We start from the raw sequence: 42,595 nt of genomic DNA, 5'->3' as shown, positions 1-42,595 counted from the left end.
TATATGCCTCAAAAGCATGGAATCACAAAGCAAGCATCATGGGAATCCTGAATCTGATCAGGGGCGACACGCTCTAGGTGGAAAGTGAACAACGAGATTTTGCTGAACGAGTTCGACGAGACCGAACAAGAGGCCGTCGATGGGGTCGCTGTGCATGTCTACTCCAAAGGCGAAGATGCCCCTAACAGCCGCTATTTCGAGCTTTCTCAGATCAAGGACACATGGCTGCAGCAAGTCCCCGACCTGCAGGTTTACGCAACCGAATGGAACCTTAAACGCACGGTCGACGAGACACGAGAGGAAGAATACGGTCTCAAGCAGGCGCATGAGATGCTCAACATCATGGAAGCCTTCGATTGGGGTAGTGTTGACGCAGCCCATGTCTGGCCTGTGCAAATGGAAAGCCGCACCGGCCTAACCGGGGTCGACGGCAATGAAAACGTTGATCTGGCCGGTGAAATGTTCCGTTTGATGAAAGACACGCTGCCCGGCACACAACCGTTGTCCCTGGAAGGTAGCGAAGGCCGTGAGACCGAAATCGAAGGCGAAACAGCAGATGTTCATGCCTTCTACGCCGAAGACCGTTTTGTCACATTCCTTGCCTCCAAATCCGACGAACCTTCGGAACAAATCGTTGATTTCAACAACCTTGTCTCTGACACCGGCGATGTGTCCATCACACGACTTGGGGTCGAAGAGGGCAGCAACCCAACCGCCTCCGCGTCGGCCCCGGTTGTCACACAGGAAAACTCTGCCGATCTGATTGAAGACGGTGTGCTGATTGCTGATCTGGCCCCGCACGAGATTTTGGTGATGGAGATGTCCAGCCCGACCTATACCGAGTCGGTCTTAAGCGCGGTCGAAGCTGCTGAAGAAGAGCTACCCAGCATTCCCCCCGACGATAGTGACGATAGCGACGAAGACAGCGACACCGCAAGCCTGTTGGGTGCCCTTGGGGACGATGGCGGCGGTGGCGGTGGCGAAATGGGCCTGCTGCTGGCGTTGGGGATATTGCCGCTGCTGCTTTTGGCGACCTGAGCGCACCGGCCTTACGCCTTGAGTCGATAGCCGCGCCGAAACATAGCCCAAGCGACCAGAAGAATCGCAACTGTTGCGCTAATTGCCACAGCCAGCCCCAACCAAGGTGAGCTGTCCGACACTCCGATCATCCCGAAACGCACGCCGTCGATCATATAGAAAATCGGGTTGAAATGGGTGATCTCGTTCAAAACAGGCGGCAGCGCCTGAACGGAATAGAAAGTGCCCGACAAAAACGCCAAAGGCGTCACCACGAAATTGGTGATCGCCGCCATCTGATCGAATTTATTGGCGAATATGCCAGCGACCATACCAAGCCCGGATAAAAAAGACGCGCCCAGCAGGACGAAAACCAGCGCCCAGACCGGATGCGCCGGCACCAGACCCAGAACAACGAAAAACCCGACGGCAATTGCCACCGCAACGAACAGGCCGCGCGCGACACCGCCCGCCATATAGCCAATCACCATTTCGCCGGGGCTGATCGGCGGCATCAGCGTATCAACGATATTGCCCTGCACCTTGGAGATCACGATAGACGACGACGTGTTGGCGAACGCGTTTTGAATCACCGTCATCATCATGATCCCCGGCGCGATGAAGGTGGTGAAATCCACCCCCATCACATCACCGCGGCGCGGGCCGATGGCGATTGAAAAGATCACCATGAACAACCCCCCGGTCACCAACGGCGCCAGCAAGGTTTGTGTCCAAACCGCCAGAAACCGCTGCACCTCGCGCGACGCCAAGGTATAAAGGCCAAGCCAGTTCACCCGACCAAAACGACGTGTGCCCATTTCCCAGCTGTCCGACATGCTTACCCCAATCGTGGAACGTGGTTGATTCGATGCCTTGTAACTTACCGGTGAGTGATTAGAATAGGGCTGATAATGGATTTTGCAGGGCGGCGCGGGCAACCGGCCGCCTTTTGAGATAGGAAAAGCACCATGTCCTGGAGCGACGAACGCGTCGAATTGCTGAAAAAACTTTGGGGCGAGGGTCAGTCCGCCAGCCAGATCGCCAAGGAATTGGGGGGGGTCACCCGCAACGCGGTGATCGGCAAGGTGCATCGCCTTGGCCTGTCCAACCGCAACGGATCGGGCGGCGCAGCGGCAGCGACGGCCCCGGCCGAGAGCGCGCCCAAGCCAAAGCCGTCAGCCCCCAAGCCCGAGGCCAAAGCCAAACCTGCGCCGAAACCTGCGCCAAAGCCCGAGCCCAAACCCACGGTTGAGGAGGCCCCAGAAGCCGCGCCTGCGGCACCGGTTTCACGGGTCAGACAGATCATTCCCGCCGGCCAGCCTTTGCCGCCGCAACCCTCGACCAATGAAATTGACCCGGCCGCTTTGGCCAAAGTCAGCGAAGTCGAGAAAAAGGCGAAAAGGCTATCCTTGATGGAGTTGACCGAACGGACCTGCAAATGGCCCGTGGGCGACCCCGCCACCGATGATTTCTGGTTTTGTGGCCTGTCCGTGCAATCCGGCAAGCCCTATTGCGAGGCCCATGTCGGTGTCGCCTTCCAACCCATGAGTTCACGCCGCGACCGTAAAAGATAAATCATCAGATCAACGATCATGATTGTCCGACCGGGCGTATCCTATGCAGATACGCCCGGTTTTTTATTCAAACAGCTTCAACAGGCCTTTTGCGGCCTCGTCTTCGAGTTTTTTCCTGAGCGCATCTTCCAAGGACTGACCTTCGTCGACCGTAACGCCAAGCTCTTTCTCGATGGTCTTGTTCACTTCTTCCTCGGCCTGCGCTTCAAGTTTTTTGCGCTCTTCACGCACTTTCTGTTCCAGCTTTTCTTTTTCCGCTTTCAGGTTCAGGTCGATCGCCTTTTCCAGATCGGGCGTGATTTTTGGGTTTGACCACGGTCCACGGACCCGCACAGGAATGGCCAGCCCCTTGCGGTTTTCACCTTCCAGCAAGGAGGGTGTGAACAGGTAATCTATGTCGCGCGCGCCCAAACCAATGCGCCCTTCACCGCGCGCACGCGCCAAGGGCAAGCTCAGCAACAGATCCGAGTTGAACAGATTGCCCTGCTCCATCGTGAAACTGGCGCTCAGGCTGTCGAACACGGTGGTGCCATCGCCAAAATCGCCTGACCGCATCAACCGATCCAGATCAATGCCGGAAATCACGCCACGCCCGGTCTTGAGCGCCCCATCGCCTTTCAAGCTGTTCATGATCGCGTGCAAGGATTGCCCGACACCCAGAAAGCTGATCTCGGCATCGCCGGTGGTCGCAAAGCGTGAAATATCTACCGCGTCCGCCAGAAAGCTTTCCAAATCAATGTCGGCGGCCGTCATCTGGCCGCCCACCGACAGACCAGAGCGATTGTTCATCACAAACTGCCCGGTGATCAGCCCGCTATAGGCCCGCAACTCGCGCAGTTCGAACACCGCGCGCGACCGATCCAACGTGATCAGGCTGCGGGTTTTTCCCAGTTTGAAATCGCCAAGATCCACGCTGTCGGCCACCAGCGCGACCTCGGCATCGGCCAAGGCCAAGGCACTGGCGTCAATCGGTGCTTTCGACCACCCCTCAACCGGCACAGAGCCCCCCCCTGTGCCGCCACCGCCAGTATCGCCGCCCGAGGATGCGGCCAGCGCCGAAAAGTCCAAGGCGTCAGCGTTGAGTTGCGCGTTCACCTGCGGTTTGTCCCCGCCCAGATGGATATCTGCCGCCCCGGTCAGACGGTTTTGGTCCAGCCCAAGCGTGGTATTGCGCAACGACAGGCGCAAATCTGGGGTCAACGTCAGGTCACCCGACAGGGACAGGGCCCGGCCAAGGCCATCAGGAATATCAACGCCCGACACGCCGAACGCGGCCAAAAACGCTGCGGTATTGTTCAGATCAGCGGTCAGGCGCCCGCCCAGTTGCGGCTGCGCACCGGCTTGGCCATCGAAAGCGATCGTGCCACCAGAGGCCGACACCGTCGCCTGAATATCCGATACCCCGCCGTCGATAAAATGGCCGACCTTTTCCAATTGCCCTGCAACGTTCACGGGCTGACCGGCAAGGGTGCCTGACGCCTCGAACGTGGCAGCGCCGTCATAATCCGGCCACCGCAAATCAAGACTCATATCGCGCAAATCGAAACGCTCGTCGGTTTCATGGTCAACGTAGCGGATGGCGGCATCACTGATCAGAGCCCGATCCAAGGTTAGCGACAGACGTTCCGAGCGGGCGACTTGCCCCTCAGGGGCCTGACCGGATGCCGCCACACCTTCGACGCCGATTTCCCAGTTCACACGCCCGTCTGCGGCGCGTTCCAGCAGGATTTCCGGTTTGACAGCCTCTAGGCCAGTGATTCGAATATCGCGGCCGAACAGGGCCATAGGCTCGACCCCGATCTTCAGGCTTTCGGCGGTCAGCATCGGCCCGCTCTCGGACCAATCGGCATTGGCCACCGTGACCGCCCCTGTGCTGACCCCAAGCACGGGGTAAAAACTGACTGTCGTGTCGCCTGTCATCGTCACTTGGCGGCCTGTCGCGTTCGTGATCTGGTCAGCCGCGATGCGCGCGATCCTGTCGCCGGGCAAAAGAAACAAGGATGCGATGGCGACGACCGCCAACACCACCACCAGAGCCACCAACCGCACGATCCAACGCATACTCATTCTCCTTTACCGGTTGGCGCAAATGTAGGCGGGCGCGGTTTCCCCAACAACCGCTTTTCCCTTCCCGCAGGGGCTGTGCTGGATTATATGCCCAAGGATGAGCACCAATCCCCCCGATCTGCGGCCTGATCTGGCCCGCGCCCGCGTGACGCAATCCACCCGCAAGGACCAGCCGACCATCGGCATGGTCAGCCTTGGCTGTCCCAAGGCACTTGTCGACAGCGAACGCATCCTGACCCGGCTGCGCGCCGAGGGCTATGGCATCTCGCCGGACTATTCCGGCGCCGATGCAGTGATCGTGAATACCTGCGGCTTTCTTGATTCGGCCAAGGCGGAATCGCTTGACGCCATCGGCGAGGCCCTTGCCGAGAACGGTCGCGTGATCGTGACCGGATGCTTGGGCGCCGAGCCGGACTATATCACTGGGGCCCATCCCAAGGTTTTGGCGGTCACCGGCCCACACCAATACGAACAGGTGCTGGATGCGGTGCATTCCGCCGTGCCGCCTGCGCCCGATCCGTTTGTTGATCTGCTGCCGTCCAGCGGCGTCAAGCTGACGCCGCGGCACTACAGCTATTTGAAAATTTCCGAGGGCTGCAATCACAAATGCAAATTCTGCATCATCCCCGATATGCGCGGAAAACTGGCCAGCCGCCCGGCCCATGCTGTGATCCGCGAAGCCGAAAAACTGGTTGAGAACGGCGTGCGCGAATTGCTGGTGATTTCGCAAGATACATCGGCCTATGGCGTTGACACCAAACATGCCGAAACCGGCGGGCATCGGGCGCATATCACCGATTTGGCCCGCGATCTTGGGGCGCTTGGGGCATGGGTGCGGCTGCACTATGTATATCCCTACCCGCATGTCCGGCAGTTGATACCGCTGATGGCCGAGGGGCTGGTGCTGCCTTATCTGGACATTCCCTTTCAACATGCCCACCCTGACACATTGAAACGCATGGCGCGCCCCGCCGCGGCGGCAAAAACGCTGGACGAAATCGCCGCATGGCGGCGCGATTGCCCAGATATCACCCTGCGTTCGACATTTATCGTCGGCTATCCCGGCGAAACCGAGGATGAGTTCCAGACGCTGCTAGAATGGCTGGACGAGGCGCAATTGGACCGTGTCGGTTGTTTCAAATATGAAAACGTCGATGGTGCCCGGTCAAACGACCTGCCCGATCATGTGCCCGAAGCGGTCAAGCAAGACCGTTGGGATCAGTTCATGGAAAAAGCCCAAGCCATTTCCGCAGCGAAACTGGCCGCCAAGGTGGGCAGCCATCAACAGGTGATCGTGGACGATATAGATGCCGATGGGATCGCCACCTGCCGCACCAAGGGGGACGCCCCCGAAATCGACGGCTGCCTGTTCATCGACGAAGGCACAAACGGTTTGAGCTTTGGGGATTTGGTAAATGTCGAGGTGGACGAAGCCGGAGAATACGACTTGTGGGGCCGAATCGTGCCTTGAGAGGCGTCCGGTTGCCAAAAGCGTTTTGGCTACTCGACTTTTGGTATTATCTTTGTGTTTAGGTTTTTCTGTCACACCAAGAGGCATGATTGATTTGTCCTACCCTGACTACTCTCGCGCGGAACGCATCGCAGATGGAATCGTGCATGTCGCGGGCATCGGCGCTGCGATCGCTGGTATCGCTGTTCTTTTCGCCTTGTGGGCGTTTCAGATGGACGGGCCGACCTTGGCTGCGACCATCCTTTACTCTGCCGCCTTGATTGTCATGCTGACCGCTTCGGCCGCCTATCACATCGCGGCGCACACTGCCGCACGGCCCATTCTCCGCCGGCTGGATCATGCAGCGATTTATGTCAAAATCGCGGGCACTTTTACGCCACTTGGCGTTCTACTGGGCACTGCGTTTGGCTATGCGGTGCTGATGATCGTGTGGATTTTTGCCCTGATCGGGGCGGCAGCCAAGCTGATGGCCGCGCGCGGTGAAATGACAACCGGCTGGCTGCCCTATGTCGCGCTTGGATGGGCCGGGCTGGCGCTGTTTGTTCCGCTTGTGCCGATCCTTCCGGGGCTAAGCCTTGGACTGATCGCCGTTGGCGGGCTACTTTATACTGGCGGCGTGGTGTTTTACTGTTGGGAAAGCTTGCGGTTTTCCAATGCCATTTGGCACGTGTTCATCGTTGTTGCCTCGGCGTGTTTCTTCATTGGGATCGGAACGGCGATCGCCCAAGGCAGCTAAATGCGCTGACAGTAACCGGCTGGCAGGATGCTCCGCCATGGATATTCTTAACAGAACCCTTCGGCGCCGTTATGGTGAGTGGGCAAGCGCCGACTTGCCCATACCGGAAGGAGGCTCACCATGATCCATGTCACCACCACCTGCCCCGACCTTGATAATGCGCGCGCCTTGGCCAACAACGCGCTAAAGGCCAGACTGGCGGCTTGCGCCAATATCACACCCAATGTGCTCAGCCTGTTTCACTGGCAGGGCCATATCGAGGAAGAGCGCGAGGTTTCACTCACTCTCAAAACAAGGGCCGATTTGCGGATGGATCTCGTGCGCCTTATTGAACGCGATCACCCTTACGATCTGCCGGTTATCAGTTGGGACGAGACCAGTTGCACATCTGACGCAAAAGCATGGCTATCGGAAGAAACCGGCGGCGATTGATCGCAGCGCAACGGCTGGTCTGACGGGGGCGCTGCGCTACCTCAATCGCAGGAGGCCACCATGACCGACCAAACCCGCGTGCTGTATAACGGCCAATGCCCTGTGTGCAGCACTGAAATCGCGCATTACAGCAAAACGGCGCAAGCCAATGACTTGCCAATCATGTTCGACGACCTTCACCAAGGCGAGCTTGACCGCTATGGCGTCGACGCCGACGCGGCCGCGCGTCGGCTGCATGTTTTGCACAACGGCCAGCTATTTGTCGGTGTGGACGCTTTCATTGTCCTGTGGCGGCAATTGCCACGGTTTCAGCTAGTGGCACGGCTGGTTGCCCTGCCGGGTCTGAGGCAAACGGCAACGGTGATCTACGACTACATTTTGGCACCAGCGCTTTACAACCGGCACCGCCGCCGGCTGCACCGCAAAGCCCGTGACGATCAACGGGTGTAAGCGTTCAAATTGGCTGCAAGCCGGTTGATGATATCTGCATTCGGACAATGCGACGGAACCGCCTGTGCAGATCCACCATGTTTTGCCAACCACGACTGACATTTCTCAACATGCTGACATTTGCGGCATCGCGTCACCAAATCTGTATATGATTGCACGCTCAAATGGCCAGTGGCCAAGGCCTCGGACAGGTTCACATCAACCGCGCGCGCGATGGATCGGGTCAGCCAGAAATGCAGGTTTGGGTCGCCCAAATGTCTGATTTGTGCGGTCATCTTTGGGCCAACTCCTGTTCACCTTTCAAATGCGCCAACCGGGCGCTATTGCGACAGTGAGGCGGAATAGGGCGTGGGGCCTTTGCAGTCTGCAACCACGACTGACACCCATCAACCCACTCGCAGGCGCGGCAGAGATCAATCATCTCGGCCCACTCGCACGATGTTATACGGCCGTCGCGAAACGCACGGACCAAATCAACATCCGTGACGCGGGCCATATCCTTTAGCAGCCAGTAGTGGTGGCATTGATCGCCAAGCCGTTGCATTTCAGGCCCGCTTTCCGGCCTTCAATGTGGCGAACAATTCACTGTTGCGGCATATGCCCGGCGCGCTGTCTGATCCGCCGGCATTCAGGGCCAACCAGTGTTCGCAATCTTCTGGCGCTGTGCAGCCAACACAATTCAGAACAGCATCGCTGATACCGTCAAAATCAATCTGGCCTGCCATGGCTTTCTCTTCCAGATCAATACCAACTGTATTGACCATGCGGTCAACCAGTTCTGCGTGGCGTCTTAACGTGGTGCGTGAGGACATTGGAATGCTCCCTTTTGCGGTGCCAAAACGAGATTGGCGCATGGACAGAGCGTAAAACGGTTACCGGATCACGACCTTGATATGAGTCAACCGATGAACCTGTCCAAATATGCGCGCACGCAATCCTGCACGTGGCGAAAGCGATCACCGCCCAAATGTTTACCGCCATACCAACGGGTTACAACAATGACATGATCGCGCAATTCCGCCCGGTCCAGCATCCGCAAAATCACCATTCCAGCGCCAGATTCCCCATCATCGCCTTTCAGGGGCGTCCCATCCGACAGGCTGACCGCCCATGTATTATGCGTGGCCTTGGCGAATTTCTTGTCGCGTTTGAGATCTTTCAAAAACGCGTCCACCGCTGCGCGGTCGGTCACCGGTGCCCCCGAGACCGCGTATTTCGACCCACGATCAGAAATGACTGCGCTTAATTGGTTCATGTCTTATCGCAACTGCGCATCGACCCGGCGAACGGTTTCGATGCGCTGCGCATTCGGTGGATGCGTTCCAAGAAAACGATCACCGGGATCAGGAATGCGCGTAAAGAATGCCGCGCCACGGACCGGATTATAGCCTGCACTGCGCGTTATGATCGTACCCAGCGCATCGGCTTCCAGTTCAAACTCCTTGGAATAGCTGCGCGCGCCCACCGATGCCCCAAGATCGGCGGCCGAGCGCACGGCATCCGCGTTGGCCCCGCTCAGCGTGGCCAGCCCCCCCAACAAAACGGCCCCCGCCATGGCGTTTTGTTGCTGGCGCGGGATGTGGCCCGCGATGTGGTGGGCGGCCTCGTGCCCCATAACAAACGCCAATTCATCGCGGTTGCGCACCTCGACGATCATTGGCAGCGTAAAGGCCAAGATCGGGCGCCCCGCGCGATCCAATGTTTGATAGGCATTCACCGGCTGGCCCGGGCGGTCATCCACGACGATGCGAAAATCACAGTTTGTACCTGGTTTGGTGCGTTGGCGGCACACGGCCTCGGCCACAGGTTCGACGGATTGCACAACCGACACGAACTGATCGACTTTGGCGCGCGCCGTCGTGGCCGAGGCACTGGCCGTCGGCTGAGGCTTGGGACGTGTCGGAGATTGCGGCGGCACGGTTGAGACGCAACCGGCCAAACCAATCAGACACAGAAAGGCGATAAGGCGCATGAGGAGGCTCCGCGATGGGTGATGGTGTGAACCCTAACAGGTTTTCGACCGTCTGACAGCCTTTTGCCCCGGTCCGCCCGGTGCTTGCAAAGCGCCGCCAACACGGTAGTCTATCCCCATGTTTTCAATCGAACATGAATTCGACTCGACCATCGTGACACTTGTCGACGATGGTGACGTGCCTTTGCAAGAGGACGTGGTGATCAACGCATTCGAAGAATGCGTGACGATCGAGCAATATGACCCACGCACCGATACGACGCAAAAAATCACCTTATCCATGGCGCAACTGCGCGATTTGGGTGCGGCCCTGAACCTGCCCGAAGGTGTCTATTCCATCCGGCCCGAAGGAAAATGATAAAATTTTCCTTAAGCCTCTGAAATCGTGAATAGTTTATCACGCGCCTTATGGCCTTTCGTTAGGGTCAGCCGGGATTTTGGCACACCCAGTGCCTTGGCCAGAAGCCCCTGAACCGCGATATTCGCCTTGCCATCAGCAGGTGGCACAGTGACATAGGCCCGCACGCTGCCATCGTCGCCCTGCGTGATCCGGGTGCGCGAGGCTTTGGGTGTGACACGCACAGCAATACGCGCACCGGGCACGGCCAGGTGACTAAGTGATAAATCCGCCATGGCACCAGCATAACGCCACGGCGCAATCTTCACCAGATGCTGAGCGCGGGCTTGACCCTGCCGGTCCATGCCCCGACATGTAGTCAAGATACCGCAATACCGACAGGACAGACATGCCCACGCCAAACCCCGACGCCCTGCAATTTTTGCTGAGCCGCCGCTCGCGCCCGGCCAAAACGCTTAGCGTGCCAACGCCCACCCGTGACGAGCTGATGCCGATCCTGACCGCCGCGGCGCGCAGCCCCGATCACGGCAAGCTGGAGCCTTGGCGGTTTATCGTTCTGGAACGCGCCGCTTTGCGCCGCTTGGGCGAGGTTGCTGGCGCACGGGGCCAATCCCTTGGCCGCAACGAGGCCGACATCGCCAAGGGGCGGCAGCAGTTTGATGACGGTCAATTGGCTGTTGCGGTGATCGAGGTGCAAACACCGTCCGAGAAAATCCCCCCGATTGAACAGACATATTCCGCCGGGGCTGTCTGTCTTGCTTTGCTCAACGCGGCGCTGGCTTCTGGCTGGGGGGCCAATTGGCTGAGCGGTTGGCCTGCACACGATCGTGGGTTTGCCGAAACGGCGCTTGGCCTTGCCACCCATGAACGCGTGGCGGGCTTTATCCATATCGGCACCGAAACCGCCAGCCCGCCCGAACGACCACGCCCCGATCTGGCGCAAATCACGCAATGGGTGTCGGAATGATCTTGGGCGATTTTCTAAAGGCCATCGGGCAGATCGGCGACCGCCGCTTTCGCAAGGTTCTGTGGCGCGGTATCGGGCTGACAGTGCTCTTGCTGGCAGCAATCACTGCGGTTCTGGTCTGGGGGATCGGGTGGCTTGTCGGCGACAGCGTGACCTTGCCCTTGTTGGGACAGGTGCAATGGGTCGACAATGTGATCAGCTGGGCCTTTGTCGCGCTGATGTTTGTCATGTCGGTTTTCCTGATGGTTCCGGTCGCGTCGGCCTTTGTGTCAATGTTTTTGGATGACGTGGCCGAGGCGGTCGAAGACCGCCATTACCCCAGCCTACCCAAGGTCGATGGGGTGCCGCTGCGCGACGAAATCATTGACGGGATTTCGGCCATGGGCGTGTTGATCGCGGCAAATATCGCGGCCCTTTTGCTGACGCTGGTTTTGCCGATTGCCGGGTTGCCTGTGTTCTACGCGGTCAACGGTTTCTTGCTGGGACGTGAATATTTTACCGTGGCGGCAATGCGGCGTTTGGGCCGCGCGGGGGCTGTGCAAATGCGCAAACGCCACGGCGCGACGATATGGATGGCTGGGGTTTTGATGGCAGTGCCTTTGACGGTGCCGATCCTGAACCTGATCGTCCCAATCATCGGCGCGGCCACGTTCACGCATCTGTTCCACAGGCTGCAAGCGAAAGCCGAGCGCTAAAACGGTGCGCAACCGTTCACCGGCCAGATTTATTCCGCCGCGCTGCCGCTTTCGCTATGCCACATGCTGCCCTCGGGGCCCATGCGGCCGAACAGGTCAATGTCGCGCACCGAGATCACCCCAGACACGATCGTGCCCCCGATGATCACCCAAAGCACGAGCGTGATGCCAGTGGTGATCCATGCCTTTTTCTTGAGGTGATGGTTCTGCGGCGATCCGGCGTGGGTGCCGGGCACGATCTCGCCCAGATCACCCTGCGTATCGATTCGGAACGGGATCACGATCAGGAACGTCATGAACCAGATCACCATGAACAGGACGATGGCCGAGGCGATACTCATCAGACTTGCTCCAATTCCACCAGCGTGCCTTGGAAATCTTTGGGGTGCAGAAACAGAACCGGCTTGCCGTGAGCGCCAATCTTGGGCTCGCCCGAGCCAAGCACCCGCGCGCCGGTCTCAATCAGATGATCGCGGGCCGCCAATATATCGTCGACTTCGAAACACATATGATGAATGCCGCCCGCCGGGTTCTTTTCAAGGAACCCGTTGATCGGGCTATCGTCGCCCAAGGGATACAGCAGTTCGATCTTGGTGTTGGGCAGTTCGATAAAAATGACCGTCACGCCGTGATCGGGTTCGTCCTGCGGCTCGCCCACATTGGCGCCAAGCGCGGTGCGATATTGGTCCGCCGCGGCCTGCAAATCCGGCACGGCGATAGCGACATGGTTCAGGCGTCCGATCATTGTTCACTCCGTTAGGTGACGTCTCTCCCTGTTATGGGGGCGCAGCGGCCCAGAGGCAAGCGACAGGGGGACGCAACCGCACGTTAACCCATCGTTAGCCAAAACCGGACTAGCCTGAGCCCGAGCATTGCAACCCGAGGATCAGATCATGGATGAGCTTGAGACACTCTCGCCCTACCCCGCCCCGACCCGGACACGCCCCCTGTTGGGGCTGACGATCCTTGTGGTCGAGGACAGCCGCTTTGCCTCTGAGGCGATGCGCCTGATGTCCTTGCGCAGTGGTGCGCGCCTGCGACGGGCCGATTGTCTGCATTCAGCGCGGCGGCACCTGAAGGTGTATCGCCCTTCGGCGGTTGTGGTTGATTTCGGCCTGCCGGATGGCTCGGGCCTTGATCTGATCAAAGACCTGAACACCGCCCGCCCGCGTGTCGGCGTTCTGCTGGGGCTAAGCGGTGATCCGCAAGCTGCCGACAAAGCCGCCGCCGCCGGGGCCGACGGATGCCTGATCAAACCGTTGAACAGTTTGGCGCAGTTCCAGCAGGCCATCCTGAACAATCTGCCGTCTGAGCGTCAGCCAAACGGCCCGCGCGCCCTGAGTGATGATATCATCGCGCCCGACAGTCTGGCCTATCGCGATGACATCAGCCATGCCGCCAGCCTGCTGGAAGAGGCCGAAAGCGAGGACGTTCTGGATTATGTCGCGCAGTTTCTGGATGGGGTTGCCCGCGCAGCGGACGACCGGCCTTTGGTCGACGCTGCACATTCGCTGGCCCGTAGCCGCCGCAGGGGCGCTCCCGGCGACACGCATGCCGCTGCCGCAAAGGTGGAGGCGCTGATCAAGGACCGCCTGCACGACCGCGCCGTGATCTGACGGCGGCGGTGCGTGCAGTGGCGGCTTGTGCCCGGCTTGATGGCCTGATCAGTCCTGTTCGATGACCCGCAGGCCAAGTTCCATCAACTGATCGCTGGCCGCCTCAGAGGGGGCGTTCATCATCAGGTCTTCGGCGCGCTGGTTCATCGGGAACATGATCACCTCGCGGATGTTCGACTTGTCGGCCAGCAGCATCACGATGCGGTCAATGCCCGCCGCGCAGCCACCGTGGGGCGGCGCGCCATACTGGAACGCGTTGACCAGCCCGCCAAAGCGCTTGTGCACCTCGGCCTCGTCATAGCCCGCCAGTTCAAAGGCCTTGATCATAATGTCCAGCTTGTGGTTCCGCACCGCGCCTGACACCAACTCGTAGCCGTTACAGGCCAAATCATACTGATAGCCCAGCACATCCAGCGGGTCGCCGTCAAGCGCCTCGCGCCCGCCTTGCGGCATCGAAAACGGATTGTGCGAGAAATCGACCGCGCCGGTTTCATCGTCTTTTTCATACATCGGAAAATCGACCACCCAGCAAAAGGCAAAGCGGTCTTTCTCGGTCAGGTTCAGTTCCTCGCCGATCACGTTGCGGGCCTTGCCGGCCACCGCTTCGAACGCGCTTGGCTTGCCACCAAGGAAAAACGCGGCGTCGCCTTTGCCAAGCCCAAGCTGCAAGCGGATCTCTTCGGTCCGCTCAGGGCCGATGTTTTTGGCCAGCGGGCCTGCGGCCTCGATCCCGTTTTCCCCGTCACGCCAGAAGATATAGCCCATGCCGGGCAAGCCTTCTTTCTGGGCAAAGGCGTTCATCCGGTCACAAAACTTGCGGCTGCCGCCGGTGGGGGCGGGAATGGCACGGATTTCGGTGCCGTCCTGCTCTAGAAGTTTGGCGAAGATGGCAAAGCCCGAGCCGCGGAAATGCTCGGACACGTCCTGCATCTTGATCGGGTTGCGCAGGTCGGGCTTGTCGGTGCCATACCACAGCGCGGCATCGCGGTAGGAAATATGCGGCCAGTGCTTATCGACCTTGTGACCGCCGCCGAACTGTTCAAACACGCCTTCCAGAACGGGCTGGATGGTGTCGAACACGTCTTGTTGTTCGACAAAGCTCATTTCCAGATCAAGCTGATAGAAATCGGTGGGCGAACGGTCGGCGCGGGGGTCTTCATCGCGGAAGCAGGGCGCGATCTGAAAATACTTGTCAAAGCCCGACACCATGATCAGCTGCTTGAACAGCTGCGGTGCCTGCGGCAGCGCGTAGAACTTGCCGGGATGCAGGCGCGAGGGCACGAGGAAGTCGCGCGCGCCTTCGGGGCTTGAGGCGGTGATGATCGGCGTCTGGTATTCGCGGAACCCGTTATCCCACATGCGCCGCCGGATCGAAGAAATCACATCCGAGCGTAGCGCCATGTTGCGCTGCATCTCTTCGCGGCGCAGGTCAAGGTAGCGATAGCGCAGGCGGGTTTCTTCGGGGTATTCCTGATCGCCGAACACCATCAGCGGCAGTTCCTCAGACGCGCCCAGAACCTCGATATCGCGGATGAAAACCTCGATCTCGCCGGTGGGGATCTTGGGGTTGATCAGGCTGTCATCGCGCGCCTTGACGCTGCCGTCGATGCGAATGCACCATTCCGAGCGGACCTTTTCAACCTCGGCAAACACCGGGCTGTCGGGATCGCACAGAACCTGCGTGATGCCGTAATGATCGCGCAAATCAATGAACAGAACCCCGCCATGATCGCGGATGCGGTGCACCCAGCCCGACAGGCGCACGGTGTCGCCCACGTTGGATTTGTCGAGTTCGGCGCAGGTGTGGCTGCGATATGCGTGCATGGCGTCCTCTCTGGGCCCCGGATGGGCCGTGTGTCGTGGTTCGGGCCGATACACCTTGGCAGCGGGCCAAAGTCAAGGGGCCGAGGCCCGCGCAAGCCGGTTGCACCGCGCAAAATCATTTACAGATGCGTCACACTGCGCAATTATGCCGGGATCGGGCAACAACCGGGGCAACCCGGATAACAACCGGCAGGTTTCGTATCTCCGTATGACCGCGCTTTTAAGCGCCAATATGGGAGGAACGCACATGTGGACGACCACGCTTGACCGTTTTTTGTGTCATTTGTTCCAAACTGGCGATTTGAAAATCGTCTATCCCGACGGGGTAACCCGGCGCTATGGCGACGGCCAAGGGCAAGCGGCAACTGTCACATTGCATGACACCACCCTACCCCGACGCATCGTCATGTCGCCCGAAATGGCCGTGGGCGAGGCGTATATGGATGGCCGCCTGACCATCGAAGATGACGACCTGCACGGGTTTCTGGGGCTGGCCATTCGCAACGTCGCGGCCAACGGCCAGCCGTGGTTTCGCAAACCGCTGGTGATGGCGCGCCACCTTGGTCGGCATCTGGCGCAGTTCAACCCGTTGAGCCGCGCACAGGCCAACGTGGCGCATCATTATGACCTGTCGGGCGCTTTGTATGATCTGTTTCTGGACAGTGACCGGCAATATTCCTGCGCCTATTTTCGCGATCCCGACATGACGCTGGAGCAGGCCCAAGAGGCCAAGAAACACCACATCGCGGGCAAACTGCGGATCGAACCGGGAATGCGGGTGCTGGATATCGGCTGTGGCTGGGGTGGCATGGGGCTAACGCTGGCGCGCGATTACGGTGCCGACGTTCTAGGCGTGACCCTGTCGCGCGAACAGCACGCGATGGCCAAGGCCCGCGCCGAACAGGCGGGGCTGGCCGACCGGGCAAGGTTCGAATTGCTGGACTACCGCAAGCTTGAGGGACAGTTTGACCGCATTGTGTCGGTCGGCATGTTCGAACATGTCGGCGTGCCGCATTATGGCGCGTATTTCCGCACTGTGTTCAACCGGCTAACGCCCGAGGGGATCGCCCTGATCCACACCATCGGCCGGGCCGAGCCGCCGGGGGCCACCAGCCCATGGATCACCAAGTATATCTTTCCCGGCGGCTATGTGCCGTCGATGTCCGAGGCGCTGAAAGCCATCGAAAGGCAGCCGCTGTTCACCACGGATGTGGAAATTTGGCGGCTGCATTACGCCGAAACGCTGCGCCATTGGTATGACCGGTTCATGGACAACATCGACAAGGCGCGCGCGCTTTATGACGATCGGTTTTGCCGGATGTGGCGGTATTACCTTGTGGCCAGCGAATTGTCGTTTCGCCTGAACCGACAGGTGGTGTTCCAGTTCCAGCTTTCGCCGCAGCAGGACGCGGTGCCGCTGACACGCGATTACCTGTATCGTGACACCGACGGGCAAGACCTGCAGCACGCGGCGGAATAAGCGCGCCGCCTCAGGTGCCGCCAAGACGGCTGGCGAACCGCGCTTTCCACAGGGCCTCTTCGTATTCTGAGGGCGCGGTGCTGTCATAGACCACGCCGCCGCCCACATTCAGCCTGGCATCGGGGCCGTCCAGCATCAAGGTTCGGATCGCCACATTGAATTCCGACCGCCCGTCCGGCGCAGCCCAGCCGATTGATCCACAATAGATGTCGCGCGCGGCAGGTTCCAGATCGGCCAAAATCTCCATCGCGCGCAGTTTTGGCGCGCCGGTGATTGACCCGCAGGGGAACAGCGCCTCGAATATGGTGCCCAAGCCCGTATCGGGCTGCATCTGCCCCGCCACAAGCGATGTCATCTGATGCACGGTTTGGTAGCTTTCGACCTTGAACAATTCAGGCACACGGACGCTACCGGGGGTACAAATCCGGCTGATATCGTTGCGCAGCAAATCGACGATCATCAGGTTTTCGGCGCGGTTTTTTTCATCTGCGGCCAAAAACGTGCGGCGGCGGGCATCTTCGACGGGATCGTCGCTGCGCGGCTGCGTGCCTTTCATGGGCCGCGTTTCGATCCGGCCCTCGGCATCGGTGCGAAAGAACAATTCGGGCGAGCGCGACAGAATCACTGGCAAATCCGGCGCTTCAATCATCGCGCCAAAGCGCACAGGCTGAAGCCGGGCAAGCGCGGCATACAGCGCCTGTGCGCCGCCCGTGACCTGCATCCGCAACGGAAACGTCAGGTTTGCCTGATAAATATCGCCGGCGCCGATGTAGTCATGCACGATCTGAAAGGCTGTGGCATACTGCGCCTCGTCCCAACCGGGGCGAATATCGCTGAGGGCGGCATCACCGGGCGGTATGGCCGGGGCGGCCTGCGGCGGGCCGTCGTAAACACCAAAGCGCAGCAGCGGCAAGCGACGGTCTTGGGGCATGCGGTCTTGCAAGCGCGGCTCCAGCGCATAGCCCAGCTCGTAACTGGCGAAACCGGCCAGCCAAGCGCCCTTGGCACGGGCACGATCAAGCGCCTGCAAGGCCTCGGGGACATCGGCGATCTTGCGGGCCTCAATCAACGCGCGTGGTTGCGCAAAGATGGCGGCGCTCCCGTCTGGTCCATGATCAAAGCGAATCTGCAACATGTCGATCCTATGGCGGTGGTGGCCGGTATGTAGGGCCTTGCGCCGCGAAACACACCCTCAAAAGCGTCCATTAGGCCTTGTTTTGCGATCCCCCTTGCACGTGGTCGCGTGATGGATATAACGCCAACACTTTGCGCGGGGCCCGCACCGGGCCAGCGCCCGAACAGCTGCCCGGGGATCACCATGCCGAAAAGAACAGACATCTCGTCCATCATGATCATCGGGGCGGGCCCGATCATCATCGGCCAAGCCTGCGAGTTTGACTATTCGGGCGCACAGGCCTGCAAGGCCCTGCGCGAGGAAGGATACCGGGTTATTCTGGTCAATTCGAACCCGGCGACGATCATGACCGATCCGGGGCTGGCCGACGCCACCTATATCGAGCCGATCACCCCCGAAGTGGTGGCCAAGATCATCGAGAAAGAACGCCCCGACGCCCTGTTGCCCACTATGGGCGGGCAAACCGGCCTGAACACCGCGCTGGCCGTGGCGGATATGGGCGTGCTGGACAAATTCGGGGTCGAGCTGATTGGCGCCAACCGCGAGGCCATCGAGATGGCCGAAGACCGCAAGCTGTTCCGCGAAGCGATGGACCGTCTGGGCATTGAAAACCCCAAGGCCACCATCGCCAACAACATGGAAGAATGCATGGCGGCGATTGATTACGTGGGCCTGCCCGCGATCATCCGCCCGGCCTTTACCCTTGGCGGCACCGGCGGCGGCGTGGCCTATAACCGCGACGATTACGAACATTACTGCAAGACCGGGCTGGATGCCTCGCCCGTTAGCCAGATCCTGATCGACGAATCGTTGTTGGGCTGGAAAGAATTCGAGATGGAGGTTGTCCGCGACAAAGCGGATAACGCGATCATCGTTTGCGCGATTGAAAACGTCGACCCGATGGGCGTGCACACTGGCGATTCGATCACCGTGGCCCCGGCCCTGACGCTGACCGACAAGGAATACCAGATCATGCGCAACGGCAGCATTGCCGTCCTGCGCGAGATCGGCGTGGAAACCGGCGGATCAAACGTGCAATGGGCGGTGAACCCCGAAAACGGCCGCATGGTCGTGATCGAAATGAACCCGCGCGTGTCGCGGTCTTCGGCATTGGCGTCAAAGGCTACAGGCTTTCCGATTGCGAAAATCGCTGCAAAACTGGCCGTTGGCTATACTCTTGACGAGTTGGACAACGACATCACCAAGGTGACGCCGGCCAGCTTTGAGCCGACGATCGATTATGTCGTCACCAAGATTCCGAAATTCGCGTTTGAGAAATTCCCCGGCTCGCAGCCCAACCTGACCACGGCGATGAAATCGGTGGGTGAGGCGATGGCGATTGGCCGCACGATCCACGAATCGCTGCAAAAGGCGCTGTCCTCGATGGAATCGGGCCTGTCCGGGTTTGACGAGATCACCATCGACGGCGCGCCCGACAAGGCCGCTGTAATCAAGGCGATCAGCCAGCAAACCCCCGACCGTTTGCGCACCATCGCGCAGGCCATGCGCGAGGGGCTGACCGACGACGAAATCCAAGCCGCCACCGCCTTTGATCCGTGGTTTCTGGCCCGCATCCGCGAGATCATCGAGGCCGAGGCAGACGTGCGCGAACACGGCCTGCCGCAAGACGCCGACGGTCTGCGCCGCCTGAAAATGATGGGCTTCAGTGATGCGCGGCTGGCGATGCTGACCGGCTTTACCGAAGCCGATGTGCGCCGTTTGCGGACGGCCGAGGGTGTGACAGCCGTGTTCAAGCGGATTGACACCTGCGCGGCCGAATTCGAGGCGCAGACGCCTTACATGTATTCCACATACGAGGCCCCGATGATGGGCGATGTGGAATGCGAAGCGCGCCCCAGCGACCGCAAGAAAGTGGTCATTCTGGGCGGTGGCCCGAACCGGATCGGTCAGGGGATCGAATTTGATTATTGCTGCTGTCATGCTTGTTTCGCCCTCAGCGACGCGGGCTATGAGACGATCATGATCAACTGCAACCCCGAGACGGTCTCGACCGATTATGACACCTCAGACCGGTTGTATTTCGAGCCGCTGACATTCGAGCACGTGATGGAAATTCTGCGGGTAGAGCAGGATAACGGCACGCTGCACGGTGTGATCGTTCAGTTTGGCGGGCAGACGCCGCTGAAACTGGCCAATGCGCTTGAGTCCGAGGGTATCCCGATTCTGGGCACCTCGCCCGATGCGATTGATCTGGCCGAAGATCGCGAGCGGTTTCAGGCGCTGGTCAACCAGCTAGACCTGAAGCAACCCAAAAACGGCATTGCCAGCACGGATGCGCAGGCCCTTGAAATTGCCGAAGAAATCGGGTTCCCAATGGTGGTCCGCCCGTCTTATGTTTTGGGCGGTCGGGCGATGGAAATCGTCCGCGATATGGCCCATCTGGAACGCTACATCGCCGAGGCGGTCGTGGTCTCGGGTGACAGCCCGGTGTTGCTCGACAGCTATCTGTCGGGCGCAATCGAATGTGACGTGGACGCCCTGAGCGATGGTGAAACCGTGCATGTGGCCGGGATCATGCAGCACATCGAAGAGGCTGGCGTGCATTCGGGCGACAGCGCTTGTTCGTTGCCCCCCTATTCGCTAAGCGACGCAACCATCGCCGAAATTCATCGCCAGACCAAGGCATTGGCCAAGGGCCTGAATGTGCGCGGCCTGATGAACGTGCAATTTGCCGTCAAGGGCGACGACATTTATCTGATCGAGGTGAACCCGCGCGCCAGCCGCACGGTGCCGTTTGTCGCCAAGGCCACCGATTCGGCCATTGCGTCCATCGCGGCACGCCTGATGGCGGGTGAGCCGATGGCGAACTTCCCGCTGCGCGGGGCCTATCCCAAGGATACCAAACCGGGCAGCCTGCCGATGGCGGATCAGATGACGCTGGCCGATCCGGCGATGCCGTGGTTCTCGGTCAAAGAAGCGGTGTTGCCTTTTGCCCGCTTCCCCGGCGTTGATACGATCCTTGGCCCTGAAATGCGCTCGACCGGTGAGGTGATGGGGTGGGACGTGTCGTTCCCGCGCGCCTTCCTCAAGGCGCAAATGGGCGCCGGCACAGAATTGCCGCGCGACGGAAAAGTTTTCTTTTCGATCAAGGACATGGACAAGACCCTACACTTGATCGAAGCCGCGCGACTGTTGGTGGATATCGGGTTTGACCTTGTCGCGACACGCGGCACAGCACGGTTCCTTGAAGATCACAACATCGTCTGTGACGTGGTCAACAAAGTCTACGAGGGCCGCCCAAATGTGGTGGATATGCTGAAGGACGGGCAGATCGCGTTGGTCATGAACACCACCGAAGGCGCGCAGGCGGTCGAAGACAGCCGCGAAATCCGCTCGGTCGCGCTGTATGACCGTATTCCGTACTTTACCACGGCTGCGGGTGCACATGCGGCGGCACAAGCCATGACGGCGCGCGAAGAAGGCGAATTGACCTTTATGCCACTGCAAGGACCAGCATAAAGCTTTCCCACGGGAATCTGCCAACCCCCTGATTATCCGAGGGTTTTCAAAATTTCAGGCAATTTGAGCTGCATCCATGCTGTGGCGGTCAAGCCGCCATGTGCCAGTTGCATAGCTTTTTTGTGACTTAATCATTGCGCGATGATTTTTTTTGATTATTTGCGATGTATCGGTGGCATTGGCGACCGACTCACCCGCAACCTCACTCCTCAGGAGGCAAACATGACACGCGACCAACTGAACCGCGAATTGCGTATGCACAGTGCTTCCTGGCCGGCGGTCCTCATCGTGTACGGCATCATCGTAGCGACGATGGTGCTCAGCGCGATGTCCATCACCTGATCCAGGACGCTTCATAAAAATCATGGTGTTTTGAGATAGGCCAGAGGGCCGTGTAAAATTTCACCAAACCTGAGTATTTGCGGCGGATGGACATGTTCCACCCGCCGCTTTGTTTTTGGCAAAGGCGGCCTTAAATTTTGGTGCCTTGCACTTTTCCGGCGTCAGGGTCGATATCTGACGATGCCGCCTCGCCAACATTGTCGACACCGCGTTCTTCCAAGAGTGTCGTCAGCCAATCCGGGTCCATTTCAGGGACCGAGCTGAGCAACAGATCGGTGTAAGGATGGTGCGGCGGTTTGAACATTTCCTCTTTGGGGCCCTGTTCAACCACTTGTCCATGCTGCATCACGACAACCTCGTCAGCAATCGAACGCACCGTGGCCAGATCGTGTGTGATGAACATATAGGCAAGGTTCAGTTCTTTTTGCAGCCGGTCAAGCAAGCGCAAAATCCCCTCGGCGACCAGTTGGTCAAGCGCCGATGTCACCTCATCACAGATGATGAAGGTGGGGTCAGCCGCCAAAGCCCGCGCAATCCCGATCCGCTGCTTTTGGCCCCCGGACAGTTCCGGCGGATAGCGGTTGTAGTATTTCGACGGCTCAAGCTCGATCAGATCCAGCAATTCATCGACACGGCTTTTCAATTCGCTGCCGCGCAGGCCCTGATAGAACGCAGCAGGCCGCCCGATGATCTCGGAGATCTGAACCTTGGGGTTCAGCGCGGTATCGGCCATCTGATAAATCATCTGGCACTGGCGCAACTGGTCCTTGGAACGGTTCCTGTAATCCGGCGGAAATGGCTCGCCTTTGAACAGAACTTCGCCCTTGGACGGCGGCAACAGTCCGGTGATGACCCGCGCCGTGGTGGATTTACCCGACCCGGATTCTCCCACGACAGCCACGGTCATGCCTTCGTAGACATCAAAACTGACATCATCGAGAACCTTCTCGCCCCCGGTATATGACGCATCCACGTTGCGCACGGAAATCAGCGGCACATCATTCTTGGGGCGCTCTTTTTGCGGCCTTTTGAAGCTGCGGACCGCCCAAAGGGATTTGGTGTAATCCTCTTGCGGGTTGTCCAGCATCTCCTTGGTCGAGGCTTCTTCAACCTCTTCGCCTTTCAACAAGACCTTGATCGTGTCGGCCATCTGCGCCACGACCGCCAGATCGTGGGTGATGTAGATTGCCGCCGTGTTGTATTCATCGACGATATCCCGGATCGCGGCCAGAACTTCGATCTGGGTGGTCACGTCCAGCGCTGTTGTCGGCTCGTCGAAGATGATCAAATCGGGACGACAGGACATCGCCATCGCGGTCATCGCGCGCTGCAACTGTCCGCCCGATACCTGATGCGGATAGCGAAAGCCGATTTCTTCGGGGTTCGGAAGGCGTAGCTTTTCGTAAAGCTCCATCGCGTCTTCCTGCGCCTCCAGCCGCTTTTTCAAACGGTAGTGCAGCGGCGCTTCGGTGTGCTGGTCAATGATCTTATGGGCCGGATTGAACGACGCGGCAGCGGATTGCGCCACATAGGCAATCCGATTGCCGCGCAGACTGCGCTTTTCTTCTTCGGTTGCCGTGGTCAGCTCCATACCGTCAAACTCGATCGACCCGCCTGAAATTCGCGTGCCGTCGCGGGCATAGCCCATGGCGGCCGCGCCGATCGTCGACTTGCCGGCCCCCGATTCACCGATCAGGCCCAGAACCTCTCCGCGATGGAGGGTCAGATCGACACCTTTGATGATGTCGATCCATTGCTCGTCAGAGTAGCCCTGAATTTGCAGATCCTCGATTTCGAGCAGGACATCTTTCGATTTTACCATTTTATTTCTCCTTCAAGCCCGAGGACCGATGCAACATCCAGTCCACCACAAAGTTGACCGACACGGTCAGCAGCGCGATGGCCGCCGCCGGGATCAACGGTGTGATATCCCCGAACGAGATCAAAGTTGCGTTTTCCCGCACCATCGAGCCCCAGTCCGCCGTTGGCGGCTGAATGCCAAGGCCAAGGAAGGACAGGCCCGCCACCAGCAAGAACACAAAGCAGAATTCCAGCCCGAACTCGGCTACCAGAGGTGCGGTCGAATTGGGCAGAATTTCGCGGCGGATCAGATACCAGTTACCTTCCCCGCGCAGTTTGGCCGCTTCGATATAGTCCATGACCACGACATTGCCAGCGACCGCGCGGGTCAGGCGGAACACGCGCGGCGCGTAGATCACTGCCACCGCGATAATGATGACGTGGATATGAGGCCCAAAGATCGACAGCATCAAAAGCGCAAAGATCAGCGACGGGATCGACATGATCACATCCGCAAAGCGGCCCATGAACTGATCGAACCAGCCGCCCTTGGTGGCTGCCAGAAGGCCAGCAAGCGCCCCGATGATAAAGGCCAACAGCGTCGCGGCCAATGCCAGCCCGACCGAGTTGCGCGTGCCATACATCAGCCGACTAAAGATATCGCGGCCCAACTGATCGGCCCCCAGCAACATGTTGTCGTCCGCTGGCGCAAAGGCCGAGGCGATCACTTCGGCCTCGCCATGCGGTGCAATCCACGGCGCAAAAATACCCGCAACGGCATAGGTGAAGATGATGAACATCCCAAACGCCGCCGTCAAAGGTGCGGTGCGCAGTTCCTTGGCCATGTCATGCGAGGCGATGGCGATCATAAACTCACGAAACGCGTAGGACACCATAGCCGCCAAGGCCAGAATGCCAGCCACGATGGCAATGACCGCCAACGCGCCGGGACCACCGACAATCCCCACGATGAAGGAAATCAACGTCAGGCCGAACACCAGCAAAAACGCGGACCGCTGATTGAAATACGCCGCCAAACAAGACGCAATCAAAAGAAGGGTGTAGTAAGCAATTACGAAAAGGCTCATGTCTGTGTCCCCCTCACTTCGGATGCCGCAGGCGCGGATTTGTCAGGATGGCACCAACATCGGCTGCCAGATTGAGCAGGATGAAGGTTGCCGCGAAGATCAGACAACAGGCCTGAACGACCGGGAAGTCACGCTTTGACACCGCATCGACCAAGGCCTGACCGATACCGGGATACACGAACACCACCTCGACCAGCACAACGCCGGTGATCAGATAGGCAAGGTTCAGTGCAACCACGTTGATGATCGGTGCCCACGCATTGGGCAGCGCGTGCTTGACGATCACTTTCCATGGCGGCGCCCCTTTGAGCCGCGCCATTTCGATATAAGGCGAGGCCAGCAAGTTGATGATCGCCGCACGGGTCATCCGCATCATGTGCGCGGTCACAACCAGCACCAGCGTCAGCGCCGGCAAGAAGGTGCGATACAGCAGATCCCCCAAAGACATACCTTGGCTAAGGCTGGAGATCGCCGGGAACATGCCCCATTTCACGGCGAAAAACAGGATCAGGATATAGCCCAAAAAGAATTCGGGCGACGAGATGGACGTCAGCGTCAACACATTGGCCACCCGGTCAAAGATCGAGTTGCGCAAAAGTGCCACTATTACACCCAAGATGATCGCAAACGGAACTGCGATCACCGCGGCGTAGGCCGCAAGGAACAACGTGTTCATAAACCGTTCACCAATCAGGCCGGTGACCCGTTCCCCGGTCACGATCGACGACCCGAAATCAAATGTCACGGCCCCGCCAAGCCATTCAAGATAGCGCACGATGGCGGGTTTGTTCAGCCCCATCTGCTCGCGCAGCGCGGCAAGGTTATCCTCGGTGGCCCCTTGACCCAAAACCGCCTGAGCAATGTCGCCCGGCAGCAATTCGACCATGAAAAAGATAATGATCGAGATCACGAAAAGAATGACCAATCCGAGACCGAGCCGTCTTGCAATCAGTCCTAGAATGTCTCCCATCTGTCCCTCCTGCTGTTATGCTCGCGCGCGTTTCGAGTGGCCATTTTGGCGGCGCCGCCGAACAGAACTATTTTTGTTGCCATGCCCCAGTGTGATCCGACTTGGCACCAAAGGGGCGGCTATTGGCCTGATCCATGCCGTTTGATGGGCCAAGATCGGAGCAGGCAGCGAAAACCCGGCGCTCATCGCGCCGGGCTGGTCTTTGCTTAGCTTGCGAACCACCAACGGCTGGCGGCACGCGCGCCATCCATCTGCCAGCTTGCCGCCAAATCGGGGCCGTGCATGACATTCTTACGCCGCGCATAGACAAAGTTCGAGAAGAACGGGATCAGCGTGCCGCCGTCGTCGCGGGCCAGCATGGCCATCTCGCGATACATCTCGGCGCGCAGATCATCGTCCAACTCGGCCTTGGCTTTCAGCAGCAGCTCGTTGAAGCGCTCGTTTTGCCAATGGCTTTCGTTCCACGCCGCGTCGTCCTTGTAGGCCAGTGAATACATCACGTCCGGCGTTGGACGCGCACCCCACTGAACCACGCACCAAGGATCTTTCAGCCAGACATCGGAATAATAGCCGTCGCTTGGCGAACGGTTGACCTTGATGTCGATACCCGAGGCTTTGGCCTGTTCCGCAAACAGAACGCACATGTCGACCGCGCCGGAAAACACCGAGTCTGCCACCTTGAGTTCAACCGAAAGCCCTTCGGCACCGGCCTTTTTCAACAGGGACTTGGCCTGATCCGGATCATATTCGCGCTGCGGGATGTCATCGGGCCAATAGGGCATGGCTGGCGAATGGTGGAAATCATTGCCAATCGTGCCAGCGCCAAACAGGATCTTTTCGATGACCTCTTCGCGGTTCATCGAAAGCTTGATCGCGTTACGCACGTCGACATTGTCAAACGGGGCCACATCGCAAAACATCGGCATTGTGACTGTCGATGCCGACGGCACGTTGTCTACTTCAATATTCGGATCGCGCTCCAACAGCGACAATGTCTTCAGCTCAATCTGCGTGATCCCGTCCACGTCCCCGGTGACCAGCGCGGTCTGGCGGGCGTTCGGGTCATTCAGGACCGTGATGGTCACCTCATCGAAATAGGCCCCTTCGAGATGCCAGTCATCGTGCCGCACAAGGTGATATCCAACGCCGAATTCGGTGTCGACCAGACGATACGGGCCGCATCCATCGCCGGACTGCCAATTCAGGCTGCCATCGTCATTGGCAGGACAAATAACAAAGTGATAGTCGGTCATCAGCCATGGCAAGTCAGCGTTGCTTGACGCCATCTTGAGCGTGATCGAGTGATCCCCGTTGTCAACGATATCCTCGACATCCGACAACAAGGACTTGGCCGCCGATGTCGACGCCTCACCGCGGTGGTGGTTCAGCGATGCGATAACGTCGTTCGCCGTGACCTTCTTACCGCTGTGGAACGTGGCCTTGTCGTTCAGCTTGAAGGTCCACTCCTTGGCGTCCGGCGAGGCCGTCCATTCCGAGGCAACATCCGGGCCAAGCGACCCATCGGGCTCGATCAGGGTCAGGTAGCTGCGGAAAGTGTGGATCAGCATGATCGTCGAATAGGTCACATAGGTGCCGGGATCATGGCTGTCGGATGTGTTGCCGTCATGCGCCCCAAGCCGGAAGTGGCCACCGCGCGTTGGTGCCGCGTTTGCCTGCGTGGTCCACAATCCAGTCGCGGCCGAGGCTGAAAGGCCCGCCGCCATCGAATAGTTCATGAAAGACCGGCGTGACACTTTGGCGTCACGGGCCGCGTCGGCCAACCGGTCAATCAGAATCTGATCTTTGGAATTTTTCATGTCGTCTCCCTTTGGTCGATTTTTGTTTGTTATGCAAATTTGATGGGGTGCCGCGCCAACGAAGATGGGCAATTTATTCACAATCCCTGCGACGCACCTGCGCTATGCAGTGTGTGTAACTGTATCGCTTGGCCCCCTTTGGTGTCTTTGCTGATCATCCAGCCTGTGTCCGGCGCACGCAGGGCGCGCCGGACAGTTCTTGCAACCGATCAGCTTGCGAACCACCAGCGGCTTGGGGCGCGGGCGCCATCCAATTCCCAGCTGGCTGCAAGGTTATCGCCGCGCATCACATTGCTGCGGCGCGCATAGACGAAGTTATTGAACATCGGAATGATCGTGCCGCCATCATCGCGGGCCAGCATAGCCATCTCGCGATACATCTCTGCGCGCAGCTCATTGTCCAGCTCGGACTTGGCTTGCAGCAAAAGCTCGTTAAACCTCTCGTTCTGCCAACGGCTTTCGTTCCAAGCGGCATCAGATTTATACGCCAGCGTGTAGATGTTGTCTGGCGTGGGGCGCGCGCCCCACGACACGGCGCAGAACGGCTTTTTCAGCCAAACATCCGAATAGTATCCGTCGTTCGGCTCGCGGACCACGTCTATCTCGATTCCTGCGGCCTTGGCCTGTTCGGCGTAAAGAACGCACATGTCAACTGCACCCGAGAACACGCTGTCCGCAGTTGAAATGCTTACCGACAGGCCCTCGGCCCCGGCCTTTTTCAGCAGCGACTTTGCCTGATCCGGATCATAGTCGCGTTGCGGAATGTCATCGGGCCAATAGGGTTGCGCGGGGGAATGATGGAAATCATTGCCCTTGGTCGCGGCGCCAAAGGCGATTTTCTCGATGATTTCATCGCGATCCATCGCCAGTTTCAGCGCATTACGCACGTTCACATCGTCAAACGGCGCCGTGTCACAGAACATCGGCATCGTGATTGCCGCAGCCGAGGGGACGTTTTCAATCTCGATGTTCGGATCACGCTGAAGCAGGGCCGATGTTTTCAGGTCAATCAACGAAACCGCATCCACATCGCCTGTGACCAAAGCGGTCTGACGGGCGTTCGGATCGTTCAGCACCAGCAACTCCAGCGCGTCGAAATAGGCGCCTTCGAGGTGCCAGCCATCATGCCGGCTCAGCGACCAGCCAACACCAAACTCGCCCTCATCAATCTTGTAGGGGCCCGAGCCATCGCCGGATTGCCAGTTCGCAGTGCCATCATCATTGGCCGGACAAACGGCTAGGTGATAGTCAGTCATCAGCCAAGGCAGATCGGCAATACCGCTTTCCACGGTGACAACCACTGTATAGTCGCCATCCGCCGAGATATCGGTAACCGATGTCAGCAAGGACTTGGCCGCCGATGTCGATTTCTCGCCACGGTGATGATTCAGCGACGCGATGACATCAACGGCTGTCACGGGCTTGCCGCTGTGGAACGAGGCGTTCTGATTGATCTCGAACGTCCAGACCGAGGCGTCGTCATTTGCCGACCAGCTGGTCGCCAGATCCGGCCCAAGCGAACCGTCGGGTTCGATCTGCGTCAGGTAGCTGCGATACTGGTGCGCCAGATAGATTTGCTGACGCGACACATATTGACCGGGGTCATGGGTGTCTGATGAATTCCCATCGTGCATACCCACACGGAACGTGCCACCACGTTGCGGCGCAGCGTTGGCGGCCGACGTCCAAAGCCCGGTCGCGGCCGAGGCCGTCACGCCCGCCGCCATTGAATGGTGCATGAAGGATCGGCGCGAAATGCGCCCTTCACGGGCGGCATTGGCAAGACGGTCCATCAACAGTTGGTCTTTCGAATAGTTCATGATTTCTCCCTGGATTGGCCGATTTGGGTGCCGGTCTGTTTTGCTATAAGCAATAGCTTCACTCCGGAACGATATAGCAGGTAGCCCAATTGCGACATATCTCCAACAAAACACGAAATAGGCAGATCTTCCACCCTCAACTGACCAGTTTCAATTATTTTTAAGATTTTCTGATAGATACAGCATTCGTTCGCGTAATTGTGCACAATCGCTGCACTAAAACGCTCAGGTCACTGTTCTAAAACCGACATACTGGAACGCCAAAATCATGCGCTTGGCGCGGTTTTTTGCGCGGCTTCAACCCTGTTCGCGACGCGCACGCAGTCGCGCGAAATAGTCGACTCGCTTTTTCAGCTCCCGCTCGAATCCGCGTTCGACGGGCTGATAAAAAACCGGGCGTTTCATGCCTTCGGGAAAATAATCCTGCCCCGAAAACCCGTCTTCTGCGTCGTGATCATAGGCATAGCCCTCGCCATAGCCGTGTTCCTTCATCAGCTTGGTCGGCGCATTCAGAATATGACGCGGCGGCGGCTCACTTCCGGTTTGCTTAGCCGCGCGCATCGCCGCCTTATACCCCGCGTAGGCCGCGTTCGACTTAGGCGCCAGTGACAGGTAAACCACCGCCTGCGCCAGCGCCAGTTCGCCTTCTGGGCTGCCGAGGCGTTCATAGGTTTCCCAAGCGTGCACGCACACAGTTTGGGCATGGCTGTCGGCCAATCCGATATCTTCCACCGCCATCCGTGTGATGCGGCGCGCCAGATAGCGTGGATCTTCGCCGCCGGTCAGCATCCGGGCAAACCAATACAGCGCGGCGTCCGGATCGGAGCCACGCACCGATTTATGCAGGGCCGAGATCAGGTTGTAGTGTTCATCCCCGCCCTTGTCATACTTGGCGGCGCGCCGCATCAAACGCTGGCCAAGCGCGCGCGCATCCAGTTTTCCATCAACGGTCCATGCCGACACCTGTTCAATCAGGTTCAACAACGCGCGCCCGTCGCCATCGGCCATTTCCAACAACGCTTCACGCGCATGGCCATCCAAAGGCAAAGGCTGCCCCAGTTCCGCCTCGGCGCGCTGCGCCAGCCGCTCAAGATCGGCCAGCCCCAACCGTTCCAGAACCAGAACCTGCGCCCGGCTCAGCAAAGCGGCGTTCAACTCGAAACTGGGGTTTTCCGTCGTTGCCCCCACCAGCAGTATTGTTCCATCCTCCATATGCGGCAGAAAACTGTCTTGCTGGGCCTTGTTGAAGCGGTGAATCTCATCCACGAACAGTAATGTGCCCTGCCCATTCGCGCGCCGGTGCCGGGCCTGTTCAAATACTTTCTTTAGCTCGGCCACACCGCTGAAAATCGCGCTGATCTGCTCGAAATGCAGATCGGTTTCATGGGCCAGCAGCCGTGCAATCGTGGTTTTACCAACGCCGGGCGGCCCCCAGAACACCAAGGAAGACAAACTGCCCGAGGCCAGCATCACCCCAAGCGGCGCCTCAGATCCAAGCACCTGATCTTGGCCGATTACGTCAGACAGGACTTGTGGGCGCAACCTGTCGGCCAAGGGGCGCGGTGCGCCAGTGTCTGGGGGCGTTTCGCCGGGGGTATCAAACAGGTCGGTCATGGATTACAGCCGAAACCGCATGACCATACGCTGGCCGCCGCGCTGCACTTCAAGCGTCAGCCGTCCGCGCGCGTCATTGAGCAGGGCCAGAGCGCTGTCTGTATCGGGCACCTCGACCCCGTTGATCTTTCGTAGCATATCACCCGGGCGCAGGCCGATCCGCGCGCCCACTGGCCCCGGATCATCCACAACAACGCCGCTGGCTGCCAATGGCAGATCATACTGCGCCAGCACAACGGGGTTGATGGTTGACACCGTCATGCCCGGAATGGCGGCCCTGCCCCCGCTTTGCGACTGACTGCGCGGCGGATCATCAGGCGGTGCCGTCAGCGTCAGGGTTATGTCGTCTGCCGTCCCGTCCCGCAGCCGGGTGATCGTGGCCTCGGCGCCAATTCCCGCGACGGACATCCGAAAAATCATTTCCGCCGGGGTGTTCACAGGCTGATTATCCACCGCGCTGATCACATCCCCCGGCGCAATCCCGGCAGCGGCAAAGGCGCTTTGCGGATGAACCTCGGATATGACCAGACCACCGGGACGATCCAGCCCCAGACCTTCGGCCATGTCAGCCGTCACAGGTTGGCCACCCAATCCGGCCCAAGGCTGTTGAAACTCGGTTTCGCCGGCCTGCGCCTGCGCTACGAATTGCGCCACCAACGCCGAAGGAATGGCAAAGCCAATACCGTTCGACCCGCCCGAACGGCTGAGGATTTGCGTGTTGACCCCCACCAATTCACCATTCACGTCCACCAACGCGCCGCCGGAATTGCCGGGATTGATCGGCGCGTCGGTCTGGATGAAATAGCCCCGCCCGCTGCCCGTGGCGGTGCCCGACCGCGCCAGCCCGGACACGATCCCACTGCTGACGGTTTGGCCCACCCCGAAAGGATTGCCGATGGCCAGCACCAGTTCACCCACCTCGACGGTGTCGCTGTCACGCAGGGGCAGCGCCGGCATCTTCGGGGCATCCTCAAGCTGGAGAATGGCAAGATCACTGTCTTGATCCGACAACACGACGCGCGCCGAAAATTCCCGACGGTCATTCAGCGCCACGCGGATATCCGTCGCCTCGCCGACAACATGATAATTCGAGACGACAATCCCATCCGGCGACAGGATCACACCCGACCCCAACGAGTTCTGCACGCGCTGTTGCGGAACATCGAAATCCCTGAAAAGATTTTGGAAAAAAGGGTCACGGCTGAACGGGCTGGAGCGCACGTTGACGATCTTGCGAGCATAGATGTTCACAACCGCAGGGGCGGTTCGTTGAACCACCGGCGCGAACCCAAGCGAGATTTCCGCCTGACTGGTGGGCACGCGGGTGTCGGCCCATGCCGGGATGGCAAGGCTGGTTAATACAATGCAAAGCGCCCTGATCACTGTCGCATCTCCTTCATAGCTTGCCGGCAGCATATGCGAAGTCCCCTGGGACATTGCAAGCGTCGTGAGAATCAGTGCAAGGGCCACCAACGGCCCCAAACGCAAAGGCCCCTGCCAATCTGGCAGGGGCCCGAAACAAAACCAACAGGTTTTGAGCTTTTATTCTTCAGCGGTTGCTACGTCTTCGGCGGCAACGCGGGCGCGGTCAGCCGCGCCCTTTGCATCGACATCACGGTCGACGAATTCGATGATCGCCATCGGTGCCATGTCGCCGTAGCGGAAGCCGGCCTTCAGAACGCGCACATAGCCACCCTGACGGTCCTTGTAGCGCGGACCCAGAATGTCGAACAGTTTCGCGACGTACTGATCCTGCTTGAGCTGCGACGCCGCCTGACGGCGCGCATGCAAATCACCGCGCTTGCCAAGTGTGACCAGCTTTTCGATGATCCGGCGCAGTTCCTTGGCCTTGGGCAGGGTCGTCTTGATCTGCTCATGCTCGATCAGCGATCCGGCCATGTTGGCCCACAGGGCCTTGCGGTGTTCGTGGGTGCGGTTGAGGCGGCGATAGCCTTTTGCGTGACGCATTTGATTGTCTCCTAAACGTGTTTTGCTTTGTCTGGCCGGCGATGCGTGTCACCGACTCTCCTTGGGGCGGATGCCCGGATTGGGTGCGCATTTGCTGCGCACCCTCTTTGCGATGTGCCCTATAGGCGCAACTATTAGAACTGGTCTTCGAACTTCTTGGCCAGATCTTCGATGTTGTCCGGCGGCCAATCCTCGACATCCATGCCAAGGTGCAGGCCCATGCCCGACAGAACTTCTTTGATCTCGTTCAGCGACTTGCGGCCAAAGTTCGGCGTGCGCAGCATCTCGGCTTCTGTCTTCTGGATCAGATCGCCAATGTAAACGATGTTGTCGTTCTTCAGGCAGTTGGCCGAACGCACCGACAGTTCCAACTCGTCCACTTTCTTGAGCAGCAGCGGGTTGAACTCCAAGCCTTCGTCTTCGGACTCGCGGCCAGCCGACTCAGGCTCGTCGAAGTTGACGAAGATCGACAGCTGGTCTTGCAGAATACGGGCGGCGTAGGCCACGGCGTCATCCGGCGTCAGCGATCCGTCGGTTTCGACTTTCATGGTCAGCTTGTCATAATCCAGCACCTGGCCCTCGCGGGTGGGTTGCACGTCGTAGCTGACTTTTTTAACCGGCGAATAGATCGCGTCGATCGGGATCATGCCAATGGGCGCGTCTTCGGGTTTGTTCTTGTCAGCCGCAACATAGCCTTTGCCGGTGTTGACAGTCAGTTCCATGAACAGATCGGCACCATCATCAAGGTGGCAGATGACGTGATGCTTGTTCAGCACCTCGATACCGGCACTGTCCGAGATATCGCCTGCGGTCACAACCGCCGGGCCTTTGGCCGAAATCGACAGGCGCTTGGGCCCTTCGACTTCCATGCGCAGGGCAACGCCCTTGAGGTTCAGAACGATGTCAGTCACGTCTTCACGCACACCGGCAACCGAGCTGAATTCATGCAGCACGTTGTCGATCTGCACGCTGGTGATCGCGGCCCCCTGAAGCGAGGACAGCAACACGCGACGCAGCGCATTGCCCAGTGTCAGACCAAAGCCGCGTTCAAGCGGTTCGGCGATTACGGTTGCCTGACGCATCGGATCATTGCCCGGTTTCACGTCAAGCTGTGTCGGCTTGATCAGTTCTGCCCAATTTTTATGGATCATGCGGTCCCTCCATTCCTGTCCCGGCTCCATGCCCAAAAGCACGGGACGCCCGAGGATAAAATAACGGAGTGGGGCCGCGACAGTTGCGCAGCCCCACCCACTGAAATAACTTAGACCCGGCGGCGTTTCGGCGGGCGGCACCCATTGTGTGCAATCGGCGTCACGTCACGGATCGACGTGATGTTGAAGCCAACGGCAGCCAGCGCACGCAGCGCCGATTCACGGCCCGAACCGGGGCCCTGAACTTCGACCTCAAGGGTTTTCATGCCGTGGTCCTGTGCCTTGCGGCCTGCATCTTCGGCAGCCATCTGAGCGGCGTACGGGGTCGACTTACGCGAGCCCTTGAACCCCATGGTGCCGGCCGAGGACCATGCAATTGCATTGCCCTGAACGTCCGAGATCAGGATCTTGGTGTTGTTAAACGAAGAATTCACATGAGCAACGCCAGTGGCGATGTTCTTGGAAACCTTTTTCTTGGTGCGACGAGTATCACGTGCCATGTTCTCAGCCCTCCCTTACTTCTTCTTGCCGGCGATGGCTTTCGCCGGGCCCTTGCGGGTACGGGCATTGGTGTGCGTCCGCTGACCGCGAACCGGCAGGTTGCGGCGGTGACGCAGACCACGATAGCAACCAAGGTCCATCAGACGCTTGACGTTCATCTGCACTTCGCGGCGCAGATCACCTTCAACGGTGTAGTTGGCGTCGATGTGTTCGCGCAGCGCAACAGCTTCGGTGTCCGAAAGCTCGTTGATACGGCGCGCTTGGTCGATACCAGTTGCTTCGCAAATGGCTTTGGCCGCAGAATGGCCAATACCGGTGATGTAAGTGAGAGCGATCGGCACCCGTTTGGAAGTCGGGAGGTTTACGCCGGCAATGCGTGCCACGTGTCATATCCTTTCGTTGCGGTTCCGTAGCGCCAGAACCTTTTTTCACAACGTAGGCCCGCGCTGTTGTGCATCGGGCCGCAGCTGAATTCAGGTGATCGGCCCAGAACGGGCCAGCCCCACGCCAGAATCAAATCTGCATGGGATGGTGCTGGTTAGGGGGATTTTTACAGGGCGTCAACCCCAGACTCTTTATTTCGAGAGCGCTTCGTCAATCGCGGCCTTGACCTGATCGATCGTGCCCAAACCGTCGACGGATTTAAGCTGCCCCTTGGCGTAGTAATACCCGATCAACGGCGAGGTTTTCTTGTAATATTCCATCAAGCGATATTTGACGCTTTCCTCGTTATCATCGGCACGGACGGGCTGACCAGCGGCCCGCGCGTCTTCGGCACGCCCCACGATGCGTTTGATCAGCGTGTCGTCATCGACGCGCATCTCGATCACGGCATCAAGAGATTCGCCCTGCTCGTCCAGAAGATCGGCCAAGGCATCGGCCTGCGCCAATGTACGTGGGAAGCCGTCAAAGATGAAGCCGCCCTTCTTGTCGCCTTGCAGCTTTTCGCGGATCAGGCCGATGACGATATCGTCTGTCACCAACTCACCGCGCGCCATGACTTCGGCCACCTTGTTGCCCATGTCGGTGCCGCTGTCCTTGGCCTCACGCAGCATATCGCCGGTGGAAAGTTGGATCATGTCGCGGCTCTCGACAAGAATACTCGCCTGTGTGCCTTTGCCGGCGCCCGGCGGTCCAAGAAGAATGATGTTCATTTACGACCAGTCCCTTTCCTGCGGGCGCGTTTTTTGGATTTGCCCTTGCCGCCCAGTTGCGATTTCTCGATCAGCCCTTCGTATTGATGGGCCAGCAGGTGGCTTTGAACCTGCTGGATCGTGTCCATCGTCACCGACACCACGATCAAAACAGATGTCCCGCCAAAATAGAATGGGATCGCGAACTGCCCGCGCAAAACCTCGGGCAGCATGCAAACGGCAGCCAGATAGGCCGAGCCAAGAACAAGAAGACGCGTCACAACGTAATCGAGATACTCCGCCGTCTTCTTGCCCGGGCGGACGCCGGGCACGAAACCGTTCTGGTTTTTCAGGTTATCCGCCACATCATCTGTCTTGAAGGCAACGTTGTAGGTGTAGAAATACGTGAAAAAGACGATCATGGCCGTGAAAAACAACAGGTAGAGCGGCTGACCAGGGCCAAAATAAGCCATGATGGTCGACATCATCGGGCTGGTCTCGTTGCCGGAAAACGTGCTGATCGTGGTCGGCAAAAGCAAAAGCGAACTGGCAAAGATCGCCGGGATCACGCCAGCCGGGTTCACCTTGACCGGCAAATGCGACGACCCGCCATCATAGACCTTCATCCCCACCTGTCTGCGCGGATACTGGATATGGATTTTGCGCAACGAGCGTTCCATGAACACCACGAAAGCGATCACACCGATCACCATAACGATCACGCCGATGATCACCGCCGGGCTGATCGCGCCCGAGCGGCCCGAGGCAAAAAACTGCGCCAGCGCGGCGGGCACTTCGGCGATGATGCCGACAAAGATGATCAACGAAATCCCGTTGCCGACACCACGCGCGGTGATCTGCTCACCCAGCCACATCAAGAACATCGTGCCGCCCACAAGGGTGATCATACAGCTGGCGATAAAGAAAAAGCCCGGCGTCGTGACCAGATCGCCCGATTGCAGGCTGACCGCCAGACCGTAGGATTGCAGCGTCGCCAATAATACGGTGCCATAGCGCGTGTATTGATTGATCTTCTTGCGGCCCTGTTCGCCCTCTTTCTTGATCTGCTCAAGCGCGGGCACCATGGCCGCCAAAAGCTGCACAATGATCGAGGCCGAGATATAAGGCATAATCCCAAGGGCAAAAATCCCCATCCGCCCAAGCGCACCGCCCGTGAACATCGACAGCATGCCACCGATTGACGAGGCCGCGCCCTCCATGAACTCGCGCAGTTCCGCACCGTCGATACCGGGCACCGGGATGTAGGTGCCAAGCCGGTAGACAATCAACAGCCCCAGCGTAAACAGGATGCGTTTGCGTAGATCGGTGGCCTTGCCAAGCGCCGACCAGCTGGTGTTGGCGGCCATTTGTTCTGCTGCAGATACCATGCGCGGTCTCTTTCAAGTGACAACGCCGCCAAAAGCCGTTTTCCGGCCCAGGCGGCGTTTTCGGGAAAACTTAAGGGTATGTAAGCGGCACGCTGGCCGCTCACAACCTCTTATTCAGCCGCCTGCGCGGTTGTGACTGTCAATGAGCCACCCGCCTTTTCGACAGCTTCGATTGTGGATTTCGACGCGCCGGTGACTTCAAGCGTCAGTTTGGCGGTGATATCACCCTTGGCCAAAACGCGCACGCCATCCAGCTTGCGGCGTACCAGACCGGATGCCAGCAGGGCATCCTCGGTGATGGCCGCTTTGCCGTCCAGCTTGCCTTCGTCGACGAACTTCTGGATTAGACCAAGGTTCACAACGGCGAATTTCTTGCGGTTGGGTTTGGTAAAGCCACGCTTGGGCAGGCGCTGATAGATCGGCATCTGGCCGCCTTCAAAGCCCTTGATCGCAACACCCGAACGGGATTTCTGACCTTTGATACCACGGCCACCGGTTTTACCCATGCCCGAACCCGGGCCACGGCCAACACGTTTGCGACGTTTGGTTGCACCGGGATTGTCGTGCAGTTCATTCAGTTTCATTTCGCTTCTCCTAAAGCCGGATGTGACCCCCGAAGCGTCATGGGGCCAACCACGGCATGCCTTGAACAATGAGTCGTGACACAAGGTGCCACCCGCGGGCGTATACGGGGTGTCGGATGGCGATGCAAGGGGGGCAGCTATAGGACGTGATCCCGAATGGAAAACGCCCCGGCCATTTCTGACCGGGGCGTTTTATCTTTGGCATCGGAAACTTCAAAAGTTTCCGATCCGTTTTCTTTTCAAGAAAACGGCCTCAGCCCTTTTCTTCGACGATCTCGACCATATGCGGGATCTTGGCGATCATGCCGCGCACGGCTGGGGTGTCTTCCAGCTCGCGGGTTTTGTGCATCTTGTTCAGGCCAAGCCCAATCAACGTCTGGCGTTGTTTCTCGGGGCGGCGGATCGGCGAACCGATTTGCTTGACTACGATGGTCTTTGCCATGGGTCGCTCTCCTTACGCTTCTGCGGCTTCTTTGGCCGGCGCGTCATCCTTTTTCAGGATGTCGGCAACCTTTTTGCCACGGCGCTGTGCCACCATGCGGGGGCTGGCCTGAAACTGCAACGCATTCAGCGTTGCGCGGATCATGTTATACGGGTTCTGCGAGCCAACCGATTTGGCCACAACATCCTGAATGCCCAGCATTTCGAACACGGCACGCATCGGACCACCGGCAATGATACCAGTACCCTGCGGTGCGGTGCGCATAACCACCTTGCCGGCACCATGACGACCGTAGCCATCGTGATGCAGGGTGCGGCCTTCGCGCAGCGGCACGCGGATCATCTGACGCTTGGCTTGTTCGGTTGCCTTACGAATCGCTTCGGGCACCTCTTTGGCCTTGCCTTTGCCAAAGCCAACACGGCCTTTCTGGTCACCAACGACCACAAGCGCCGCGAAGCCAAAACGCTTACCGCCCTTGACGGTCTTTGACACACGGTTGATCGCGACCAGGCGATCTGCGAATTCCGGCGCTTCGTCGCGATCGCGACCTCCACGGCGGTTGTCATCTCTTGCCATTTGGCATCCTTTCATTGCGGCACCTTGTGGCACCAAATCTTGGTCAATCCTGGTGAGCGGCATCCATAAACGCAGCCCCCGGATCATCGAGGCGCCCCAAAGCAAAGCCCGGGGCGCCTGCGCTTAGATTTTCAGACCACCTTCACGCGCAGCATCGGCCAAGGCCTTGATGCGTCCGTGAAAGAGGAAACCGCCCCGATCGAACTGGGCTTCGCTGATACCTGCCTTTTTGGCACGCTCGGCAATAGTGACCCCGATCTTGGTTGCGGCTTCGACGTTGTTCTTGCCGACCAGGCCCAAATCCTTTTCCAAGGTCGAGGCCGAAGCGAGCGTCACGCCGTTGACGTCGTCGATCAGCTGTACGCTGATATTTTTCGAGGACCGGTGAACCGAAAGGCGTGCAAGCCCAACGTTCACCTTCCGAAGTTTGTTCCGAACGCGCAGGCGGCGTTTGAGGAACAGTTGTCTTTTGCTGTTTGCCATCTGTCGCGTCCTTACTTCTTCTTGCCTTCCTTCTGGAAGATATACTCGCCTTTATAGCGGATGCCCTTGCCTTTATACGGCTCGGGGCGGCGCCATTCGCGGATGTTTGCCGCGACTTGTCCAACGAGTTGCTTGTCATGGCCTTCAACCACCAGTTCGGTGGGCTTGGGCGCGGTGACAGTCACACCTTCCGGTACTTCGAAATCTACATCGTGGCTAAGCCCGAGGTTCAGCTTCAGGGTGTTGCCCTGCATCTGAGCCCGGTAACCAACGCCCTGAATTTCCAAGTCCTTGCGGAAAAGCTCTTTGGACCCATGGACCAAGTTGGCGATCACGGTGCGGGTCATCCCCCACTGCTGGCGCGCGCGCTTGGATTTACCGCGCGGGCTAACCGATACGGCACCATCTTCGATCGTGATGGTGACATCATCGGTGGCCGTGAACACCTTGGTGGCCTTTGGGCCTTTGATTTCGATTGTCTGACCCGAGAGGCTGGCAGTGACGCCATCGGGCAGAGTGACGGGTTGTTTTCCGATACGAGACATGTCCGCGCTCCTTAGAATACGGTGCAGAGCACTTCACCACCAACGTTGGCGGCACGTGCAGCTGCATCCGACATCACACCTTTGGGTGTGGAGACAATCGACACGCCCAGGCCCTGACGGACCGAAGGGATGTCCTTGACGCCCATGTAGACGCGACGACCGGGTTTGGAGACCCGCTTCATTTCGCGAATGGCGGGGGCGCCTTCATAATACTTCAGGCTGATTTCCAAGGCCGGATGACCGTCTGCGCCGGTCGTCTTTTCATAGCCACGAATGTAACCTTCGTCAGCCAGCACATCCAGAACCCAACACCGCAGCTTGGAGCCGGGGCAAGGGACGGTGGACTTACCACGCATAGCCGCGTTGCGGATACGGGTCAGCATATCGCCGATAGGATCGTTCATTTTGCGTCCTCCTTACCAGCTCGATTTCACCATGCCGGGAGCTTGGCCATTTGAACCAAGCTCTCGCAGGGCGATCCGCGACACTTTGAGTTTGCGATAATAAGCATGCGGACGACCCGTCAGCTGGCAGCGGTTGTGCAACCGGGTGGCCGAGCTGTTGCGCGGCAGTTCCGCCAGCTTCAGGGAGGCGCGAAAACGCTCTTCCATCGGCTTGCTTTCGTCATTGATGATCTCTTTGAGAGCGGCCCGCTTGGCGGCGTATTTCTCGACCAGGCGCTGACGCTTCTTCTCGCGTTCGATCATTGCTTTTTTAGCCATATCTCTTTCCTTCCGCGATCAGCTGGTGAAGGGCATGTTGAAATGCTTCAACAGCGCCTTGGCTTCAGCGTCGGTCTCCGCCGTGGTGGCGATGATGATGTCCATACCCCAGACTTCGTCGACTTTGTCATACTCAATCTCGGGGAACACGATGTGTTCTTTGACGCCCATGGCATAGTTGCCGCGGCCATCAAAGGATTTGCCCGAAACACCGCGGAAGTCGCGGATACGGGGCATTGCAATCGTGATCAGACGATCTAGGAAATCGTACATGCGGTCGCCACGCAGGGTGACCTTCGCGCCCATCGGCATACCTTCACGCACCCGGAACCCGGCGATCGAGTTCTTGGCCGTAGTGATCAGCGCCTTTTGGCCCGCGATCTTGCTCAGGTCTTCCTGAGCCGATTTGGCTTTTTTGGAGTCCTTGACCGCCTCGGCACCGCAGCCGATGTTCAGGACGATCTTGTCCAGACGCGGGATCTGCATGTCGTTGGTATAGCCGAACTCTTCTTTCAGCGCGGCCTTGATCGTGTCGCGGAACTGCGTGCGCAGGCGCGGGGTGTAGTTTGCACTATCAAGCATCGATCACGTCCCCCGTGGTCTTGGCAAAACGCACTTTCTTGTCGCCGTCCATTTTGAAGCCGACCCGCGTGGGTTTGCCGTTCTTGTCGAGGATCGCCAAGTTGCTGAGATCAATCGGCATGGGCTGCGGAATGCGGCCGCCTTGGCTCTGCTGGCTTTGTTTGGTGTGGCGGATGGCCATGTTGACGCCTTCGACCACAGCTTTACCGGCCTTGGGGCTGACAGAGGCAATCGTGCCCTGCTTGCCCTTATCCTTACCGGACAGAACGACGACCTTGTCGCCTTTTTTCAATTTAGCAGCCATCTTACAGCACCTCCGGCGCGAGCGAGATGATTTTCATGAACTTCTTGGCGCGCAGTTCGCGCACCACCGGCCCAAAGATACGGGTGCCGACAGGTTCATTGTTGTTGTTCAAAATAACAGCCGCGTTGCGGTCAAAGCGGATGGCGGTGCCATCTTCGCGGCGGACTTCTTTCGCGGTGCGCACGACAACGGCCTTACGGACGTCACCTTTCTTTACGCGGCCGCGCGGAATGGCCTCTTTCACGGATACGACGATGATATCACCCACCGACGCATATTTCCGTTTGGAGCCACCCAGGACCTTGATGCACTGCACCCGGCGTGCGCCGGAGTTGTCAGCAACATCCAGATTGGTCTGCATCTGGATCATTTGGTTTCTCCCGACCTTTGGGGGGCGTTATTGCCATTTCCCCAGGGTTTCGCTCATTCTGTAAGGGGCTGGGGGCTTACGCCTCCAGAACCTCCCAGCGTTTCGTTTTCGATTTCGGCGCGCATTCGATGATGCGAACGGAATCGCCGATCTTGAAAGCGTTCTTTTCATCGTGAGCCCGGTATTTCTTGGACTTACGGATGGTTTTCTTCAGAACCGGGTGCGTGAAGCGGCGTTCGACCGATACGGTGACGGTCTGTTCGTTGGCGTCGCTGGTCACGGTGCCTTGAAGGATACGTTTGGGCATAACTCAAGGCCTCCCTTATTCTGCTTGGGCCGCATCAGCGGCCTTTTCGTTGAGAATGGTCTTCACGCGGGCTGCGGCGCGACGCGCCTGCTTCATGCGTGCGGAATTCTCAAGTTGACCTGTCGCCGACTGAAAGCGCAGGTTGAACTGCTCTTTCTTCAGCGCGACCAGCTCTTCGCGGAGCTGATCGGGGGTCTTGTTTCTCAATTCGGTGGCGTCCATCGCCTGTTCCTTTCTCATAACACCAGCAAGCCCCTGACAGTTGGTTCAGGGTAACCCGAGACCTGGTGGATGGATTGCAAATACACGAATCCCCCGCAAGGCAGGGGACCGTGGATTGCCGCTTTATAAGGGAGGTGCGCCTGTAGGGCAAGGGGGAGTATGGGTTGCGCCGAACGAAAACACTTGGATTCGATGGAGCTATTTGATTAACTAACAAGAGCGCGTGAGCCTTTAAACAACTAGGAAGTGTTTTGTGGGTAATATAATTCGGTTTTTAGTAATTTCAGTATGCGGGATAACAGGGGTCAAGTCTATGGAGACCTCACCAATCGCTGGCCTGTTCTTCTTTTTAATTTCCGGGACAACACTAATTTCATTACTCAATGAATTCGGCGTAATTTCTTATGACGATTGGCCAATACTGGCAGGTGCAGCGATTGGACTTATCGATCTCGCGATTGAAGCAATAGTCAACTGATAGTGGCAATACGATGACTTGGAAACAGTGGACATTTGGCTTAGAGCGTGTCGCGTTTAATCGGTTTTGTATCCTGCTGCCTTGAAGAAGTTGTAGCATTCCTCGTCGGTGAAG

The 42,595-nt window shown here is 58.7% G+C and carries 50 protein-coding genes; 13 read left to right on the top strand and 37 right to left on the bottom strand.

The window, feature by feature from the left end; translation table 11 throughout:
• Nucleotides 1-84: 84 nt before the first annotated feature.
• Nucleotides 85-1,038 carry a hypothetical protein gene (locus tag HAT86_RS11840; RefSeq protein WP_167197784.1) on the top strand — a complete coding sequence of 318 codons (954 nt, stop codon included), beginning with the start codon at nt 85-87 and terminating at the stop codon, nt 1,036-1,038.
• A gap of 11 nt (nt 1,039-1,049) precedes the next feature.
• On the opposite strand, the gene HAT86_RS11835 is transcribed toward HAT86_RS11840, so the two are convergent.
• Nucleotides 1,050-1,853: an ABC transporter permease gene (locus HAT86_RS11835; RefSeq protein WP_167197779.1), complete on the bottom strand. Its 804-nt coding sequence runs from the start codon at nt 1,851-1,853 to the stop codon at nt 1,050-1,052.
• 132 nt (nt 1,854-1,985) lie between these two features.
• Between HAT86_RS11835 and HAT86_RS11830 the strand changes: the two genes are divergently transcribed.
• A complete protein-coding gene (locus tag HAT86_RS11830) occupies nt 1,986-2,591 on the top strand; it encodes a GcrA family cell cycle regulator (RefSeq protein ID WP_167197776.1) in 606 nt (201 codons plus the stop codon).
• 63 nt (nt 2,592-2,654) lie between these two features.
• On the opposite strand, the gene HAT86_RS11825 is transcribed toward HAT86_RS11830, so the two are convergent.
• Nucleotides 2,655-4,652: an AsmA family protein gene (locus HAT86_RS11825; protein ID WP_167197773.1), complete on the bottom strand. Its 1,998-nt coding sequence runs from the start codon at nt 4,650-4,652 to the stop codon at nt 2,655-2,657.
• A gap of 103 nt (nt 4,653-4,755) precedes the next feature.
• On the opposite strand from HAT86_RS11825, the gene rimO reads away from it, so the two are divergent.
• From rimO to HAT86_RS11805, 4 genes are all read left to right on the top strand, one after another.
• Nucleotides 4,756-6,129, top strand: a complete 1,374-nt coding sequence (gene rimO / locus HAT86_RS11820) for a 30S ribosomal protein S12 methylthiotransferase RimO (protein WP_167197768.1) — start codon at nt 4,756-4,758, stop codon at nt 6,127-6,129.
• Between the two features lie 85 nt (nt 6,130-6,214).
• Entirely contained in the window at nt 6,215-6,865 is a 651-nt protein-coding gene (gene trhA / locus HAT86_RS11815; RefSeq protein ID WP_167197765.1) for a PAQR family membrane homeostasis protein TrhA, read from the top strand.
• A gap of 120 nt (nt 6,866-6,985) precedes the next feature.
• Nucleotides 6,986-7,297 (top strand): divalent-cation tolerance protein CutA, encoded by a 312-nt coding sequence (gene cutA, locus HAT86_RS11810; protein ID WP_167197762.1) that lies wholly within the window; start codon nt 6,986-6,988, stop codon nt 7,295-7,297.
• Between the two features lie 60 nt (nt 7,298-7,357).
• Complete coding sequence (locus tag HAT86_RS11805) at nt 7,358-7,747, top strand: thiol-disulfide oxidoreductase DCC family protein (RefSeq protein ID WP_167197758.1); 390 nt, start codon at nt 7,358-7,360, stop codon at nt 7,745-7,747.
• On the opposite strand, the gene HAT86_RS16890 is transcribed toward HAT86_RS11805, so the two are convergent.
• From HAT86_RS16890 to HAT86_RS11790, 5 genes are all read right to left on the bottom strand, one after another.
• Nucleotides 7,735-8,022, bottom strand: a complete 288-nt coding sequence (locus HAT86_RS16890) for a DUF6455 family protein (RefSeq protein WP_231125896.1) — start codon at nt 8,020-8,022, stop codon at nt 7,735-7,737. The genes HAT86_RS11805 and HAT86_RS16890 overlap by 13 nt on opposite strands.
• Nucleotides 8,019-8,291: a DUF6455 family protein gene (locus HAT86_RS17120; protein ID WP_408015025.1), complete on the bottom strand. Its 273-nt coding sequence runs from the start codon at nt 8,289-8,291 to the stop codon at nt 8,019-8,021. The genes HAT86_RS16890 and HAT86_RS17120 overlap by 4 nt, the downstream gene beginning before the upstream one ends.
• Before the next feature lies 1 nt (nt 8,292).
• A complete protein-coding gene (locus HAT86_RS11800) occupies nt 8,293-8,559 on the bottom strand; it encodes a DUF6455 family protein (protein ID WP_167197754.1) in 267 nt (88 codons plus the stop codon).
• An 86-nt stretch (nt 8,560-8,645) separates the two neighbouring features.
• The gene (locus tag HAT86_RS11795; protein WP_167197751.1) at nt 8,646-9,002 is read right to left on the bottom strand and encodes a YigZ family protein; all 357 of its coding nucleotides are present in this window, start codon (nt 9,000-9,002) and stop codon (nt 8,646-8,648) included.
• 3 nt (nt 9,003-9,005) lie between these two features.
• Nucleotides 9,006-9,719, bottom strand: coding sequence for a M48 family metallopeptidase (locus HAT86_RS11790; RefSeq protein WP_167197748.1), 714 nt, complete (start codon nt 9,717-9,719; stop codon nt 9,006-9,008).
• 118 nt (nt 9,720-9,837) lie between these two features.
• Between HAT86_RS11790 and HAT86_RS11785 the strand changes: the two genes are divergently transcribed.
• Nucleotides 9,838-10,077: a hypothetical protein gene (locus HAT86_RS11785; RefSeq protein WP_167197745.1), complete on the top strand. Its 240-nt coding sequence runs from the start codon at nt 9,838-9,840 to the stop codon at nt 10,075-10,077.
• A gap of 11 nt (nt 10,078-10,088) precedes the next feature.
• On the opposite strand, the gene HAT86_RS11780 is transcribed toward HAT86_RS11785, so the two are convergent.
• Nucleotides 10,089-10,352 carry a DUF167 domain-containing protein gene (locus tag HAT86_RS11780; RefSeq protein WP_167197790.1) on the bottom strand — a complete coding sequence of 88 codons (264 nt, stop codon included), beginning with the start codon at nt 10,350-10,352 and terminating at the stop codon, nt 10,089-10,091.
• A gap of 113 nt (nt 10,353-10,465) precedes the next feature.
• Between HAT86_RS11780 and HAT86_RS11775 the strand changes: the two genes are divergently transcribed.
• Nucleotides 10,466-11,044 (top strand): nitroreductase family protein, encoded by a 579-nt coding sequence (locus HAT86_RS11775; protein ID WP_167197742.1) that lies wholly within the window; start codon nt 10,466-10,468, stop codon nt 11,042-11,044.
• Nucleotides 11,029-11,739: an EI24 domain-containing protein gene (locus tag HAT86_RS11770; protein WP_167197739.1), complete on the top strand. Its 711-nt coding sequence runs from the start codon at nt 11,029-11,031 to the stop codon at nt 11,737-11,739. Before HAT86_RS11775 ends, HAT86_RS11770 begins: the two co-directional genes overlap by 16 nt.
• A 29-nt stretch (nt 11,740-11,768) precedes the next feature.
• Here HAT86_RS11770 and HAT86_RS11765 read toward each other — a convergent pair whose 3' ends face one another.
• Together HAT86_RS11765 and mce are read right to left on the bottom strand one after the other, a co-directional pair.
• A complete protein-coding gene (locus tag HAT86_RS11765; protein ID WP_167197736.1) occupies nt 11,769-12,080 on the bottom strand; it encodes a DUF1467 family protein in 312 nt (103 codons plus the stop codon).
• On the bottom strand, nt 12,080-12,484 hold the full coding sequence (gene mce, locus HAT86_RS11760) for a methylmalonyl-CoA epimerase (RefSeq protein ID WP_167197733.1): 405 nt from the start codon (nt 12,482-12,484) through the stop codon (nt 12,080-12,082). Before mce ends, HAT86_RS11765 begins: the two co-directional genes overlap by 1 nt.
• A gap of 148 nt (nt 12,485-12,632) precedes the next feature.
• Between mce and HAT86_RS11755 the strand changes: the two genes are divergently transcribed.
• The gene (locus tag HAT86_RS11755; RefSeq protein WP_167197729.1) at nt 12,633-13,355 is read left to right on the top strand and encodes a response regulator; all 723 of its coding nucleotides are present in this window, start codon (nt 12,633-12,635) and stop codon (nt 13,353-13,355) included.
• A gap of 48 nt (nt 13,356-13,403) precedes the next feature.
• On the opposite strand, the gene aspS is transcribed toward HAT86_RS11755, so the two are convergent.
• Entirely contained in the window at nt 13,404-15,179 is a 1,776-nt protein-coding gene (gene aspS / locus HAT86_RS11750) for an aspartate--tRNA ligase (protein WP_167197726.1), read from the bottom strand.
• Between the two features lie 247 nt (nt 15,180-15,426).
• Between aspS and HAT86_RS11745 the strand changes: the two genes are divergently transcribed.
• Nucleotides 15,427-16,659, top strand: coding sequence for an SAM-dependent methyltransferase (locus HAT86_RS11745; RefSeq protein ID WP_167197723.1), 1,233 nt, complete (start codon nt 15,427-15,429; stop codon nt 16,657-16,659).
• 10 nt (nt 16,660-16,669) lie between these two features.
• Here HAT86_RS11745 and HAT86_RS11740 read toward each other — a convergent pair whose 3' ends face one another.
• Nucleotides 16,670-17,791 carry an aminodeoxychorismate synthase component I gene (locus HAT86_RS11740; RefSeq protein ID WP_167197787.1) on the bottom strand — a complete coding sequence of 374 codons (1,122 nt, stop codon included), beginning with the start codon at nt 17,789-17,791 and terminating at the stop codon, nt 16,670-16,672.
• A gap of 186 nt (nt 17,792-17,977) precedes the next feature.
• On the opposite strand from HAT86_RS11740, the gene carB reads away from it, so the two are divergent.
• A complete protein-coding gene (gene carB / locus HAT86_RS11735; RefSeq protein WP_167197720.1) occupies nt 17,978-21,274 on the top strand; it encodes a carbamoyl-phosphate synthase large subunit in 3,297 nt (1,098 codons plus the stop codon).
• Nucleotides 21,275-21,746: 472 nt separating this feature from the next.
• Here carB and HAT86_RS11730 read toward each other — a convergent pair whose 3' ends face one another.
• The 25 genes from HAT86_RS11730 to rpmC all read right to left on the bottom strand — a co-directional run bounded on the left by HAT86_RS11730 (nt 21,747) and on the right by rpmC (nt 42,003).
• The gene (locus HAT86_RS11730; protein ID WP_167197717.1) at nt 21,747-23,438 is read right to left on the bottom strand and encodes an ABC transporter ATP-binding protein; all 1,692 of its coding nucleotides are present in this window, start codon (nt 23,436-23,438) and stop codon (nt 21,747-21,749) included.
• Nucleotide 23,439: 1 nt separating this feature from the next.
• The gene (locus tag HAT86_RS11725) at nt 23,440-24,504 is read right to left on the bottom strand and encodes an ABC transporter permease (protein ID WP_167197714.1); all 1,065 of its coding nucleotides are present in this window, start codon (nt 24,502-24,504) and stop codon (nt 23,440-23,442) included.
• 13 nt (nt 24,505-24,517) lie between these two features.
• A complete protein-coding gene (locus HAT86_RS11720) occupies nt 24,518-25,474 on the bottom strand; it encodes an ABC transporter permease (protein WP_167197711.1) in 957 nt (318 codons plus the stop codon).
• 206 nt (nt 25,475-25,680) lie between these two features.
• The gene (locus HAT86_RS11715) at nt 25,681-27,291 is read right to left on the bottom strand and encodes an ABC transporter substrate-binding protein (protein WP_167197708.1); all 1,611 of its coding nucleotides are present in this window, start codon (nt 27,289-27,291) and stop codon (nt 25,681-25,683) included.
• 209 nt (nt 27,292-27,500) lie between these two features.
• Nucleotides 27,501-29,111, bottom strand: a complete 1,611-nt coding sequence (locus HAT86_RS11710) for an ABC transporter substrate-binding protein (protein ID WP_167197705.1) — start codon at nt 29,109-29,111, stop codon at nt 27,501-27,503.
• A gap of 297 nt (nt 29,112-29,408) precedes the next feature.
• Nucleotides 29,409-30,725 carry a replication-associated recombination protein A gene (locus HAT86_RS11705; RefSeq protein ID WP_167197702.1) on the bottom strand — a complete coding sequence of 439 codons (1,317 nt, stop codon included), beginning with the start codon at nt 30,723-30,725 and terminating at the stop codon, nt 29,409-29,411.
• 3 nt (nt 30,726-30,728) lie between these two features.
• Nucleotides 30,729-32,108, bottom strand: a complete 1,380-nt coding sequence (locus HAT86_RS11700) for a trypsin-like peptidase domain-containing protein (RefSeq protein WP_167197699.1) — start codon at nt 32,106-32,108, stop codon at nt 30,729-30,731.
• A gap of 159 nt (nt 32,109-32,267) precedes the next feature.
• Nucleotides 32,268-32,693, bottom strand: coding sequence for a 50S ribosomal protein L17 (rplQ, locus tag HAT86_RS11695; RefSeq protein WP_167197695.1), 426 nt, complete (start codon nt 32,691-32,693; stop codon nt 32,268-32,270).
• A gap of 134 nt (nt 32,694-32,827) precedes the next feature.
• Nucleotides 32,828-33,844: a DNA-directed RNA polymerase subunit alpha gene (locus HAT86_RS11690; RefSeq protein ID WP_167197692.1), complete on the bottom strand. Its 1,017-nt coding sequence runs from the start codon at nt 33,842-33,844 to the stop codon at nt 32,828-32,830.
• A 110-nt stretch (nt 33,845-33,954) separates the two neighbouring features.
• Complete coding sequence (gene rpsK, locus HAT86_RS11685) at nt 33,955-34,344, bottom strand: 30S ribosomal protein S11 (RefSeq protein ID WP_167197689.1); 390 nt, start codon at nt 34,342-34,344, stop codon at nt 33,955-33,957.
• A gap of 15 nt (nt 34,345-34,359) precedes the next feature.
• Nucleotides 34,360-34,728 (bottom strand): 30S ribosomal protein S13, encoded by a 369-nt coding sequence (rpsM, locus tag HAT86_RS11680; protein WP_167197686.1) that lies wholly within the window; start codon nt 34,726-34,728, stop codon nt 34,360-34,362.
• A 192-nt stretch (nt 34,729-34,920) separates the two neighbouring features.
• Nucleotides 34,921-35,499 carry an adenylate kinase gene (locus tag HAT86_RS11675; RefSeq protein WP_167197683.1) on the bottom strand — a complete coding sequence of 193 codons (579 nt, stop codon included), beginning with the start codon at nt 35,497-35,499 and terminating at the stop codon, nt 34,921-34,923.
• The gene (secY, locus tag HAT86_RS11670; protein WP_167197680.1) at nt 35,496-36,866 is read right to left on the bottom strand and encodes a preprotein translocase subunit SecY; all 1,371 of its coding nucleotides are present in this window, start codon (nt 36,864-36,866) and stop codon (nt 35,496-35,498) included. Before secY ends, HAT86_RS11675 begins: the two co-directional genes overlap by 4 nt.
• 110 nt (nt 36,867-36,976) lie before the next feature.
• Nucleotides 36,977-37,450, bottom strand: a complete 474-nt coding sequence (rplO, locus tag HAT86_RS11665) for a 50S ribosomal protein L15 (RefSeq protein ID WP_167197677.1) — start codon at nt 37,448-37,450, stop codon at nt 36,977-36,979.
• A gap of 253 nt (nt 37,451-37,703) precedes the next feature.
• Nucleotides 37,704-37,892, bottom strand: a complete 189-nt coding sequence (rpmD, locus tag HAT86_RS11660; protein ID WP_085802457.1) for a 50S ribosomal protein L30 — start codon at nt 37,890-37,892, stop codon at nt 37,704-37,706.
• 12 nt (nt 37,893-37,904) lie between these two features.
• Nucleotides 37,905-38,468: a 30S ribosomal protein S5 gene (gene rpsE / locus HAT86_RS11655; protein ID WP_167197674.1), complete on the bottom strand. Its 564-nt coding sequence runs from the start codon at nt 38,466-38,468 to the stop codon at nt 37,905-37,907.
• Nucleotides 38,469-38,591: 123 nt separating this feature from the next.
• Nucleotides 38,592-38,951 (bottom strand): 50S ribosomal protein L18, encoded by a 360-nt coding sequence (gene rplR / locus HAT86_RS11650; protein WP_167197671.1) that lies wholly within the window; start codon nt 38,949-38,951, stop codon nt 38,592-38,594.
• Nucleotides 38,952-38,962: 11 nt separating this feature from the next.
• The gene (rplF, locus tag HAT86_RS11645; RefSeq protein WP_167197666.1) at nt 38,963-39,496 is read right to left on the bottom strand and encodes a 50S ribosomal protein L6; all 534 of its coding nucleotides are present in this window, start codon (nt 39,494-39,496) and stop codon (nt 38,963-38,965) included.
• An 11-nt stretch (nt 39,497-39,507) separates the two neighbouring features.
• On the bottom strand, nt 39,508-39,900 hold the full coding sequence (rpsH, locus tag HAT86_RS11640) for a 30S ribosomal protein S8 (RefSeq protein WP_167197663.1): 393 nt from the start codon (nt 39,898-39,900) through the stop codon (nt 39,508-39,510).
• A gap of 12 nt (nt 39,901-39,912) precedes the next feature.
• Nucleotides 39,913-40,218, bottom strand: a complete 306-nt coding sequence (rpsN, locus tag HAT86_RS11635; protein WP_167197660.1) for a 30S ribosomal protein S14 — start codon at nt 40,216-40,218, stop codon at nt 39,913-39,915.
• 18 nt (nt 40,219-40,236) lie between these two features.
• Entirely contained in the window at nt 40,237-40,800 is a 564-nt protein-coding gene (gene rplE / locus HAT86_RS11630) for a 50S ribosomal protein L5 (protein ID WP_167197657.1), read from the bottom strand.
• Nucleotides 40,793-41,104, bottom strand: coding sequence for a 50S ribosomal protein L24 (rplX, locus tag HAT86_RS11625; RefSeq protein ID WP_167197654.1), 312 nt, complete (start codon nt 41,102-41,104; stop codon nt 40,793-40,795). The genes rplE and rplX overlap by 8 nt, the downstream gene beginning before the upstream one ends.
• 1 nt (nt 41,105) lies before the next feature.
• A complete protein-coding gene (gene rplN / locus HAT86_RS11620) occupies nt 41,106-41,474 on the bottom strand; it encodes a 50S ribosomal protein L14 (protein WP_073033610.1) in 369 nt (122 codons plus the stop codon).
• Nucleotides 41,475-41,550: 76 nt separating this feature from the next.
• The gene (gene rpsQ, locus HAT86_RS11615; RefSeq protein WP_167197651.1) at nt 41,551-41,781 is read right to left on the bottom strand and encodes a 30S ribosomal protein S17; all 231 of its coding nucleotides are present in this window, start codon (nt 41,779-41,781) and stop codon (nt 41,551-41,553) included.
• 15 nt (nt 41,782-41,796) lie between these two features.
• Nucleotides 41,797-42,003: a 50S ribosomal protein L29 gene (gene rpmC, locus HAT86_RS11610; protein ID WP_167197648.1), complete on the bottom strand. Its 207-nt coding sequence runs from the start codon at nt 42,001-42,003 to the stop codon at nt 41,797-41,799.
• A gap of 313 nt (nt 42,004-42,316) precedes the next feature.
• On the opposite strand from rpmC, the gene HAT86_RS11605 reads away from it, so the two are divergent.
• On the top strand, nt 42,317-42,481 hold the full coding sequence (locus tag HAT86_RS11605) for a hypothetical protein (RefSeq protein WP_167197644.1): 165 nt from the start codon (nt 42,317-42,319) through the stop codon (nt 42,479-42,481).
• Nucleotides 42,482-42,595: the final 114 nt, after the last annotated feature.

Origin of the sequence: Roseovarius gahaiensis, from assembly GCF_011601345.1 — a bacterium.
Lineage (GTDB): Bacteria > Pseudomonadota > Alphaproteobacteria > Rhodobacterales > Rhodobacteraceae > Roseovarius > Roseovarius gahaiensis.
This window is presented reverse-complemented; position numbering and strand designations above follow the sequence as displayed.

Excerpts from the sequence above, each read along its gene's own strand:
- HAT86_RS11835 (WP_167197779.1), bottom strand. The coding sequence starts at position 1,853 with ATGTCGGACAGCTGGGAAATGGGCACACGTCGTTTTGGTCGGGTGAAC.
- HAT86_RS11830 (WP_167197776.1), top strand. The coding sequence starts at position 1,986 with ATGTCCTGGAGCGACGAACGCGTCGAATTGCTGAAAAAACTTTGGGGC.
- HAT86_RS11825 (WP_167197773.1), bottom strand. The coding sequence starts at position 4,652 with ATGCGTTGGATCGTGCGGTTGGTGGCTCTGGTGGTGGTGTTGGCGGTC.
- rimO (WP_167197768.1), top strand. The coding sequence starts at position 4,756 with ATGAGCACCAATCCCCCCGATCTGCGGCCTGATCTGGCCCGCGCCCGC.
- trhA (WP_167197765.1), top strand. The coding sequence starts at position 6,215 with ATGATTGATTTGTCCTACCCTGACTACTCTCGCGCGGAACGCATCGCA.
- cutA (WP_167197762.1), top strand. The coding sequence starts at position 6,986 with ATGATCCATGTCACCACCACCTGCCCCGACCTTGATAATGCGCGCGCC.
- HAT86_RS11805 (WP_167197758.1), top strand. The coding sequence starts at position 7,358 with ATGACCGACCAAACCCGCGTGCTGTATAACGGCCAATGCCCTGTGTGC.
- HAT86_RS16890 (WP_231125896.1), bottom strand. The coding sequence starts at position 8,022 with ATGACCGCACAAATCAGACATTTGGGCGACCCAAACCTGCATTTCTGG.
- HAT86_RS17120 (WP_408015025.1), bottom strand. The coding sequence starts at position 8,291 with ATGCAACGGCTTGGCGATCAATGCCACCACTACTGGCTGCTAAAGGAT.
- HAT86_RS11800 (WP_167197754.1), bottom strand. The coding sequence starts at position 8,559 with ATGTCCTCACGCACCACGTTAAGACGCCACGCAGAACTGGTTGACCGC.
- HAT86_RS11795 (WP_167197751.1), bottom strand. The coding sequence starts at position 9,002 with ATGAACCAATTAAGCGCAGTCATTTCTGATCGTGGGTCGAAATACGCG.
- HAT86_RS11790 (WP_167197748.1), bottom strand. The coding sequence starts at position 9,719 with ATGCGCCTTATCGCCTTTCTGTGTCTGATTGGTTTGGCCGGTTGCGTC.
- HAT86_RS11785 (WP_167197745.1), top strand. The coding sequence starts at position 9,838 with ATGTTTTCAATCGAACATGAATTCGACTCGACCATCGTGACACTTGTC.
- HAT86_RS11780 (WP_167197790.1), bottom strand. The coding sequence starts at position 10,352 with ATGGCGGATTTATCACTTAGTCACCTGGCCGTGCCCGGTGCGCGTATT.
- HAT86_RS11775 (WP_167197742.1), top strand. The coding sequence starts at position 10,466 with ATGCCCACGCCAAACCCCGACGCCCTGCAATTTTTGCTGAGCCGCCGC.
- HAT86_RS11770 (WP_167197739.1), top strand. The coding sequence starts at position 11,029 with ATGGGTGTCGGAATGATCTTGGGCGATTTTCTAAAGGCCATCGGGCAG.
- HAT86_RS11765 (WP_167197736.1), bottom strand. The coding sequence starts at position 12,080 with ATGAGTATCGCCTCGGCCATCGTCCTGTTCATGGTGATCTGGTTCATG.
- mce (WP_167197733.1), bottom strand. The coding sequence starts at position 12,484 with ATGATCGGACGCCTGAACCATGTCGCTATCGCCGTGCCGGATTTGCAG.
- HAT86_RS11755 (WP_167197729.1), top strand. The coding sequence starts at position 12,633 with ATGGATGAGCTTGAGACACTCTCGCCCTACCCCGCCCCGACCCGGACA.
- aspS (WP_167197726.1), bottom strand. The coding sequence starts at position 15,179 with ATGCACGCATATCGCAGCCACACCTGCGCCGAACTCGACAAATCCAAC.
- HAT86_RS11745 (WP_167197723.1), top strand. The coding sequence starts at position 15,427 with ATGTGGACGACCACGCTTGACCGTTTTTTGTGTCATTTGTTCCAAACT.
- carB (WP_167197720.1), top strand. The coding sequence starts at position 17,978 with ATGCCGAAAAGAACAGACATCTCGTCCATCATGATCATCGGGGCGGGC.
- HAT86_RS11730 (WP_167197717.1), bottom strand. The coding sequence starts at position 23,438 with ATGGTAAAATCGAAAGATGTCCTGCTCGAAATCGAGGATCTGCAAATT.
- HAT86_RS11725 (WP_167197714.1), bottom strand. The coding sequence starts at position 24,504 with ATGAGCCTTTTCGTAATTGCTTACTACACCCTTCTTTTGATTGCGTCT.
- HAT86_RS11720 (WP_167197711.1), bottom strand. The coding sequence starts at position 25,474 with ATGGGAGACATTCTAGGACTGATTGCAAGACGGCTCGGTCTCGGATTG.
- HAT86_RS11715 (WP_167197708.1), bottom strand. The coding sequence starts at position 27,291 with ATGAAAAATTCCAAAGATCAGATTCTGATTGACCGGTTGGCCGACGCG.
- HAT86_RS11710 (WP_167197705.1), bottom strand. The coding sequence starts at position 29,111 with ATGAACTATTCGAAAGACCAACTGTTGATGGACCGTCTTGCCAATGCC.
- HAT86_RS11705 (WP_167197702.1), bottom strand. The coding sequence starts at position 30,725 with ATGACCGACCTGTTTGATACCCCCGGCGAAACGCCCCCAGACACTGGC.
- rplQ (WP_167197695.1), bottom strand. The coding sequence starts at position 32,693 with ATGCGTCACGCAAAAGGCTATCGCCGCCTCAACCGCACCCACGAACAC.
- HAT86_RS11690 (WP_167197692.1), bottom strand. The coding sequence starts at position 33,844 with ATGATCCATAAAAATTGGGCAGAACTGATCAAGCCGACACAGCTTGAC.
- rpsK (WP_167197689.1), bottom strand. The coding sequence starts at position 34,344 with ATGGCACGTGATACTCGTCGCACCAAGAAAAAGGTTTCCAAGAACATC.
- HAT86_RS11675 (WP_167197683.1), bottom strand. The coding sequence starts at position 35,499 with ATGAACATCATTCTTCTTGGACCGCCGGGCGCCGGCAAAGGCACACAG.
- secY (WP_167197680.1), bottom strand. The coding sequence starts at position 36,866 with ATGGTATCTGCAGCAGAACAAATGGCCGCCAACACCAGCTGGTCGGCG.
- rplO (WP_167197677.1), bottom strand. The coding sequence starts at position 37,450 with ATGAAACTGAATGAACTGCACGACAATCCCGGTGCAACCAAACGTCGC.
- rpmD (WP_085802457.1), bottom strand. The coding sequence starts at position 37,892 with ATGGCAAAGACCATCGTAGTCAAGCAAATCGGTTCGCCGATCCGCCGC.
- rpsE (WP_167197674.1), bottom strand. The coding sequence starts at position 38,468 with ATGGCAAGAGATGACAACCGCCGTGGAGGTCGCGATCGCGACGAAGCG.
- rplR (WP_167197671.1), bottom strand. The coding sequence starts at position 38,951 with ATGGCAAACAGCAAAAGACAACTGTTCCTCAAACGCCGCCTGCGCGTT.
- rplF (WP_167197666.1), bottom strand. The coding sequence starts at position 39,496 with ATGTCTCGTATCGGAAAACAACCCGTCACTCTGCCCGATGGCGTCACT.
- rpsH (WP_167197663.1), bottom strand. The coding sequence starts at position 39,900 with ATGAACGATCCTATCGGCGATATGCTGACCCGTATCCGCAACGCGGCT.
- rpsN (WP_167197660.1), bottom strand. The coding sequence starts at position 40,218 with ATGGCTAAAAAAGCAATGATCGAACGCGAGAAGAAGCGTCAGCGCCTG.
- rplE (WP_167197657.1), bottom strand. The coding sequence starts at position 40,800 with ATGCTTGATAGTGCAAACTACACCCCGCGCCTGCGCACGCAGTTCCGC.
- rplX (WP_167197654.1), bottom strand. The coding sequence starts at position 41,104 with ATGGCTGCTAAATTGAAAAAAGGCGACAAGGTCGTCGTTCTGTCCGGT.
- rplN (WP_073033610.1), bottom strand. The coding sequence starts at position 41,474 with ATGATCCAGATGCAGACCAATCTGGATGTTGCTGACAACTCCGGCGCA.
- rpsQ (WP_167197651.1), bottom strand. The coding sequence starts at position 41,781 with ATGCCCAAACGTATCCTTCAAGGCACCGTGACCAGCGACGCCAACGAA.
- rpmC (WP_167197648.1), bottom strand. The coding sequence starts at position 42,003 with ATGGACGCCACCGAATTGAGAAACAAGACCCCCGATCAGCTCCGCGAA.
- HAT86_RS11605 (WP_167197644.1), top strand. The coding sequence starts at position 42,317 with ATGGAGACCTCACCAATCGCTGGCCTGTTCTTCTTTTTAATTTCCGGG.